Annotated in this window: 55 protein-coding genes; 28 read left to right on the forward strand and 27 right to left on the reverse strand. The window is 72.8% G+C overall.

What is annotated here, in order from left to right:
• Window positions 1-864 precede the first annotated feature (864 nt).
• From ku (CLV43_RS38645) to CLV43_RS38665, 5 genes are read left to right on the forward strand one after another with little or no spacing between them, the layout of a single operon-like run.
• Window positions 865-1,647 (forward strand): non-homologous end joining protein Ku, encoded by a 783-nt coding sequence (gene ku / locus CLV43_RS38645; protein ID WP_106194047.1) that lies wholly within the window; start codon window positions 865-867, stop codon window positions 1,645-1,647.
• A 55-nt stretch (window positions 1,648-1,702) separates the two neighbouring features.
• Window positions 1,703-2,539: a non-homologous end joining protein Ku gene (gene ku, locus CLV43_RS38650; protein ID WP_106194050.1), complete on the forward strand. Its 837-nt coding sequence runs from the start codon at window positions 1,703-1,705 to the stop codon at window positions 2,537-2,539.
• Window positions 2,539-3,636, forward strand: coding sequence for a DNA polymerase ligase N-terminal domain-containing protein (locus tag CLV43_RS38655; RefSeq protein WP_106194052.1), 1,098 nt, complete (start codon window positions 2,539-2,541; stop codon window positions 3,634-3,636). Before ku (CLV43_RS38650) ends, CLV43_RS38655 begins: the two co-directional genes overlap by 1 nt.
• Window positions 3,637-3,648: 12 nt before the next feature.
• The gene (gene ligD / locus CLV43_RS38660) at window positions 3,649-4,560 is read left to right on the forward strand and encodes a non-homologous end-joining DNA ligase (protein WP_106194055.1); all 912 of its coding nucleotides are present in this window, start codon (window positions 3,649-3,651) and stop codon (window positions 4,558-4,560) included.
• A gap of 40 nt (window positions 4,561-4,600) precedes the next feature.
• Window positions 4,601-5,170 (forward strand): GrpB family protein, encoded by a 570-nt coding sequence (locus tag CLV43_RS38665; RefSeq protein WP_106194530.1) that lies wholly within the window; start codon window positions 4,601-4,603, stop codon window positions 5,168-5,170.
• A 21-nt stretch (window positions 5,171-5,191) separates the two neighbouring features.
• Here CLV43_RS38665 and CLV43_RS50230 read toward each other — a convergent pair whose 3' ends face one another.
• A complete protein-coding gene (locus CLV43_RS50230) occupies window positions 5,192-7,330 on the reverse strand; it encodes a PKD domain-containing protein (protein WP_106194058.1) in 2,139 nt (712 codons plus the stop codon).
• 153 nt (window positions 7,331-7,483) lie between these two features.
• Entirely contained in the window at window positions 7,484-8,323 is an 840-nt protein-coding gene (locus tag CLV43_RS38675; RefSeq protein WP_106194060.1) for an alpha/beta fold hydrolase, read from the reverse strand.
• A 140-nt stretch (window positions 8,324-8,463) separates the two neighbouring features.
• Between CLV43_RS38675 and CLV43_RS38680 the strand changes: the two genes are divergently transcribed.
• A complete protein-coding gene (locus CLV43_RS38680; protein WP_106194063.1) occupies window positions 8,464-8,919 on the forward strand; it encodes a PPOX class F420-dependent oxidoreductase in 456 nt (151 codons plus the stop codon).
• A gap of 47 nt (window positions 8,920-8,966) precedes the next feature.
• On the opposite strand, the gene CLV43_RS38685 is transcribed toward CLV43_RS38680, so the two are convergent.
• The 3 genes from CLV43_RS38685 to CLV43_RS38695 form a co-directional block, all read right to left on the reverse strand.
• Window positions 8,967-9,653, reverse strand: a complete 687-nt coding sequence (locus CLV43_RS38685) for a VOC family protein (protein ID WP_106194065.1) — start codon at window positions 9,651-9,653, stop codon at window positions 8,967-8,969.
• A gap of 52 nt (window positions 9,654-9,705) precedes the next feature.
• Window positions 9,706-11,724, reverse strand: coding sequence for a putative bifunctional diguanylate cyclase/phosphodiesterase (locus CLV43_RS38690; RefSeq protein WP_245887293.1), 2,019 nt, complete (start codon window positions 11,722-11,724; stop codon window positions 9,706-9,708).
• A gap of 67 nt (window positions 11,725-11,791) precedes the next feature.
• The gene (locus CLV43_RS38695) at window positions 11,792-12,166 is read right to left on the reverse strand and encodes a hypothetical protein (RefSeq protein WP_106194068.1); all 375 of its coding nucleotides are present in this window, start codon (window positions 12,164-12,166) and stop codon (window positions 11,792-11,794) included.
• A 67-nt stretch (window positions 12,167-12,233) separates the two neighbouring features.
• Here CLV43_RS38695 and CLV43_RS38700 point away from each other — a divergent pair, with 67 nt between their 5' ends.
• Both CLV43_RS38700 and CLV43_RS38705 read left to right on the forward strand, forming a co-directional pair.
• Window positions 12,234-13,010, forward strand: a complete 777-nt coding sequence (locus CLV43_RS38700; RefSeq protein ID WP_245887295.1) for a glycerophosphodiester phosphodiesterase family protein — start codon at window positions 12,234-12,236, stop codon at window positions 13,008-13,010.
• 76 nt (window positions 13,011-13,086) lie between these two features.
• Entirely contained in the window at window positions 13,087-14,496 is a 1,410-nt protein-coding gene (locus CLV43_RS38705) for an MFS transporter (protein WP_106194073.1), read from the forward strand.
• Here the strand turns inward: CLV43_RS38705 and CLV43_RS38710 are convergent.
• The 3 genes from CLV43_RS38710 to CLV43_RS38720 form a co-directional block, all read right to left on the reverse strand.
• The gene (locus CLV43_RS38710; protein ID WP_106194076.1) at window positions 14,486-15,436 is read right to left on the reverse strand and encodes a hypothetical protein; all 951 of its coding nucleotides are present in this window, start codon (window positions 15,434-15,436) and stop codon (window positions 14,486-14,488) included. The genes CLV43_RS38705 and CLV43_RS38710 overlap by 11 nt on opposite strands.
• A complete protein-coding gene (locus tag CLV43_RS38715; protein WP_245887297.1) occupies window positions 15,433-15,762 on the reverse strand; it encodes a PadR family transcriptional regulator in 330 nt (109 codons plus the stop codon). Before CLV43_RS38715 ends, CLV43_RS38710 begins: the two co-directional genes overlap by 4 nt.
• Window positions 15,763-15,858: 96 nt before the next feature.
• Window positions 15,859-17,448 carry an outer membrane protein assembly factor BamB family protein gene (locus tag CLV43_RS38720; protein ID WP_106194081.1) on the reverse strand — a complete coding sequence of 530 codons (1,590 nt, stop codon included), beginning with the start codon at window positions 17,446-17,448 and terminating at the stop codon, window positions 15,859-15,861.
• Between the two features lie 167 nt (window positions 17,449-17,615).
• Here CLV43_RS38720 and CLV43_RS38725 point away from each other — a divergent pair, with 167 nt between their 5' ends.
• Window positions 17,616-18,059 (forward strand): protein-tyrosine phosphatase family protein, encoded by a 444-nt coding sequence (locus CLV43_RS38725; protein WP_106194084.1) that lies wholly within the window; start codon window positions 17,616-17,618, stop codon window positions 18,057-18,059.
• 43 nt (window positions 18,060-18,102) lie between these two features.
• On the opposite strand, the gene CLV43_RS38730 is transcribed toward CLV43_RS38725, so the two are convergent.
• Both CLV43_RS38730 and CLV43_RS38735 read right to left on the reverse strand, forming a co-directional pair.
• Window positions 18,103-19,050: a hypothetical protein gene (locus CLV43_RS38730; RefSeq protein ID WP_106194088.1), complete on the reverse strand. Its 948-nt coding sequence runs from the start codon at window positions 19,048-19,050 to the stop codon at window positions 18,103-18,105.
• 71 nt (window positions 19,051-19,121) lie between these two features.
• Window positions 19,122-19,997 (reverse strand): helix-turn-helix domain-containing protein, encoded by an 876-nt coding sequence (locus tag CLV43_RS38735; RefSeq protein ID WP_106194090.1) that lies wholly within the window; start codon window positions 19,995-19,997, stop codon window positions 19,122-19,124.
• Between the two features lie 134 nt (window positions 19,998-20,131).
• Here CLV43_RS38735 and CLV43_RS38740 point away from each other — a divergent pair, with 134 nt between their 5' ends.
• Window positions 20,132-20,608, forward strand: a complete 477-nt coding sequence (locus CLV43_RS38740; RefSeq protein ID WP_106194092.1) for an SRPBCC family protein — start codon at window positions 20,132-20,134, stop codon at window positions 20,606-20,608.
• Here CLV43_RS38740 and CLV43_RS38745 read toward each other — a convergent pair.
• Window positions 20,593-21,069, reverse strand: coding sequence for a MarR family winged helix-turn-helix transcriptional regulator (locus CLV43_RS38745; RefSeq protein ID WP_106194095.1), 477 nt, complete (start codon window positions 21,067-21,069; stop codon window positions 20,593-20,595). The genes CLV43_RS38740 and CLV43_RS38745 overlap by 16 nt on opposite strands.
• A gap of 44 nt (window positions 21,070-21,113) precedes the next feature.
• Here CLV43_RS38745 and CLV43_RS38750 point away from each other — a divergent pair, with 44 nt between their 5' ends.
• Window positions 21,114-22,028 (forward strand): alpha/beta hydrolase, encoded by a 915-nt coding sequence (locus CLV43_RS38750; protein ID WP_106194098.1) that lies wholly within the window; start codon window positions 21,114-21,116, stop codon window positions 22,026-22,028.
• 50 nt (window positions 22,029-22,078) lie between these two features.
• Here the strand turns inward: CLV43_RS38750 and CLV43_RS38755 are convergent, their stop codons facing one another.
• From CLV43_RS38755 to CLV43_RS38765, 3 genes are read right to left on the reverse strand one after another with little or no spacing between them, the layout of a single operon-like run.
• The gene (locus CLV43_RS38755; protein ID WP_106194100.1) at window positions 22,079-23,290 is read right to left on the reverse strand and encodes an acyl-CoA dehydrogenase family protein; all 1,212 of its coding nucleotides are present in this window, start codon (window positions 23,288-23,290) and stop codon (window positions 22,079-22,081) included.
• A complete protein-coding gene (locus tag CLV43_RS38760; protein ID WP_106194102.1) occupies window positions 23,290-24,291 on the reverse strand; it encodes a phosphotransferase family protein in 1,002 nt (333 codons plus the stop codon). The genes CLV43_RS38755 and CLV43_RS38760 overlap by 1 nt, the downstream gene beginning before the upstream one ends.
• A complete protein-coding gene (locus CLV43_RS38765) occupies window positions 24,288-24,935 on the reverse strand; it encodes an HAD family hydrolase (protein WP_245887300.1) in 648 nt (215 codons plus the stop codon). The genes CLV43_RS38760 and CLV43_RS38765 overlap by 4 nt, the downstream gene beginning before the upstream one ends.
• A gap of 113 nt (window positions 24,936-25,048) precedes the next feature.
• Here CLV43_RS38765 and CLV43_RS38770 point away from each other — a divergent pair, with 113 nt between their 5' ends.
• Window positions 25,049-26,914: a hypothetical protein gene (locus CLV43_RS38770; protein ID WP_106194536.1), complete on the forward strand. Its 1,866-nt coding sequence runs from the start codon at window positions 25,049-25,051 to the stop codon at window positions 26,912-26,914.
• 81 nt (window positions 26,915-26,995) lie between these two features.
• The gene (locus CLV43_RS38775) at window positions 26,996-27,841 is read left to right on the forward strand and encodes a PLL family lectin (protein WP_106194108.1); all 846 of its coding nucleotides are present in this window, start codon (window positions 26,996-26,998) and stop codon (window positions 27,839-27,841) included.
• A gap of 21 nt (window positions 27,842-27,862) precedes the next feature.
• Here CLV43_RS38775 and CLV43_RS38780 read toward each other — a convergent pair whose 3' ends face one another.
• From CLV43_RS38780 to CLV43_RS38800, 5 genes are all read right to left on the reverse strand, one after another.
• A complete protein-coding gene (locus tag CLV43_RS38780; protein ID WP_106194110.1) occupies window positions 27,863-29,635 on the reverse strand; it encodes an IucA/IucC family protein in 1,773 nt (590 codons plus the stop codon).
• Between the two features lie 64 nt (window positions 29,636-29,699).
• On the reverse strand, window positions 29,700-31,268 hold the full coding sequence (gene nikE, locus CLV43_RS38785) for a nickel ABC transporter ATP-binding protein NikE (protein ID WP_106194113.1): 1,569 nt from the start codon (window positions 31,266-31,268) through the stop codon (window positions 29,700-29,702).
• On the reverse strand, window positions 31,265-32,149 hold the full coding sequence (locus CLV43_RS38790) for an ABC transporter permease (RefSeq protein WP_106194116.1): 885 nt from the start codon (window positions 32,147-32,149) through the stop codon (window positions 31,265-31,267). Before CLV43_RS38790 ends, nikE begins: the two co-directional genes overlap by 4 nt.
• Complete coding sequence (locus CLV43_RS38795) at window positions 32,146-33,156, reverse strand: ABC transporter permease (RefSeq protein WP_106194118.1); 1,011 nt, start codon at window positions 33,154-33,156, stop codon at window positions 32,146-32,148. The genes CLV43_RS38790 and CLV43_RS38795 overlap by 4 nt, the downstream gene beginning before the upstream one ends.
• Entirely contained in the window at window positions 33,153-34,889 is a 1,737-nt protein-coding gene (locus tag CLV43_RS38800) for an ABC transporter substrate-binding protein (RefSeq protein WP_245887301.1), read from the reverse strand. The genes CLV43_RS38795 and CLV43_RS38800 overlap by 4 nt, the downstream gene beginning before the upstream one ends.
• 138 nt (window positions 34,890-35,027) lie before the next feature.
• Between CLV43_RS38800 and CLV43_RS38805 the strand changes: the two genes are divergently transcribed.
• Both CLV43_RS38805 and CLV43_RS38810 read left to right on the forward strand, forming a co-directional pair.
• The gene (locus CLV43_RS38805; RefSeq protein WP_106194124.1) at window positions 35,028-35,843 is read left to right on the forward strand and encodes a M55 family metallopeptidase; all 816 of its coding nucleotides are present in this window, start codon (window positions 35,028-35,030) and stop codon (window positions 35,841-35,843) included.
• On the forward strand, window positions 35,836-37,122 hold the full coding sequence (locus tag CLV43_RS38810; protein ID WP_106194127.1) for a M20/M25/M40 family metallo-hydrolase: 1,287 nt from the start codon (window positions 35,836-35,838) through the stop codon (window positions 37,120-37,122). Before CLV43_RS38805 ends, CLV43_RS38810 begins: the two co-directional genes overlap by 8 nt.
• 213 nt (window positions 37,123-37,335) lie before the next feature.
• Here the strand turns inward: CLV43_RS38810 and CLV43_RS50545 are convergent, their stop codons facing one another.
• Window positions 37,336-38,286, reverse strand: a complete 951-nt coding sequence (locus CLV43_RS50545; protein ID WP_106194130.1) for a cold-shock protein — start codon at window positions 38,284-38,286, stop codon at window positions 37,336-37,338.
• A 456-nt stretch (window positions 38,287-38,742) separates the two neighbouring features.
• Here CLV43_RS50545 and CLV43_RS38820 point away from each other — a divergent pair, with 456 nt between their 5' ends.
• A complete protein-coding gene (locus CLV43_RS38820) occupies window positions 38,743-39,273 on the forward strand; it encodes a hypothetical protein (RefSeq protein ID WP_146175087.1) in 531 nt (176 codons plus the stop codon).
• 83 nt (window positions 39,274-39,356) lie between these two features.
• Complete coding sequence (locus CLV43_RS38825; RefSeq protein ID WP_106194135.1) at window positions 39,357-40,292, forward strand: SDR family NAD(P)-dependent oxidoreductase; 936 nt, start codon at window positions 39,357-39,359, stop codon at window positions 40,290-40,292.
• A 7-nt stretch (window positions 40,293-40,299) separates the two neighbouring features.
• Here the strand turns inward: CLV43_RS38825 and CLV43_RS38830 are convergent, their stop codons facing one another.
• Entirely contained in the window at window positions 40,300-41,733 is a 1,434-nt protein-coding gene (locus tag CLV43_RS38830; protein WP_106194539.1) for an aminotransferase class V-fold PLP-dependent enzyme, read from the reverse strand.
• An 87-nt stretch (window positions 41,734-41,820) separates the two neighbouring features.
• The gene (locus CLV43_RS38835; protein ID WP_106194138.1) at window positions 41,821-42,447 is read right to left on the reverse strand and encodes a TetR/AcrR family transcriptional regulator; all 627 of its coding nucleotides are present in this window, start codon (window positions 42,445-42,447) and stop codon (window positions 41,821-41,823) included.
• Between the two features lie 84 nt (window positions 42,448-42,531).
• Between CLV43_RS38835 and CLV43_RS38840 the strand changes: the two genes are divergently transcribed.
• The 3 genes from CLV43_RS38840 to CLV43_RS38850 all read left to right on the forward strand — a co-directional run bounded on the left by CLV43_RS38840 (window position 42,532) and on the right by CLV43_RS38850 (window position 45,770).
• Window positions 42,532-43,467, forward strand: a complete 936-nt coding sequence (locus tag CLV43_RS38840; protein ID WP_106194141.1) for an aldo/keto reductase — start codon at window positions 42,532-42,534, stop codon at window positions 43,465-43,467.
• Between the two features lie 117 nt (window positions 43,468-43,584).
• Window positions 43,585-44,193, forward strand: a complete 609-nt coding sequence (locus CLV43_RS38845) for an acyl-CoA-like ligand-binding transcription factor (RefSeq protein ID WP_106194143.1) — start codon at window positions 43,585-43,587, stop codon at window positions 44,191-44,193.
• Window positions 44,194-44,261: 68 nt separating this feature from the next.
• Window positions 44,262-45,770, forward strand: coding sequence for an FAD-dependent monooxygenase (locus CLV43_RS38850; protein ID WP_106194146.1), 1,509 nt, complete (start codon window positions 44,262-44,264; stop codon window positions 45,768-45,770).
• On the opposite strand, the gene CLV43_RS38855 is transcribed toward CLV43_RS38850, so the two are convergent.
• The 4 genes from CLV43_RS38855 to CLV43_RS38870 all read right to left on the reverse strand — a co-directional run bounded on the left by CLV43_RS38855 (window position 45,760) and on the right by CLV43_RS38870 (window position 48,546).
• A complete protein-coding gene (locus CLV43_RS38855; RefSeq protein WP_106194149.1) occupies window positions 45,760-46,356 on the reverse strand; it encodes a dihydrofolate reductase family protein in 597 nt (198 codons plus the stop codon). The two genes, CLV43_RS38850 and CLV43_RS38855, sit on opposite strands and share 11 nt — an antisense overlap.
• Window positions 46,357-46,471: 115 nt before the next feature.
• Window positions 46,472-46,792 carry a nuclear transport factor 2 family protein gene (locus CLV43_RS38860; RefSeq protein WP_211304764.1) on the reverse strand — a complete coding sequence of 107 codons (321 nt, stop codon included), beginning with the start codon at window positions 46,790-46,792 and terminating at the stop codon, window positions 46,472-46,474.
• 175 nt (window positions 46,793-46,967) lie between these two features.
• Entirely contained in the window at window positions 46,968-47,843 is an 876-nt protein-coding gene (locus CLV43_RS38865) for a nitroreductase/quinone reductase family protein (RefSeq protein ID WP_106194155.1), read from the reverse strand.
• A 259-nt stretch (window positions 47,844-48,102) separates the two neighbouring features.
• Entirely contained in the window at window positions 48,103-48,546 is a 444-nt protein-coding gene (locus tag CLV43_RS38870; RefSeq protein ID WP_106194158.1) for a MarR family winged helix-turn-helix transcriptional regulator, read from the reverse strand.
• A gap of 97 nt (window positions 48,547-48,643) precedes the next feature.
• Between CLV43_RS38870 and CLV43_RS38875 the strand changes: the two genes are divergently transcribed.
• The 4 genes from CLV43_RS38875 to CLV43_RS38890 all read left to right on the forward strand — a co-directional run bounded on the left by CLV43_RS38875 (window position 48,644) and on the right by CLV43_RS38890 (window position 51,445).
• Window positions 48,644-49,057 (forward strand): nuclear transport factor 2 family protein, encoded by a 414-nt coding sequence (locus CLV43_RS38875; RefSeq protein WP_106194161.1) that lies wholly within the window; start codon window positions 48,644-48,646, stop codon window positions 49,055-49,057.
• Between the two features lie 89 nt (window positions 49,058-49,146).
• Complete coding sequence (locus CLV43_RS38880; protein WP_106194163.1) at window positions 49,147-49,869, forward strand: SRPBCC family protein; 723 nt, start codon at window positions 49,147-49,149, stop codon at window positions 49,867-49,869.
• Window positions 49,869-50,219, forward strand: coding sequence for a YciI family protein (locus CLV43_RS38885; protein WP_106194166.1), 351 nt, complete (start codon window positions 49,869-49,871; stop codon window positions 50,217-50,219). The genes CLV43_RS38880 and CLV43_RS38885 overlap by 1 nt, the downstream gene beginning before the upstream one ends.
• A gap of 50 nt (window positions 50,220-50,269) precedes the next feature.
• On the forward strand, window positions 50,270-51,445 hold the full coding sequence (locus CLV43_RS38890) for an RNA polymerase sigma factor (protein ID WP_106194168.1): 1,176 nt from the start codon (window positions 50,270-50,272) through the stop codon (window positions 51,443-51,445).
• On the opposite strand, the gene CLV43_RS38895 is transcribed toward CLV43_RS38890, so the two are convergent.
• The gene (locus CLV43_RS38895) at window positions 51,442-52,302 is read right to left on the reverse strand and encodes an EamA family transporter (protein ID WP_245887303.1); all 861 of its coding nucleotides are present in this window, start codon (window positions 52,300-52,302) and stop codon (window positions 51,442-51,444) included. The genes CLV43_RS38890 and CLV43_RS38895 overlap by 4 nt on opposite strands.
• Before the next feature lie 68 nt (window positions 52,303-52,370).
• On the opposite strand from CLV43_RS38895, the gene CLV43_RS38900 reads away from it, so the two are divergent.
• Genes CLV43_RS38900 through CLV43_RS38915 form a run of 4 tightly spaced genes read left to right on the forward strand, consistent with a single transcriptional unit; the run spans window position 52,371 to window position 55,308 of the window.
• The gene (locus CLV43_RS38900; RefSeq protein ID WP_106194170.1) at window positions 52,371-53,216 is read left to right on the forward strand and encodes a LysR family transcriptional regulator; all 846 of its coding nucleotides are present in this window, start codon (window positions 52,371-52,373) and stop codon (window positions 53,214-53,216) included.
• A gap of 43 nt (window positions 53,217-53,259) precedes the next feature.
• Window positions 53,260-54,027 carry a GNAT family N-acetyltransferase gene (locus tag CLV43_RS38905; protein ID WP_106194173.1) on the forward strand — a complete coding sequence of 256 codons (768 nt, stop codon included), beginning with the start codon at window positions 53,260-53,262 and terminating at the stop codon, window positions 54,025-54,027.
• 19 nt (window positions 54,028-54,046) lie between these two features.
• Complete coding sequence (locus CLV43_RS38910; protein WP_146175088.1) at window positions 54,047-54,685, forward strand: TetR/AcrR family transcriptional regulator; 639 nt, start codon at window positions 54,047-54,049, stop codon at window positions 54,683-54,685.
• Window positions 54,682-55,308 carry a VC0807 family protein gene (locus CLV43_RS38915; protein ID WP_106194177.1) on the forward strand — a complete coding sequence of 209 codons (627 nt, stop codon included), beginning with the start codon at window positions 54,682-54,684 and terminating at the stop codon, window positions 55,306-55,308. The genes CLV43_RS38910 and CLV43_RS38915 overlap by 4 nt, the downstream gene beginning before the upstream one ends.
• Window positions 55,309-55,381 lie beyond the last annotated feature (73 nt).

The raw sequence follows: 55,381 nt of genomic DNA on the forward strand, positions 1-55,381 counted from the left end.
CACGGGACCGGAACGAGGCCGGTGTCCGGCACCACCTGCACAAGGTGATACCCGCCCAACTCCGCCGAACTCCGCGGGGCCGACCGGATCGACCGGCCCCGCACGGTCGCGAACTCCTCTCGTACGAGGGCGCCACAGGGGGCGTGACCGGCCCGAGCCCGGTGCGGCCACGGCCGCACCGGCTCCCAGCATCATTGGACCGCCGACGGTGGAGGCATCCCGTTGGCGGTGATCCTCACCGGCGGCAACGCCCATGACCCCACCCGACCATTACCACCGGTCACCATTACCACCGATCGAAGCAGCACCGGCCGATACACGGCAGACGCGGGTACACGGCAGACGCGGCCACCCGCCACACCACCCGGACACACTGCCCGGAGACCACATCTACGACAGCAACAACACCACCACACGTTGCGGGACCGAGGCATCACAACGGTTCTGGCCCGGCAGCACACCGCGCACGGTCCAGGCCAGGCGACCCGCGCCGGGTCGCCGAACGCATCAACTCCGGGCTACCGGGCTGCACCGGTACCGGCACCTCCGCATCCGCATCCGCTGGGAACACCACACCGACACCCACCAACCGCTCCCCAAACCGGACTGCGCACTGATCCGCTACCGGGACTTGCCCCAAGGCCAGGTAGTCGAGGATTTCCGTTCTCCTGCAGAGAAAAGGGCAGGGGGCCAAGGGCCCAAGAACCATGACAGGGACGGGGACAGACAGGAAGAGACGGAGGCACACCACACATCGCCACCACACCCACAGAACTCGGGGGTGGTTGGGCAGGTGGAGTAGTAGGTGGTGCGTGCGGGTGACTTGGGTTCGCACGGGCGTTCGGGGGGTGTTTTGTGGGTGGTATGAGGGCTTTGTGGCGTGGGGCGGTTTCGTTCGGGTTGGTGTCGATACCGGTGCGGGTGTTCGGGGCTACCGAGGAGCACGGGTTTCGGTTTCATCAGGTGCATCGGGTTGACGGGGGGCAGGTTCGGCATCGGAAGGTGTGTTCGGTGTGTGGGGAGGAGGTTCCGGCTGAGGAGCTGGGGAAGGGGTATCGGTTGGGGGATGGGCGGTTGGTGGTGGTGGAGCCAGAGGATTTCGAGGGGTTGCCGTCGTCGTCGGATCACACGATCGATGTGGTCGAGTTCGTGTCCGCGGAGCAGATCGACCCGATCTTCCTGCACCGCAGCTACTTCCTCCGGCCGGATGAGGTGGGGTTGCCGTCGTACGTCCTGCTGCGGGAGGCGTTGGAGCGGTCTTGGCGGATGGCGGTCGTGAAGATCACGTTGAGGCGACGGGAGACGTTGGCGGTGGTGAGGCCGCGAGGGGATCTGCTGGTGCTGCACACGCTGCTGTGGCCGGACGAGGTGAGGGATCCGGGGTTCGAGCTGCCCGAGGTCGGGGCGCGGCCGCAGGAGTTGAAGATGGCGTTGTCGTTGGTGAACTCGATGACGACCGAGTTCGACCACGCGGCGTTCACCGACGACTACCGGGACGCGTTGGAGGCGGTGATCGAGGCGAAGAGCTCGGGGGCGGTGATACCGGCGGCGCGGGGGCCGGAGGAAACGGGTGCGGTGGATCTGGTGGTGGCGTTGCAGCGGAGCCTGGAGCGGGTGCGGGAGGGGAAGCAGCCGCCGGTGCGTTAGTCCGTGTGGGTGACGTGGGAGTGCGCTTTCCGCATTTCCGGGGTAGCAAGTTGCCATGAGGGCGATCTGGCGCGGGGCGATCTCGTTCGGGCTGGTCACGATCGGTGTGCGGTTGTTCTCGGCCACGGAGGAGCACGACTTCCGGTTCCACCAGATGCACCGCGAGGACGGCGGTCGCATCAAGTACAGGCGTGTGTGCTCCACGTGCGGTGAAGAGGTGGCGTTCGCCGACATCGCCAAGGGGTACGAGCTGGACGACGGTCGGGTGGTGATGATCGACAACGAGGACCTGGAGACGTTGCCGATCGAGACGGACCGGTCGATCCAGGTGCTGGAGTTCGTGCCCGTGGAGGAGATCGACCCGATCTACTTCCAGAAGTCCTACTACCTGGAGCCGGACAAGACCGCGGTGCGGCCGTACGTGCTGCTGCGGACGGCGCTGGAGGACGCGGAGCGGCTGGCGGTCGTGAAGATCACGATGCGGCAGCGGCAGACGTTGGCGACGCTGCGGGCGCGCGACGACGTGCTGGTGCTGCACACGATGCTGTGGCCCGACGAGATCCGGCGGCCGGAGTTCGACTTCCTGGGCGGCGACGTGGAGGTGCGGCCGCAGGAGCTGCGGATGGCGGCGTCGCTGGTGGAGAGCATGGTGGGGTCGTTCGAGGAGGAGGACTTCACCGACGACTACCGGGACGCGATGGAGAAGCTGATCACGGCGAAGGCCGAGGGAGCCGTGCTGCCCGCCACCGAGGAGTCCGAGGAGAAGGGTGAGGTCATCGACCTGATGACGGCGCTGGAGCGCAGTGTGGAGGCGGCCAAGGCGTCCCGTGCGGAACCGGCGAAACCGGGGAAGAAGAAGGCGGCGGCGGAGAAGAAGGCCAGCTCCGCCTGATGGCGGACCTCTCGGAGTACCGGCGCAAGCGGGATCCCGGTCGCACTCCCGAACCCGTGCCCGATCCCGCCGTGCTCCCCCACGGCGACGACGACACGTTCGTGATCCAGGAGCACCACGCTTCGTCGCTGCACTGGGACGTGCGGTTGGAACGCGGCGGGGTGCTGGTGTCGTGGGCGGTGCCGAAGGGGCTGCCGCCGGAGCCGGGGACGATCCGGCTGGCGGTGCGCACCGAGGACCACCCGGTGGAGTACGCGGAGTTCTCGGGGGTGATCCCGAAGGGCGAGTACGGCGGCGGGGAGATGTTCCTGTGGGACCGCGGCCGGTACGAGACGGTGAAGTGGAGCGACCGCGAGGTCGACGTGGTGCTGCACGGGGACCGCGTCGAGGGCGAGTTCGTGTTCTTCCGCCGCGAGGGTTCCGGTGGGGCGTCGAAGGACTGGATGGTGCGGCGGCGGCACGTGGCGGCGCGGTCGGACTGGGAGTCGCTGCCGGAGGACCTGCGGCCGATGCTGCCGACGGCCGGGTCGCTGCCCGCGGACGACGCGGGGTGGTCGTACGAGTTCGCGTGGGACGGCGCGCGGGTGCTGGCGCGGGTCGAGGGCGGCCGGGTGACCCTGTCGACGGGGTCGGGTGAGGACGTGACGGCGGCGTACCCGGAGCTGCAGGGGCTGGGCGCGCGGTTGGGGATGACGCAGGCGGTGCTGGACGGGGTGGTGGTGGCGTTCGACGGCGGACGGCCGAGCGCCGAGGCGTTGCGGCGGCGGGTCGGGGTGGACTCGACGGCGCGGGCGCGGAAGCTGGCGAAGGCGACGCCGGTGACCCTGCTGGTGGTCGACGTGCTGCACCTGGAGGGGCGGTCGACGCTGGGGCTGGCGCACTCCGACCGGCGGGTGCTGCTGGAGGAGCTGGAGCTGGCCGGTCGGCACTGGCTGACTCCCCCGTCGTTCCCCGGTGACGGGGCGGCGGTCGTGGAGGCCGGGCGGGAGCAGGGGTTGTCGGGGGTGGTGGCGAAGAGGTCGGATTCCCCCTACTCCCCCGGTGCGCGGTCGGCGGACTGGGTGGTGGTGGCCATCGGGCCCGGTGGCGGTCGGTGACGGAGGTGTGGCGTGGGTGAGACGGCGACGGTGCGGGTGGACGGGCGGGTGCTGCGGCTGTCGAACCTGGGGAAGGTGCTGTTCCCCGAGCACGGGTTCACCAAGGCCGAGGTGATCGACTACTACTCGCGGATCGCGCCGGTGCTGCTGCCGCACCTGGCGGGGCGCCCGGTGACGCTGCGCCGGTACCCGGACGGGGTGGACGGGCCGTCGTTCTACGAGAAGAACGTGCCGCGGCACGCGCCGGACTGGGTGAGGACGGTGCGGATCGAGACGCCGGGCAGCGCGCGGGGCCACGAGTACGCGGACTTCGTGCTGGTGGAGGACCTGCCGACGCTGGTGTGGGTGGCGAACCTGGCGGCGTTGGAGCTGCACGTGCCGCAGTGGGGTGTGGGGCCGCGCGGCGGGCGGCACACCCCCGACCTGCTGGTGTTCGACCTGGATCCGGGGACGCCCGCGACGGTGGTGGAGTGCTGCCGGGTGGCGATGCTGGTGCGGGCCGAGCTGGAGCGCGACGGGATGGCGGTGTTCGCGAAGACGAGCGGGTCGAAGGGGATGCAGCTGTACGCGGCGGTCGAGGTGTCGGCGCCGGAGCGGACCGCGGAGTACGCGAAGGACCTGGCGCAGCGGTTGGCGGCGGAGCACCCCGAGCTGGTCGTGTCGACGATGGCGAAGGCGGTGCGGCGCGGCAAGGTCCTGATCGACTGGTCGCAGAACAACCGGGGCAAGACGACGGTGGCGCCGTACTCGTTGCGGGCGCGGTCGCGGCCCGCGGTGTCGACGCCGGTGTCGTGGGCCGAGGTGGAGGCGTGCGCGAGGGCGGAGGACCTGGTGTTCCTGGCCGCCGACGTGGTGGCGCGGGTGACCCACGGCGGGGACCTGTTCGCGGAGCTGCGGGACAAGGCGGTCCGGCTGCCGAAGTGACCGCGCTACCCTGGACGGCTGCCTACCGGAGGGGATGGTCATGCCTGAGTCCGCCGAGTCCATGGAGGACCGGTTGCGGAAGGTGTTCGTCGAGGAGCCGCCCAGGCTGGACTCGACGGTGACGCTCGTCGAGTACGACCCGGCGTGGCCGGGTCTGTTCCGGCGTGAGGAGGAGCGGATCCGGGCGGTGCTGGGCCCGGTCGCGGTGGTGGTGGAGCACATCGGGTCGACGTCGGTGCCGGGGCTGGCGGCGAAGCCGATCGTGGACGTGGTGCTGGGGGTGCCGGACTCCGCGGACGAGGACGCCTACCTGCCCGCGTTGGAGGCGGCGGGGTACGTGCTGAGGATCCGGGAGCCGGAGGCCGACGAGCACCGGCTGTTCAAGGGGCCAGACACGGACGTCAACCTGCACGTGTACACGGCGGGGCACCCGGAGATCGGGCGGTGCCTGCGGTTCCGGGACCGGTTGCGGTCGGTGGACGCCGAGCGCGAGCTCTACGAGGCGACCAAGCGGGGGTTGGCCGCGCGGACGTGGTCCTACGTCCAGGAGTACGCGGACGCGAAGACCGAGGTGGTCGAGGGGATCCTGGGGCGTGCGGGGAACCGGTGAGTTCCCCGCACGCCCTGCGGGTCAGCCGAGGCGGCAGCCGGACAGGATGATCTCCTGGCCCAGCAGGGTGCGGACGCGGATGGCGTTCTGCACGAGCTGGCCGCTCGGGGTGGTGGTGGTCTCGTTGTAGAAGACCTGGGCGACGCCGGGGATGCCGAGGGATCCGGAGCCGGTGCCGATGGGTGTGCCGTTGATGGTGCCGACGCGGGAAGACCCGAACACGCCGGGCGCGCCGGACTCGCAGCGGCTCTCGATGTTGGCGATGGTGATGGCGCCGCCCAGCAGGGAGGCGCCGTCCACCTTGGCGGTGGCGACGGTGGTGCCGGTGGCGGCGTCCAGCGCGCAGTCGGCGTGCAGGGCCTGCACGGTGGCCAGGCCGAGGACGGTCACGGTGGCGACGGTCTTGTCCTCGTTGGGCGGGCAGGTGGCGTGCGGGGTCTTGGCCACGGTGACCAGGCCGGTGGCGGCCAGGGCGAAGGCCTCGCCGCGCAGGTAGATGACGACCTTGACCACGGCGGTGGCCGAGGCGCCGTCGTCGTCGGTGACGGTCACCAGGACGTTGTGCGCGCCCAGGGCGGTGAACGGGTGGGTGGTGGCGCAGGTGCCGGAGCCCGGAGCCTGGGTGACGGTGCCCGCGACGACGGGGGTGCCGTCGGCGAAGTCGACCGTGCAGGTGTGGGTGTCGTTGGTGGCGATGTCGGTGAACGGCGCGGTGAAGGTGACCGGGGTGCCGCGGGTGACCAGGGCGCCCGCGGTGGGCGCGGTGATCGTGACGGCGGGTGCGACGTTGGTCAGGGTGAGCGTCGTGGTCCTGGCTACGGCGGGGTTGATGCCGTCGTTCGCCGTCAGGGTGAGGGTGTAGACGCCGTCGTCGGTGCACTTGACCGTCGTGGACTGGGCGGCGGCGTTGCCGAAGGCGCAGGTGGCCCCCGCGTCGACCCCCGAGGCCGGGGCGATCGTCCACGCGGTGGTCAGGCTCGGACCGTCGGGATCGGTGACGGTCCCGGCGAGGGTGACGTTCGTGCCCTCCTGCCCGGCGTACGGGCCGCCGATGACGACGACCGGGGGCGCGTTGATGGTGATCGTGTGGCAGTCGGTCACGGTGCCGTCGCCGCCGCCGTCGGTGCCCGCGGCGGTGACGCACAGCTGGTGGCTGCCCGCGCCGAGGGCCGCGGTCGTGGTCGTGTAGGTGACCGAGGCGGGCCCGTCCTGCGGCAGGCCGGGGGTGGTCGCGGTGATCGGGGCCGGGGCGCCGCCGTCGACGCGCAGGGACAGCGCGGTGAGCTTGGCGGAGATGACGCCGGGCAGGATCGACGGCAGCTGGGCGACGTCGGGGACGTTGGTGCACGTGCCGCCGGTGGCGTCGGCGATCTGCTGGAGGGTGTCCGCGCCGCTGCCGCAGGAGGAGCCGGTGCCGACGGCGAAGGTGAAGTAGTCGATGTCGGCGGGCACGGCGCCCAGGGGCCCGGCGATGGCGGGGCCGTTGTTCATGCCGTCGGACAGGAACACCACGATGCGCTGCGGTGTGGTGGTGGCCGCCGCGACGGTCGTGGACTTGCTGATGCCGTCGGCGAAGTTGGTCGAGCCGCCGATGCTGCGGGCGGAGAACCGGGTGAGGCCGCCGGTGGGGCTGTTGGTGGCGGAGGTCAGGACCTCCTCGACGTCGCGGGTGCCGTTGCCGTTGTCGTCGGTGGCGGGGCCGGTGACCAGCTGGTCTCCCCCGGCGGGCTTGACGTCGGCGGTGGCGCCGACCTGGCCGAACGCCGCGACGCCGACCTGCCCCACGGTCCCCAGGCCCACGGCCTGCGCGTTGAGGGCGCGGGCCGCGGTGACCTCGCAGTCGAGGACCTGGTTGGGGGCGCCGTCGCCGTTCTGGTCTCCCCCGCACCCGGCCGCCACCCCGGAGGTGGTGCTGCCGGAGACGTCGAGGACGTAGGTGATGGAGGTGTTCGCGACCGGCTGGGCCTGGCCCACCGAGGCGGTGCCGGTGACGGTGACCGGTCCGGCCGGTAAGACGGCGCCGTCGGCGGGTGTGCTGATGGTCGTGGCGATCCCGGTGCCGCCGGGGAGGTTGCCGTCGACCGCGGAGGCGGGTGGAGCGGTGGTGATCACGAGGGCGATGGTCGCCAGGGTGGCGGTCGCCGTGGTTCTGAGCGTCATATGCCTTCCTCACTGGTGGTGACCGTGGCCGCCGGGGTGGGTGACCACGGTGGGAGGAGGGCAGCGCTGTTCGGACGAATACGGAGCGATCCTCACGTCCGGCAACGCCAGGCACGGGGTGGACGCAACGACCACCCGTTCGGCCCCACGGGTTCAGTGCGGGAAGTCGGCGAGCCGCTTCACCAGGTGGTCCGGGTCGTCGAGCCACGGGAAGTGCCCGCCGCCGGGCTGCACCGAGAGGGTCGCGCCGGGGATCAGGTCGACGAGCTCGGCGCACCGGTAAGTCGGGGCGATGGGGTCGGCGTCCCCGACGTGCACCAGCAGCGGGACGTCGAGCTCCATCAGGGCGCGCCTGGTGTGCCCCGGGGCGAAGGCGCCCTCGGCCCAGTACCCGCGCAGCGCCTCCGGCGACCGCTCCCCCGCTTCGGCCTCGGCGTGCGCGCGGGCAGCGGCGTCCCAGCGGCCGTAGAACAGGGGCGCGGCGCGGACCCGCGCGGACGGTTCGTCCGCACCGGTGTGCAGCAGCTCCAGCGCCGCGGTCGCGTCGGCGAACCAGGGTTCGCCCGAGCGGGACGCCAGGTAGCGGGCCCGGTCCTCGGTGGTCGGGGTGAGGTCGACCGCGCGCAGCGCCGGGGAGAGCAGGACGAGGGACCGCAGCCGGTCGGTGTGGTCGACGGCGTAGGCCATGGCGATCCCGGCACCGGCCGCGTGGCCGAGCACGTCGACGCGGCCCAGGCCCAGGTGCCCGCGCAGCGCCTCGACGTCGTGGGCGAGGCGGTCGCGGCGGTAGGTGGCCGGGTCGGCGGGGGCGTCGGAGTCGCCGGTCCCCCGGTTGTCCAGCACCACCAGCTGCCGGTGTTCGGACAGCCCGCCGAGGTCGCCCAGGTAGGAGCCCGCGCGGCCCGCGCCGCCGGGCAGGCACAGCAGCGGCCGCCCGGTGCCGGTCACGCGGTAGGCCAGCTCGGTGCCGTCGTAGGAGGTGAACCGCGCCATGCCGTCATCCTGCCGCAGCCGGGGTGCCCGTGCCGCCCCCAGACCCCCAGGCGAGGCGGTCGACCCGAGCCGCGCCGGCGCGTCCAGGTAACCGCCGTGGCATCCGGCCGCCGATGACCCGGCGGCCTAGGGTGGTCGGTATGCCGAAGATCGCCACCGCCGATGTCGTGGAGCGGGACAGCCTGCTCGAGTTCCTCCGGCCGCGCCACCGCGGCCTGCTGATCACCCAGCGCGCCGACGGGCGTCCGCAGGTGTCGCCGGTGTCGTGCGGGGTGGACACCGACGGGCGGATCGTCGTGTCGACCTACCCGCGGCGGGCGAAGTCGCGCAACGCCCGCCGTGACGACCGGGTCACGATGTGCGTGCTGTCCGACGACTGGGACGGTCCCTACGTGCAGGTCGACGGGCGCGCGGAGGTGCTGGACCTGCCGGAGTCGGTCGAGCCGCTGGTGGAGTACTTCCGGTGCATCGCCGGTGAGCACCCGGACTGGGACGAGTACCGGGAGGCGATGGTGCGGCAGGGCAAGAGCCTGATCCGGATCACGATCGAGCGGTGGGGCCCGATCGCCACCGGAGGGTTCCCGCCGGAGCTGTGAACCGGGACGCGGGCGGTCGCACGACCGCCCGCGGCACCGGACACGGGTCAGGGCATGGCCTCCACAGGACCGGCGGTCGTGGTGGTGGCCAACGAGCCGCCCCAGCCCGCCGGGGCTTGCAGCACGCCGACGACACCACCGGCGGGCGCGGCGATGGCCGCGGCCAGGCCCGTGTGCGCGGTGTGCGGTGCGACGACGACCGAGCCGCCCAGCTCCACCGCGATGGCCGCCGCGGCCGCTACGTCGGGCACCGAGAAGTACACCAACCACCCGGCCGCGAGGTCGCCGTCGGCCGCGCAGCGCCCGGCCACGGCACGGCGGGCCGCGTCGAGCTCGGCCTCGTAGAGCGTGGTCGTGTCCACCTCGCGCACGTGCCAGCCCAGCTCCGCCGTGTAGTGGTCGTCGGCGTCGGCCTCACCGGCCAGCTCCACCCAGCAGGGTTCCCCCGGCCGGGGTTCGGGCGCCCACGGGCCGTGCAGCACCCGACCGCGGTCGGCGGCGGCGCCGTGGTGCAGCGGGCGCGCGGGAGTGCCGCCGAACACCAGCCGCCACCCGCCCTCACCCGGTGAGATGTGGACCGCGAGCCGGTCGCCCACCCAGCCGCCGAACACGTCGTCCGGCTCGGCGAGCACCGACCAGCCGAGCAGCTGAGAGTAGAAGTCCGCGGTCGCCTCGGGCGCGTCGGTGCTCAGCTCGATCCGACGCAGCCCTCGGGCCGGGTTTACCTGGGGCACTTGGTGGTTCCTGTTCTCAGCTGGAATCCCCGAACGCGCCCATCATGTTGTCCTACCGGGTGGAGTTCAATGCCCCGTTCGGCCCCAACGTCCGTTCCGCGAGGACCTCGGCCAGCGGGCGCGGCTTGCCGAGGTGGAATCCCTGGCCCACGCGGACGCCCAACCGGATGAGCGCCTCGACCTGGGTGGGCCGCTCGACCCACTCCGCGACCGCCGAGAGCCCCAGGCCGCGGGCGATCTCCACGATCCCGGACACCAGCACCGCGTCGGTGCTGTGCTCGTCGATGCCGCGCACGAACTCGCCGTCGATCTTGATGCCGGTGATCGGCAGGTGCTTGAGGTGGATGAAGGACCCGAAGCCGGAACCGAAGTCGTCCAGGGTGATCCGGCAGCCGAACCCGCGCAGCTTCAACGCGAGCGACCGGGCGGCGTCCAGGTTCGTCACCGCCGCGGTCTCGGTGATCTCCAGCCCCAACCGACCGGGCGCCACCCCCGCACCGGCGAGGCGGTCGAGCACGAACCCGGCGAACTCCTCGTCCTCCAGCGTGCGGCCGGAGACGTTCACGTTGAACTTCAGGTCCGGGTCCGGGTGCTCGACCAGGGTGTCGATGGCCTTGCTGAGGACCCAGCGGTCGATGTCGTGCACCAGGTTCGACCGCTCGGCCTCCGGGAGGAACTCCGCGGGACCGAGGTAGGGCTCCTGGCCGTCCTCCAGGCGCAGCAGGATCTCGTGGCCGAGCACCTTGCCGGAGATCAGCTGCACCATCGGCATCGCGTGCAGCGCGAGGCCTCCGGAGTCCAACGCGGTGCGCAGGCGGTCGTTGACCGACACGCGCTTCACGGTGTCGGCGTAGTGGCCCGGCTCGTACACGGTGACCCGGTTGCGGCCGGCGGCCTTCGACGCGTACAGGGCGAGGTCGGCGTTGGCCAGCACCATCTCCCAGGCGTCACCGGCGGTGTAGGCCGCGACGCCGGTGCTGATCGTGATGCGCGCGTTCGGGGCGACCCCGACCAGCGGCAGCGCGGCCACCGCGTCGCGCAGCCCGTTCGCGACGACCTCGGCCTCGGTCTGGGAGAGTCCGGGCAGCACGACCGCGAACTCGTCGCCGCCGATCCGGCCGATGAGCTGCGGGTCGTCCAGCCGGGACCGCAGGGCGGTGGCCAGCGACCGCATCAGCCGGTCGCCCACCGCGTGCCCGCGCAGGTCGTTGACGTCCTTGAAATTGTCCAGGTCCAGCAGCAGCAACGCCCCGTCGCCGCCGGTCGCGAGCTGGCGCTCCAGCTCACGGGTGATCGCGCGCCGGTTCGACAGCCCGGTCAGCGGGTCCTGCTCGGCCATCAGCAGCAGCTCGTCGTGCACCCGCCGCGCGGTGGTGATGTCGTGCGCGGTGCCCATCGCGCGCACCGGGACGCCCTCGTCGTCGTGCACGACCTCGCCGAAGCACTCGAACACCCGCTCGACGACCTCCCCGGTCCCCTCGTCGGGGCGCACCATGCGGTGGGTGAAGCTGAACCCCGCCGCCGTGCGCATCGCCTCCTCGAGGACGGACTGGATCATGGCCCGGTCGTCGGGGTGCACCATCGCGATGTACCCGACGAAGTCGAGCTCGCTGTCCTTGGGCATGCCCCACATCTCGAGCAGCGTGTCCGACCACACCACCCGGTCCTCGGCGATGTGCCACTCCCAGGTGCCCATCCGGCCCAGCACCTGCGCGCGGCGCAGCGCGTCGGCCTCGTGCGTGGCCTCCAGCTCGCGGTCGCGCCACGCCGACACGTCGACCATCTGGTAGAGCATCTCGTCGGGCGAGATGCGGCGGCAGGACACCTCCAGCCACCGGTGGCCCTGGGCGCACGTGCTGGGGGTGAGCAGGGTGAGGCCGGAGCGCGGGCGCTCGGGTGTGCCGGGCAGCAGCGCGGGCAGCGACCTGCCGACGACCTGCTCCACCGGGACGCCCAGCAGCACCGCCAGCGCCGGGTTGGCCCAGCGCAGGATGCCGCGCGGGTCCGTGACTCCGAAACCGACGTTCGCCCGGTCGAGCACCTCGCGGTACAAGGCGCTGTTGCCGCTCACGCAATCCTCCTCGCCACCTGCGCGCCATGATGGTGGAGATCACCGTCCGTGGGCAAGCCGCCACCGTTCAGCGCAGTCGCTCCAGTCCCCGCGCGGCGTCGACCATGCCCGCGGCCAGTCCGCGCAGCTCCTCGCCGCCCGCACCGTCCTCCGCGGCCGTCATGATGTCCTCCGCCGCGCACCTGAGCTGGAACAACCTGTCCTGCAGGTCGGCGAGCTCGGTGCTGGAGAGCACCACGGCGTCCTCGGGCAGTCCGCCCCGCTGCACGGCGGCGCGCCGTTCGTAGGCGCGTTGCCTGCAGGGTTGGGCGCAGTAGCGCCTCGGACGTCCGATCCGGCCGTGGTCGGGCAGTCGCCGACCGCACCAGGCGCAATGCCGGGCGACCTCGCGGCGTTGGCCGATCACGCCGACGGCGCCCTCGGCCTCGGTCACCAGTTCCATGGCGCGCGACGGTATCCCGCCACCCGCCGTTCGCTCCAGCGCCACGCCGCCGGTGCACACTCGTGGCGTGAACGAGACGCACCCGTACCTGACCGGCCCGCACCCCAGGGCGTACGCCCACCGGGGGTGGCACCTCGACGACCTGGCGGGCATGGAGAACTCCCTGGGCGGGTTCCGCCGCGCGGCGGGCGAGGGGTACCGCTACCTGGAGACCGACGTCCACGCGACGTCGGACGGGGTGGTCGTGGTGCACCACGACACGACCCTGGACCGCACCACCGACGCGACCGGCGCGGTGGCCGCGCTGCCGTGGTCGGAGGTGCGCAACGCGAAGATCGGCGGGCGCGAGCCGATCACCCGGTTGAGTGATCTTCTGGAGGAGCTGCCGGAGGCGTTGTTCAACATCGACGTCAAGGCCGACTCCGCCGTGGAGCCGGTCCTGGCGCTGCTGCGGCGCGCCGGCGCGATGGGGCGGGTGTGCCTGGCGTCGTTCTCCGACGCCAGGTTGGCCCGGTTGCGCCGGTTGGGCGGCCCGAGGCTGCTGACGTCGATGGGGCCGCGCTCGGCCGGGGCGCTGTGGCTGGCGGGCCGGGTGCCGGTGGCCGGGCTCGCGGTGCGCGGGGCGCTGGCGCAGGTGCCCGCCGAGCGGGGGCGGCTGCGGATCGTGGACGACCGGTTCGTGCGGGCCGCGCACCGGATCGGCTCGGAGGTGCACGTGTGGACGGTCGACGACCGCGCGGAGATGGAGCGGCTGCTCGACCTCGGCGTGGACGGGCTGGTCACCGACCGGCCCGACGTGCTGCGCGAGGTGCTGCGGGAGCGCGCGGAGTGGACCGCCGGCTGACGTCCCGAAGGCATCTTGGCAACAGGTTGGGGTAACCGTCCTTCGTCCGGTCGGGTGACCAGTACAGTCCGCCGTCATGAGCGTGGTCGACAGCAGCCCCGAGAGTGCGGGCACCACCCCCGACAGACGTCGTGAGCAGCTCGGTTGGTGCTGGTACGACTGGGCGAACTCGGTGTTCCCCACCTCCGTGGCCACGGTGTTCCTCTCCGGGTACCTGACCGCGGTCGCCAAGGAGGACGCGCGCGCCGACGTCGCCCGCAACGGTGCCGACGCGTGCGCCGACGGGCCGCTGACGCGGTGCGACATCTCGTTGTTCGGCGCGCACTTCCCCGCCGGGTCGCTGTGGGGCTACCTGCTGTCGATCGCCACCGTGGTGCAGGTGCTCGTGCTGCCGGTGATGGGCGCGATCGCCGACCGGACGCAGAACAAGAAGCGGATGCTCGGCGCGTTCGCGTTCGTCGGCGCCGCGGCGACCATGGCGCTGGGACTGGTCAGCGGGGCCGACTGGGGCCTGGGGGTGGGGCTGTTCATCCTGGGCAACATCTGCTTCGGCTCGTCGGTCGTCGTGTACTACGCGTTCCTGCCCGAGATCGCGACACCCGACGAGCGGGACGCGGTGTCGGCGCGCGGGTGGGCGTTCGGCTACCTCGGCGGCGGGGTGGCGCTGGCGGTGCAGCTGGCGCTGTTCATCGGCCACGACGCGATCGGGCTGACCGAGGGTTCGGCGGTACGGGTGGCGTTCGTGCTGTCGGGGCTGTGGTGGGCGGGGTTCACGCTCATCCCGTTGGCGCGGCTCAAGCAGCACCAGGCGCCGCACGGCCGCGAGCACGGCGCCGGGGTCATCGGGGCGGGGTTCAAGGAGCTGGGCCAGACGTTCCGGTCGGCGCGGATGTTCCCGCTGACGCTGGCGTTCCTGTTCACCTACCTGATCTACACCGACGGCATCTCCACGGTGGCCAACGTGTCGGCGCAGTACGGCCGCGACGAGCTCAAGCTCGACGAGACGGTGCTGATCTCGACGATCCTGATCGTGCAGTTCGTGGCGTTCTTCGGCGGTGTGCTGCACGGGTGGGGCGCGAAGCGGTGGGGCGCCAAGCGCACCATCCAGGTCAGCCTCGTCGTGTGGATCGTGGTGATCGGCGCGGCGTTCTTCGTGCAGGCCGGGCAGCAGTTCCAGTTCTACGGGCTGGCCGCCGGGATCGGGATCGTGCTGGGCGGCACGAACGCGCTGTCGCGGTCGCTGTTCAGCCAGATGGTGCCGCCCGGCCGCGAGGCGCAGTACTTCTCCCTCTACGAGGTCGGCGAGCGGTCCACGTCGTGGCTGGGCCCGCTGGTGTTCGCGGGCGTCGGCCAGGCGACGGGCTCGTTCCGGCTGGCGATCATCTCGCTGGTGGTGTTCTTCGTGGTCGGGTTCGTGCTGCTGATCTTCGTGCCGGTGCGCCGGGCCATCGAGGCGTCGGGGAACCCGGTGCCGGTCAAGGTGTGACGGGCAGCGGCGGTCGTCGGAGGCCTCGGAGTCCGGCGACCACCAGCGCGGCCGCGACGACCACCAGCACGGCGGTGCGCACCGCCAGGAAGACGGTCAGGGCCGTGCCGCTGGGGTAGCTCAGGTACAAGGTCAGGTACCACAGCTCCACCGGCAGCAGGAGCACCGACCACACGGCGAGTGCGAAGGTCCAGGCGACTGAACCGCCGCGCACCAACCGCACCGCACCGGCCGCGATGACGACCAGCGGGACGAGCTCGCCCGCGGTCGCCGACAGGAACACGACCACCGCCGAGCTCGAGGTGAGCGCCCCGAAGTCCGCCGCGACCACGGCGGCCGGGACGCACGCCCACAGCCACGGCCTGCCCGCCGGGGCGGGCGCGTCGCGGTGGAAGCCGACGAGCAGCGCGGCGGCGGTCGCCCACATCGGCACCTGCCAGAGCAGGCCCAGGAACGCGACCGGGCCGTCGGTCAACGGGACCACCACCACGCCGTAGAGCGCTGTCAGCACGGCCAGGACCTTGGCCAGGGTGCGGTGGCCGGTGAACATCGCGAGCGGACCGCCCACCAGGACCAGGTTGACCGCCACCGGCACAGCGGGCGCGCCCGGCGACTCCACGGCGGTCGAGGTCAGCGCCTGGCCGAACCAGCGGAAGGCGTAGGACAGCTGCACCAGCAGCCCGACCATCGCCACCAGCCGGACCACGTCGCCCAGCACGACGGCGCGGTCCGGGGCAGCGGAGGCGGCGAGCCTGGTCCGCACGGCCAGCGCGAGCGTGGCACCGGTCTCGCCCCAGCCCGGCCGGCCGTGCTCCAGGTCGAGGTCGTCGGTGCGGTCGGCCAGGAACAGCCCGACCATCTCCTCCTCCCGCTCGTCGCGGTACCAGCGGGGCAGCACGCGCAGGAGGCGCCGGTAGCGGTTCTCCAGGTTGCTCCTCACAACGCCCCCCTCGCCTTGAGCACGAACGCCGCGGCCGCGACGTTCGCCGACAGCCGCACGACCTCCGCCTGCAGGGCCCGCACCCCGGCGTCGGTCAGCCGGTAGTAGCGGCGCAGCCGCCCCTGGTGGACCTCCTCGCGGTCCCGTTCGGCGAACCCGTCGGCCACCAGCCGGTCGAGCACCCCGTACAGCGTGCCCACCCGCAGCCGGGTCCGCCCCTCGGACAGCGCCTCGACCGCCTGCACGATCGCGTAGCCGTGCAGCGGCTCCTCCGCCAGCGCAGTGAGCACCAGGAAGGTCTGCTCGGTCATCACCCGACTGCTCATGGGACATGTTATATCGGAAAGCGGTATATGTCGGCTAGTGGCACATCACGAGGACGGGGGGCGCCCCACCCTCGTGGGACGCCCCCGTCAACGACCTCAGAGTCCGAACGCCAGCAGCACGTGCCCGCCGTCGGGGTTGGGGTAGGCCGGGGCGTAACCGGCCTGGACGTAGACCATCCCGTCGGACACCACCGCTCCCCCGCCCGCGCCGGAGATCGCGCCGCCGCGGCCCGGCAGACCGTTCACGCCGGTGAAGTCGCGGACCGTGTCGTAGGTCCACAGCACCCGACCGGTGGTCGCGGAGTAGGCGCGCAGCTTGCCGTCGTTGGCGCCCTCGTAGACCACGCCCGGACTGCTCGACACCGCCGGGCCGTGGCCCAGGCTGCAGATGTCCGGGTGCTGGGCCGCGCCGCCGGTGGTGCAGCCGTCGGCCGGGTTCGGGGTCTCCCACAGCACCCGGCCGGTGGCGGGGTCGACGGCGAAGACCTTGCCGGGGTCGGCGAAGTACGTGGCGATGTAGAGGCGCCTGCCGTCGAAGCTGGAGCCCCACTGGATGCCGGAGACGCCTCCGCTGGGCAGCGGCACGCCGAGCTGCCTGCGCCACACGACCTCACCGGTGCGGGCGTCGAACACGTGGTACACACCCACCTTCTGGCCGACCCCGACGAGGGTGCGGCCACCGACGGTGAACACGTTGGGCGTCGCGCCGATGTCGTAGTCCAGGGCCGAGCCGTCCTTGAGTCCGGGGCAGTAGCCCTCGGGGTCGGGGTCGTTGCACAGCGACCGCCAGGTGTCGGCCTCGGTGACCTGGTTGCGCCACTTCACCGCGCCGGTGCGCGGGTCCAGCGCCAGCAGCGTGTCGAAGTCGCCCGCGCTGCCGGTGTAGTTCTGCCCGGTGCCGACGTAGAGCGTGCGGGTCTTGGCGTCGATCACCGGGGAGCTCCACACCCCCGCCCCGGACGGCTCGTACTTCGTGGCGCCGCTGGGCCACGTGCCGACGGCCTGGGGCTGCGGCACGGTGTAGTGCCGCCACGCCAACGCTCCGGTGTCCGCGTCCAGGGCGTCGATGTGACCGCGGAAGGTGCAGCACGCGTAGTCCTTGCCCGCGGTGTTCTCGCCGCTGGACGTCCCGACGTACACCCGGCCCTCGAACACGATCGGCGAGCTGGTGACGGTGGCCGAGGGGTGCGCGTCGACCTGCTTGGCCCACACCAGCGTCCCGGTGCGCTGGTCCAGGGCGTAGACGTAGCCGCGGATGTCGCCGAAGTACACCCGGCCGCCCGCCACAGCCGGGCCGTCCCAGGCGATCGCGGGTCGCGGGCCCGGCTCGACGACGCTCATGTCGAAAGTCCACCTGGCGGCCCCGGTGCGGGCGTCGCGGGCGTAGAACCTGCCGTCTGGGCCGCCGAAGTAGGCGACGCCGTCGACGATCGCGGGCTGGCTGCGCACCGGCGCGTCGGTGTGCGGGTAGGCGAAGGCCCACTTCAGCCGCAGCCCGTCGACGTTGTGCTGGGTGATGCGCCGTTCGTCGGCGTTGAACCTGGTCCCCGACAGGTCTTTCTGCCACGTCGGCCAGTCGCCGCGGTGCGCGCCCGCGGTCGAGGTGGTGGGATCAGCCGAGGCAACGGCGGCGCCGAACAGCGCGAGAGCCAAACCGGTCGCCAGTAACGATCGAATGCCCTTCATGGGTCCCCCTTGTGGTTTCGGGCGACCACCACGATGGCAGCGGCGCGAGGCGCCGGGGATCCGCTGAAGGTCGTCGCCGGGCGAGGAGAAGGTGGACGCCGCGATCAGCCGTTCGGTTGATCCGGGGCCGTCGAAGGGCTCGGTGACCCGATCGGGAGGATGGGGACATGACCAGCACGCACCTCACGGGCGCGACGGAGCTGCCCGACGGCACGTGGATCCGCGGCCGGGGCCTGCGCCACCCCGTGCCGACCGGCCCGCTCCCCGAGCAGGGCCTCTACCTGGGCGGCTCGCGGCTGCGGGCCCGCCACGACCACGCGCTGACGTGGCCGCACCACTGGGTCGACTGGCCGGACTTCCTGCTGCCGCGCGACCGGGCCGACGCCGTGGCCCGGATCCGCGAGCTGCACGACTTCGCCCGCGCCGGGCACCGCGTCGAGGTGGCCTGCTTCGGCGGCCACGGTCGCACCGGGACCGTGCTGTCGTGCCTCGCGGTGCTCGCCGGGGTCCCGGCCTCCGACGCCGTGGCGTGGACCCGCACGCACTACCACCGCCGTGCCGTGGAGACGCCGTGGCAGCGGCGGTGGGTCGAGAGGTTCCCGACGTCCTGAGCCGTGGCGCGGGGCGGTGGTGCCGCCCCGCGCCACGTCGGCGCTACCGGTCGAGGTGGGCCAGGAGCATGTTCGGGTCGTCGGCGAGGCTGTAGGCGGCGCTCAGGACGTACACGGTTTCGCCGCGGACCGCGACCGACGTCGGGTTGCGCAGCCCGTCGGTGGCGTCGAGCACGGTGGAGCGGGTGCCGTCCGGGCGGACCAGGACGACGGTGTTCGGGCTGTCCAGCGTCGCGAGGATCTCGTCGCCGCGCCCGGTGAACTCGAAGTCGTCGATCCCGACGAGCCCGGTCGCCGTCGTCCGCACGGTCCCCGGCCGGTCCAGCGGGATGCGCAGGATCGTGCCCAGGTCCAGGTTGGTGGCCCACAGGGCGCCGTCGCGCACCTTGAGGCCGTTGACGCCGAGGAACCCGGTGGACGCCAGCTCCGGCGCGGTGGACCACGCCTTCGGGGTGCCGCCGCGCACCGGGACGCTCCAGATCGTGCCGAGCACGGAGTCCGCGACGTAGAGGGTGCCGGTGCGCGGGTCGAGCGCCAGGCCGTTGGGCAGCCCGTTCGCGGGCAGCCCGGCGATGCGCTCGGGAGCGCACCCCGGCCGGATCCGCCACAGGCCGGTCAGGTCGGCGGTGCCGGTGGCGTAGAGGACGTAGAGCGTCCCGTCGTGGGCCCGCACGATGCCGGTGGTCAACGGGAAGCCCAGCACCGGGGTGTGGACGCCGCCGTCGGCCGGAGCGGGCAGGGTGGCCACGATCCGCGTCGAGCCGTCGCGGGTCACCCGTGCGACCTGGCGGCTCGCGGCGAACGTGATGTTGGCGGTGCCGTCGGGCGACAGCGCGACGTTCTCCGGCTGACGACCGGCGGCCAGGTCGAAGTGGGCCGCGACGCGGGCGCCGCTCAGCGGTGCCGACGCGGCCTGCGCCGCGGGTGGGCCGAACACGGCGGTCGCGATCACCGCGGCCGACAGGGTGGCCTTCACACTGTGCTTGGACATGGTTCCTTCACTGTTCGCGGGCATGCGGCAGCCACGTGTGCCGCATGTGTTCGGAGGAGGACGGAAGGGCGCTACGAGCGGTTCGCGGGAACCGGTGCGGGCGCGATCGACCGGGCGAGCAGGCTCAGGGCGGACCGCGCGGGCTCCGACTCGGCGGTGGCGACCACGATGTGCGGGCCCTGGGCACCTGGGCTCTGCAGCGTCTGCTGGGTCAGCTGCATCCCGCCGACCAGCGGGTGGTGCATCCGGTAGTCGGCGACGTCGCAGACCCGCACCCGGTGGTCGGCCCACATCGCCGCGAACTCCGGGCTGCCCATCGACAGCTCGCCGATCAGCCCGGCCAGCAGCGGGTCGTCGGGGTGCAGGCCCACGGTCACCCGCAGGTTGCCCACGACCGCGCGCGCCTTGGTCGGCCACTCGGTGTACAGCTCGCGGACGTGCGCGTCGAGGAACACCAGCCGCGCCATGTTCGGCCGCCGCGCCGGGTCGTCGGGGGCCGTCGGGTCCAGGTGCCCGGCGAACACCGCGTGCCCCATCGGGTTCCACGCCAGCACGTCCGTACGCCGACCCAGCACGATCGCGGGCACCTCGCCCAGCGCGCCGAGCAGGGTCCGCACGGCCGGGGTGACCCGTTCGACGGGAGGCCGCCTCACCGGGCGGCGGCGCTTGGCCGCTCCGGCCAGCGCGTGCAGGTGGGCGCGCTCGGAGTCGTCGAGCCGCAACGCCCCGGCGATCGCGTCCAGCACCTCCGGCGAGGCGTGGTGCGACTGCCCCTGCTCCAGCCGCGTGTAGTAGGGCGCGCTCACCCCGGCCAGCAGCGCCAGCTCCTCACGCCGCAGCCCCGGCACGCGCCGCCGGTCGCCGTAGGTGGTCAGCCCGACGTCGTCGGGCCGCAGCCCCGCGCGGCGGGCCTGCAGGAAGTCGCCGAGCCGCCCCTGTCCGTCCATGGCATCGAGTATGTGCCGTCCGCGAGGCGGTAGCCCGACCCCGTCGGGGTCAGGCTCGGCAGGGTGTGGTTGGAGGGCTCCCGGTGCCCCGAGAGTGGGTGGCGCCCCACTCGAGCACGAGCCAGGAGAACCCGATGAGCACCACCGCACCCGACGTCACCGCCTACTCCTTCACCCGCCGCGCGTGGGTCGCCGCACCGCCGGAGCGGGTGTACGAGCTGGTCGGCGACGTGTCGCTGATCGGGACGTGGAGCCCGAGCGCCGACGCGGCCGTCTACGACGAGGGCGACGGCCCGCGGGTCGGGGCGTGGTTCACCGGCCGCAACCACCGCGGCGACCGCGAGTGGAGCTCGCGGTCGCGGGTCGTGGCCGCCGAGCCCGGTTCGGACTTCGCCTTCGTGGTCGACGACCTCGTGCGCTGGCACTGGACCTTCCTCCCGCACGGCACCGGCACCGAGGTGCGGCAGTCGTGGACGCTGTTGCGCCCCGACCCGGTCCTGGGCACCACGGACGACGACCTGGCCGCGTTGCGCGACCACATGGCCGACAGCGTCGAGACCACGCTGGTGGCGCTGGCCGCGTGGGTGGCGTCCGGTCAGCCCGTGGGCTGACCGGTCTGGTCGCGTTCGAGCACGGCGCGCAGCCGCGCGAAGACCACCGCGGCCGCGGACAGCGAGGAGTCGTCGAACGCGGTGTCGAGCAGCTCGGTCAGCCGTTCGGTGAAGGTGGCCTCCGCCTCGTCGACGAGGCGCGCGCCCTCGTCGGTGAGGACGAGCAGCGACGACCGGCGGTCCGCCGGGTTCGCCCGCCGCGCGACCCAGCCCCGCGCCTCCAGCCGGTCGACGCTCTTGCTGGTCGCCCCGATCCCGACGGCGAACTCGGCGGCGAGGTCGGCCACCCGCGACTCCGGCCGGTCGCGCAGGAGCTTGAGGCATTCGAACTGCGAGGTCACGAGCCCGTGCCGCTCGCGGAGGCGGTCGTTGAGGGCGTTGTAGAGGCGCGTCTCGCAGCGGACGAGGTCGGAGAAGAAGCCGGGGACGTCGACCGGGCCAGAGCCCGACTTGGATTCCATGACATATAGTGTACTGGCATGGACTTCGGCGGAGGGAACTGGCTGTGAGCGGGGAACAACGAGCGAGGGTCGACGCGCTGCTGAGGCAGAACCGGTCCGCGGGGCATCCGACGCTGGAGGAGCTGCGCGCCCGGTTCAGGGCGCTGATGGCCGGGATGATCGTGCCGGACGGCATCCGCACCCGGACGACGGAGCTCGGCGGCCGGTCCGCGCTGCTCGTCGAGCCGGAGACCGGCGCGCGGGCCGGGACGATCCTGTACTTCCACGGCGGCGGCTGGGTGTTCGGCTCGCCGGAGACCGCGCTGTCGCTGACCGGCAACCTCGTGGCCCGCACCGGGTTCCGCGCGTACTCGACGGACTACCGGCTCGCGCCCGAGAACCCGTTCCCGGCCGCGGTCCAGGACGGGCTGAACGCCTACCGCGCCCTGCTCGACGACGGGGTGGACCCGACGACCATCGCGTTCGCGGGCGACTCCGCGGGCGGCGGGCTCGCCGTCACGACCTGCCTGACCGCCCGCGACGCGGGCCTGCCGCTGCCCGCGGCGATCGTGGCGTTCTCCTCCGCGCTCGACGCCACCCTCACGGGCGAGAGCATGGAGACCAAGGCGGGCGTCGACCCCGTGTTCACCCGCGAGGCGCTCGACGGCATCAGCACCCTGTACCTCTCCGGGCAGGAACCGCTCCAGCCGCTGCTGAGCCCAGCGGTCCTCGCCGACCTGACCGGGTTCCCGCCCCTGCTGCTGCAGGTGGGCACCAACGAGGTCCTGCTGGACGACTCCACCCGCATGGCCGCCCGCGCGACGGCGCACGGGGTGGACGTGATCCTCGACGTCACCGCCGACGTCCCCCACGTGTTCCAGTCGTTCGCGGGCGTCCTCGACGAGGCCGACGAGGCGCTGGACCGGGCGGCCCTGTTCCTGGCGCAGCGCGTCCGCGCTCGGGACACCGCGGCGGCCTGAACTTCGTCGGGCCCGGACGCGGCGTGCGTCCGGGCCCGACGACGGTAGGTCTAGCGGTACTTCTTGAGCTCGCGCTTGGCCAGCGACATGCGGTGCACCTCGTCGGGACCGTCGGCCAGCCGCAGCGTGCGGGCCGACGCCCACAGGTTGGCCAGCGGGAAGTCCTGGCTCACGCCACCGGCGCCGTGGGCCTGGATCGCCTTGTCCAGCACCCACTCCGCCATCAGCGGGACGCCGATCTTGATCGCCTGGATCTCGGTGTGCGCGCCCTTGTTGCCCACGGTGTCCATCAGCCACGCGGTCTTGAGCACCAGCAGCCGCGCCTGCTCGATGCGCACCCGCGACTCGGCGATCCACTCCTGCACGACGCCCTGCGCCGCGATCGGCTTGCCGAACGCCACCCGCTCGTTGGCCCGGCGGCACATCAGCTCCAGCGCGCGCTCGGCCATGCCGATCAGCCGCATGCAGTGGTGGATGCGGCCGGGGCCAAGACGGGCCTGGGCGATCGCGAAGCCCTCGCCCTCCCCCGCGACCAGGTTGTCCACGGGCACCCGGACGTCGGTGAAGACGACCTCGGCGTGGCCGCCGTGCGGGCCGTCGGTGTAGCCGAACACGTGCATGCCGCGCTTGACCTCGACACCGGGGGTGTCGCGCGGGACCAGGATCATGGCCTGCTGCTGGTGCCGCTCGGCCTCGGGGTTGGTCTTGCCCATCACGATGAAGATCGCGCAGTTCGGGTTCATCGCGCCCGAGGACCACCACTTGGTCCCGTTGATCACGTAGGAGTCGCCGTCGCGCTCGATGCGGGTGGCGATGTTGGTCGCGTCCGAGGAGGCGACGTCGGGCTCGGTCATGCAGAACGCCGAGCGGATCTCGCCGTCGAGCAGCGGCCGCAGCCACTGCTTCTTCTGCTCCTCGGTGCCGAACATCGCCAGCACCTCCATGTTCCCGGTGTCGGGCGCCGCGCAGTTGAGCGCCTCCGGGGCCAGGTGCGGGCTGCGGCCGGTGATCTCGGCCAGCGGCGCGTACTGCAGGTTCGTCAGCCCCGCGCCGTGCTCGGCGTCGGGCAGGAACAGGTTCCACAGCCCGGCCTTGCGCGCCTCGGCTTGGAGGTCGGCCACGATGGGCGTGCGCGCCCACTCGTCGGTGGCCTCCTCCAGCTGCTTCTCCAGCACGGCCTCGGCCGGGTAGACGAACTCGTCCATGAAGGACAGCAGCCTGCCGCGCAGCTCTTCGGTCTTGGCGTCGTACGCGAAGTCCATCAGTACTCCTTGATCGCGAGGAGGCCCTGGCGCACGAGCGGCAGGGTGAGGGCGCCGAGCTGGGAGAAGCCCGCGCCGACGGTCTTGCCGGTGGTGTAGCGGTAGTGGATGCCCTCGAGGATCACCGCGAGCTTGAAGTAGCCGAACGCGATGTACCAGCCGAGCCCCGAGATGTCGGCGCCGGTGCGGGACGCGTAGCGGGCCACCAGCTCGTCGGCGCTGGGGAAGCCGGGCAGCGAGGGGACGGTGCCGGTGATCGGGTCCTTGGCGAGGCCGAGGCCGTGCCAGTAGACGTGCAGCAGGCCGACGTCGGCCAGCGGGTCGCCCAGGGTGGCCATCTCCCAGTCGAGCACCGCGCTGATCCCCAGCGGCTCCTGGGTGACGAGCACGTTGTCGAGCCGGTAGTCGCCGTGGATGACCGTGGCCCGGCTCGACTCCGGCACCCGCTCGGCCAGCCGGTCGCGCAGGTCGTCGATGCCCTCCAGGTCCCGGCTCCGGGAGGCGTCGAGCTGCTTGCCCCACCGCGCCACCTGCCGCTTGAGGAAGCCCTCCGGGCGGCCGAAGTCGCCCAGCCCCACCGAGTCCGGGTCGACGGCGTGCAGGTCGGCCAGCACGTCGACCAGCCGCTCGGCCAGCGCCGCGGCGCCCGAGGGAGTGAGCCATTCGCACTGGCCGGGGTCGCGCAGCGCAACGCCCGCGACCTCCTCCATCAGGTAGAACGGGGCGCCCAGCACCTCGGGGTCGGTGCACAGCAGCTCCACGGCGGGCACCGGCACGGGCGTGTCGGCCAGTGCCGAGATCACCCTGTGCTCGCGGGTCATGTCGTGGGCGGTGGCCAGCACGTGGCCCAGCGGCGGGCGGCGCAGCACCCACCGGTCCTGCCCGTCGGTGACCCGGTAGGTCAGGTTGGAGCGGCCGCCGGGGATGAGCTCGCCGGTCAGCGGGCCCTTGCCGAGGTGGGCGGCGAGCCGGTCGAGGTCGAGGCCGGGCAACTCGGTCATGGCTTCACTCCCAGTCCCGCGAGCGCGGCGCGCGTGCTGTCGGCGTCGGTGTGCAGGAACGCGTGCAGGCCGACGGCCTTCGCGCCCTCCACGTTGATCTGCATGTCGTCGAAGAACACGCACCGGTCCGCGGGCAGCCCGACCAGGTCCAGGGTGTGCTCGAAGATGGCCGGGTCCGGCTTGCGCAGTCCGACGCGGCCGCTGATCACGAGCGTGTCGAACAGCTCCTGGAGCAGGTCCTCGGGATAGCCCTCGCCCCAGCTGTTGGACAGCAGCACCGTGCGGACGCCGGAGGCGCGCACCTCGCGCACCAGGTCGACCATGGCCGGGTCGGGCAGCGCGGTGCCGAACATCCGGCGCAGCAGCCCGGCCGCGGCGATCTCGCCGCCGTCGGCGGTGGCCAGCTCGGCGGCCAGCAGCAGCTCGAACTCCGGCACCGACAGCGCGCCGGTCTCCAGCCGGGCGACCGGGTTGTCCGGGGCGGCGTCGCGCCCCATCCAGCCGCGGATGGTCACCCCGTACCGCTCGCGGTCGATGTTCTCGGTCCGCAGCCAGTCCTCGACGAACCGCGGCACCGAGACCGTGAGCACGCCGCCCCAGTCCAGCACCACCGCGTCGATCTGCCGTTCATCCTCGTTGCCCACGGCCGCGAGCATACCGACCAGTTGGTATGTCGGCAATGGGAACCCCTATTCCGCACGGGTCAGGTATCGGGGAAACCGAGGGGCGCTCTTGTGCTTGCGTGGGGGTGAGCGACATGTCCGACGTACCCGTGCGGCAGGAGGCCGCGTCGATGGTGGCGGCCGGGGAGCAGGCGCTGCACGTCGAGGGTGACCTCACGGTCGCGCGCGACCTGTTCGCCAAGGCCTACGGGCTGGCCGAGCAGGCCGCCGACGCCGAGCTGATGGCGACCGCCGCGATCGGCCTGGGCGGGCTCTGGGTGCACGAGCACCGCACCGCGGCCGACGCGGCCTCCGTCGAGGCCCAGCAGCGCTCGGCGCTGGCCAGGCTCGACCCCGCGTCCTCGCTCGCGCTGCGGCTGCGGGCCAGGCTCGCCGCCGAGGCCGACTACCGCGCGGTGCGGTCGGACACGGTCCTGCCGATCGTCGAGGAGGCGCGGCGCGCGGGCGACCCGAGGGCGTTGGCCGAGGCGCTGAGCGTGGCCCACCACTGCCTGCTCGGTCCGCGGGACGCCGACCTGCGGCTGCTGCTGGCCGAGGAGCTGCTGCGGGCCGGGTCGCGCACCGGCCGCCCCAGCGACGTGGTGATGGGGCTGCTGTGGCGGACGGTCGACCTGTTCCTGCTCGGCGACCCGCACGCCGAGCGGTCGCTGGCCGAGCTGTCCGGCTCCGAGGCGGCCGAGCGCAACGGGGCCGTCTCGTTCGCCCGCGTCGGGATGCAGGTCATGCTGCACATCCGCGGCGGACGTCTCGACGAGGCCGAGGCGCTGGCCCACGAGTGCGCCGCGCGCGGCCGGACGACCGGGGACGCCGACTACCTCGGCTGGTACGGCGCCCAGCTGGTCGCGGTGCGGTGGTACCAGGGTCGGGTCGGTGAGCTGGTGGGTGTGCTGGCCGACATCGTCAACTCCCCCATGCTCAGCGCCAACGACGAGGCGTTCGTGGCCGGGCTGGCCGTCGCCTCGGCCACCGCCGGCGACACCAGGATGGCCCGCGGTGCGCTGGCCAGGCTGCGCGGTCCCGGCCTGGACCGGCTGACCCGGTCCAGCACGTGGCTGTGCGCGATGAACGGGGCAGCGGAGGCCGCCTGCCTGCTCGGCGACACCGACACCGCCGCGCAGGTCTACGCCCTGGTGCTGCCCTACGCGCGGCTGCCCGTCATGGCCAGCCTCGCCGCCGCGTGCTTCGGGTCGGCCCAGCACACCCTGGGGGTGGCCTCGCTCGCGCTCGGCGAGGTCGACCGGGCGGTGGTGCACTTCCGGACGGCGGTGGAGCACAACAACGCGCTGGGGCACTGGCCCGCGGCGGCGGTGTCGCGGCACCGGCTGGCCCAGGCGCACGGCCTGCGCGGGGAGACGTGGGCGGCCACGTCGGAACGGGCCGCCGCGACGCGCGAGGCGGCGGCGTTGGGGATGGTGCTGCCCGAGACCGAGCGCCGCGCGCTGGTGTGCACCAAGACCGGCAGGCAGTGGATGGTCGAGCTGGGCGGGCGGTCGGTCGTCGTGGACGACTCGGTGGGGATGCGGTACCTGGCGACGCTGGTGGCGAACCAGGGCACGGAGATCGCGGCCATCGACCTGACCGAGGGCGGGGTGGCCGAGGAGCGGTCCGCGCAACCGGTGCTCGACGAGGAGGCGTTGCAGCAGTACCGGCAGCGGCTGCGGGACCTGCGCGAGGAGATCGAGGACGCCGAGGCCGCGCACCAGGAGGTCAGGGCGGCGCAGCTGCGGGCCGACGCGGAGTGGCTGGCCGACGAGGTGCGGGCGGCGACGGGGCTCGGTGGGCGGACGCGGCGGTTCGCGGACAACCCGGAGCGGGCCCGGATCGCGGTGGGCAAGGCGATCCGCAGGGCGGTGGACCGGATCGGGGCCGCGGACGCGGTGCTCGGCGAACACCTGCGCGGGTCGGTGCAGACCGGGATGCGGTGCTCCTACCGGGGGTAGCCGACCGCGCCGCGTGGAACGGGGTGGAACGGCCGTGTCACGCCGTACCGGGTGGAAGTGGATCATCCGGAAGGCGGGGGAATGCAGGGTGGGGACAAGACCGCGCAGGTGCTGGCGGTCACCAGGGGTGGCGGGCTCTACCACGCCGAGGGGTCGTGGGCGGGGTTCGGGAGGATCGGCACGGGGCACCACGGGCCGGTGGCCGGGACGGTCGGCGCGGTGGTCGCCGACCGCCTGCACGCCGTCGCGGTCACCAGGACCGGCGGTCTGCTGCACGCCGTGCGCGGGTCGGGCGGGGCGTGGGGGCGCTTCGCCGACGTGAAGAGCTACACGGGCAACCCCGGAGCGGTGGCGGACGTGGCCGCGACCTCGGTGGACGACGGGCTCGCGCTGGTGGTGCGGACCGCGACCGGCGGGGTCTTCGGCACGACCCGCCGCGACGACGGGTCGTGGGCGGGGCTGGCCTACCTCAAGGGGCTCGCCGGTGATCCGGGGTTCGTCACGGACCTGGCGGTCGCGGCGGCGGGTGGTGGCCTGCACGTGCTGGTCGCCACCAACCGGGGGCGGCTGTGCCACGCGATCCGCCTGCCCGACGGCTCGTGGCGGCCGTTCCGCGACGTCGGCCCGCACGACGGGAGGGTGGCCGCGGCCGGGGTGGGCGGCGAGGTGCACGTGCTCGCCCACGCCGTGGACCGGGTGGGCCACCTGGTGTGGCGGGCGGACGGCACGTGGAGCGACGGCGCCGAGGTGGATCCGGGCGCCCCGGTGGCGGACCTCGCGGCGGCGGGCGTCGGGGACGACCTGCACGTCCTGGCCACGACCGCCGCCGGGCGCCTGGTCCACGCGGTGCGCTACGCCGACGGGTCGTGGGCCGGGTTCGCGGCCACGGGCGAGCCGGACCGGGTGGCCAGGGCGAGCATCACCTGACGCGGACGGCGGGGCGGGGTGTCACCAGCCGTCCGGCGGGGTGATCGCGGTGGCCGAGGCCAGCGGGTTGGGGACCTCGCCCTTGGGGCGCACCGACCGGTGGTTGGCCTGCTCGGCGTACCCGGTGACCAGCAGCCGGTCGCCGTTGAGGGGGTAGTGCGGGAACGAGGGGCCGAGCAGGTCGGCGGCGTCGATCCGGTCGGCGTGCCGGGGGAAGCGGCGGCGGTAGGACTCGACCTCGCCGCGCACCCGGTCCCACAGCCGCGCCCGCGGCAGCAGCAGGTCCAGCGGCTGGCCGACGCCGACGAGGAAGGCGTTGACCAGGTAGGCGCGCAGCGCGGGCCAGGTGCGGCGGGGCAGGACGGGGTCGTGCTCGTCGGGTTCCGGGCCGCGTTCGGGCACCGGGGCGAGCGACAGGCTGACGTCGTCGATCAGGTCCTTCACGGCGATCCGCGCGGGCAGCCCGTCGGCGCCCTCGACGACCATGATGTTCTGGCCGTGCGGGTTGACCGTGATGCCGTAGTGGAACAGCAGGTGCAGCAACGGCCGCAGCAACGCCTTGAGCAGCGCCGACACCCACTCGCCCTGGTCGACCCCGGAACGCGCCACGAGCTCGGCGACCAGCGCGTGGCCGGAGGAGTCCACGTGCAGCACCGCGGCCAGCGGCCAGACGCGTTCACCCGCGGCCAGCCGGGGCTCGACGGGTTCGCGCCACACGCAGGCGAGCGTCTCGCGCAGCCGGTAGGGGGACCCGTCGATGGCGGACATCCTCGGGTGCTCCACCGCGACCGAGGCGATCTCGCCGAGCAGCTCGGTCCCCCACCGCGCCAGCAGCTCGTCGGAGGCCCACACCCCCTTGAGCCACTGGGTCACGACGGGGGCGGCCAGCGCGATCTCCGGCAGCACCCCGCGCCACACGGTGGTGTTGAGGATGCGCAGCGGCAGCTTCACCTGGCAGCGGTCGGCGCGGTCGGTGTTGGACAGGGTGCGGATCGACTGGGTGGGCAGGTACTCGTCGGGGGCCTCCCCCAGCGGCACGATCCGCTCCGCGGCCACCTCGGGCGCCCACATCGTGCGCACCACGTTGTCCAGCTGCCACGGGTGCGCGGGCATCCACACGTAGGCGTCGGGATCCAGGCCGCGCTCGCGCAGCACGGCGGTGAACGCGGCGACGGTCTCCGGGCCGAGCTCGGCCTCGCGCAGCCCGTGCTCGGACAGGGACGGGACGGCGCGGAACTCCCCCAGCCCGCGGTGCACCGCCAGCCACGGCAGCCGCAGCGGTCGCCGAGACTCCGGGGCGTAGGCGGCGACGTCGGCGGCGGAGAACCCGATCCGCCCCTTGTTCGCCACCAGCCGCGGGTGGCCGGTGAGGTGGCCCTCCAGCTCGCCGTGGTCGAGCTTCGCCAGCTCGGCGACCGGCCGAGCCGACGCCGCGAGGGCGACGTCGGCGGCCAGCGTCGCGGTGATCTCCACCAGGTAGTTCGCCAACGTCGTGGGCGCCACCCCCAGCACCGGGCCGACCTCGGCCAGGAACAGCTGCACGTCGTCGGCCGGGCGGTCGGCGCCGAAGCCGTGCGGGCCCACCGGGAGCCTGCGCAGCGACGCCGGGTCCACCGCCCAGCCGCCGAACGCCCCGCGCGCGGCGGCGAAGGCGTACCGGGCGGCGGGCAGGTCGAGCCGGTAGCCGTCCCCGTCGGGTTCGGGCGCCAGCAGCGACTCGAACGCCAGCTCGCCGACCAGCTTGGCCAGCAGGGCGGTGGACGCGGTGCTCCACCGCATCGGCACACGGCTCATGGACACCTCTCCGGTACGAGACCAAGATCAGTGTTCCCCGCAGGCGCCGGTTTCCGCTACGGGCTCATGGCGTGGTGCTCGGCACTGCCGCGAGCAGCCTGCGGGTGTACTCGTGCCGCGGGTCGAGCAGCACCTGGTCCACCGCCCCCTGCTCGACCAGCACGCCCTCGTGCATCACCGCGACCCGGTCCGCGATGCTCCACGCCAGCCCCAGGTCGTGGGTGATGATCAGCGCCGCCAAACCCAGCTCGCGGCGCAGTCCCAGCAGCAGCGCCAGGATCTCGCCGCGCACCGACGCGTCGAGCGAGGCCACCGGCTCGTCGGCCACCAGCAGCCTGGGCCCCAGCGCCAGCGCCCCCGCGATGACCACCCGTTGCCGCTGACCGCCGGACAGCTCGTGCGGCAGCACCGGGAAGAACGACTCGGGCGGCCGCAGCTCGGCCTTGGCCAGCGCGTCGGCGACGAGCGCGGCCTCGTCGCCGGGCACCTTGTGGATGCGCAGGCCCTCGGCGACCGACTCGTACACCGAGTGCCGGGGGTTCAACGCGCTGGTCGGGTCCTGGAGCACCAGCTGCACCTGCCGCCGGTACTCCCGCAGCCCCTTGGCCGACCTCGGCAGCTCCTCCCCCTCGAACAGCACCCGCCCGGAGGTCGGCGCGCGTAGGCCGAGCAGCGTGCGGGCGGTGGTCGTCTTGCCGGAGCCGGACTCGCCGACCAGCGCGACGATCTCGCCGGACCCGATCTCCAGGTCCACGCCCTTGACCGCGTGCACCACGCCGCCGCGGCCGCGGTAGTCCACCGACAGGGCCTCGGCGCGCAGCAGCGGTGAGGACTCGCGCACCTCGTCCGGCTCGACCTGCCGGAACGCCGGGTCGCCGACCACGGGGAACGCCGCGGCCAGTGCCCGGGTGTGCGGATGGGTCGGGGAGGCGATCACCTCCCGTGCCGGACCCTCCTCGACGATGCCGCCGTGCCGCATCACCGCGAGCCGGTCGCACGTGCTCGCGAGCACCGACAGGTCGTGGCTGATCATGACCAGCCCGATGCCCTGCTCGGCGACCAGCCTGCTGAGCACGCCGAGGACCTGGGCCTGCACGATCACGTCCAGCGCGGTGGTCGGCTCGTCGGCGATCACCAGCCGCGGGTCGCACGCCAGCGCCATCGCGATCATGATCCGCTGCTTCTGCCCGCCGGACAGCTCGTGCGGGTAGGAGCGCGCCTTCGCGGCGGGCAGCTCGACCTGGTCGAGCAGGTCGGACACCTTCGCCTTGCCGCCGTGCAGGCGGATCGGCTCGGCGATCTGGTCGCCGACGCGCCGCACGGGGTTGAGCGCGTGCATGGCGCCCTGGAACACCACCGACGCCTGCGCCCAGCGCACCGCCCGCAGGCGGCCCCACGACATGGTCGTGACGTCCTCGCCGTCGAGCAGGATCTCCCCCTCGACGCGCGCGGACTTGGGCAGCAGCCGCAGCACGGACATCGCCACGGTCGACTTTCCGCACCCCGACTCCCCCGCCAGCCCGAGGGTCTGCCCCGCCTCCAGGGTGAGGTCGACGTCGCGGACGGCGGCGACCTCACCGCGGTCGGTGCGGTAGTGCACCCCCAGACCGCGCAGTTCCAGCAGCGGGCTCACCGGTCTCCCCTCAGCCTCGGGTTCAGCACCGTCTCCAGCGCCCGCCCGACCAACGTGAACGCCAGCACGATCACCACCACGCCCAGGCCGGGCGGCAGCAGGAACCACCACGCCCGCTGCGACACCGCGCCGTGCAGGTTCGCCGCGCGCAGCATCGACCCCCACGACACCATCGACGGGTCGCCCAGCCCCAGGAACGACAGGGTCGCCTCCGCCACGATCGCGTTGGCCACCGTCAGCGTCGTGTTCACGAACACCAGCGGCAGCACCGCGGGCAGCACGTGGCGGCCGATCACGTGGACGTGCCCGCCGCCGAGCACCTTGGCGCGCTCGATGAACGGCCGCGCCTCCACGCTCAGCGTCTGCGCCCGCACCAGCCGCGCGGTCGACGCCCACGACGTGACGCCGATGGCCAGCACGATCGTCCCGATCCCCCTGGGCAGCACCGTGGACAGCGCGATGGCGAGCACCAGGGAGGGCAGGACCAGGAAGAAGTTCGTCACCCACATCAGCCCGGCCGACAGCCACCCGCCGAAGTGCGCGGCGGTGACGCCGACCAGGGTGCCGATCGCCACCGACAGCACGGTCGCGGTCAGCCCGATCAGCAGCGAGATCCGGCTGCCCCACCACGTCAGCAGCAGCACCGACCGGCCGGTGTGGTCGGTGCCGAACCAGAACTCCGCGCTGGGCGACTGCCACCGCTGCCCCGCGGCCTTCGTCACGTCCAGCCCGGACGCGTCGGTGACCAGCGGCGCGAGCAGCGCCAGCACCACCACGACACCGAGCACCACCAACCCGGCCAGCCCGCCGCGGTTGCGGGTGAACTCCCGCCACGTCGAGCCGACCGCCGCCCGGCGGCGCTGCCACACGATGCTCGTCACGACGCACGCACCCTCGGGTCGAGGACCTGGTAGAGCAGGTCGGCCAGCACGTTCATCACGATCACCGAGCCCGCCAGCACCACGAACGTGCCCTGCAGCAGCGGCAGGTCCGGCCCGGCGAGCGCCTCGTAGGTCAGCAGGCCCAGGCCCGGCCAGGAGAACACCGTCTCCACGGTGATCGCCCCGGTCACGACCAGGCCGATGTGCAGGAACACCAACGTCACCGTGGGCAGCAGCGCGTTGGGCACCGCGTGCCTGCGCCGCACCTGGTCGTCGCGCAGGCCCTTGGCGCGCGCGGTCGTCAGGTAGTCGGCGTTCATCTCCTCCAGCAGCGAGGACCGCATCACCAGCTGGTACTGCGCGTAGACCACGGCGATCAGGGTCAGGCACGGCAGCACCATGTGGTGCGCGACGTCGAGCGCCTGGGACCAGAAGTCCGGCGGGGTGCTGGAGAACCGCATCCCGCCGCTGGGGAACAGGTTCCCGGTGACCATCGACAGCAGCATCCCCAGCCAGAACGCGGGCATCGCCCACCCGACCAGCGCCACACCCGTGGACGCCCGGTCGAACGGGCTGTCGCGCCGCCACGCGCCGCGGATCCCCAGCCACAGGCCCAGGGTCACCGCGATCAGCGTCGAGGTGCCGACCAGCAGCAGCGTCGGGCCGACCCGTTCGCCGATCAGCTCGGCCACCGTGCGCCGGTAGAACAGCGAGGTGCCCATGTCGCCGTGCAGCAGCCCGCCGACGTACTTGCCGAACTGCTCGACGATGGGCCGGTCGTAGCCGTGCAGCGCCCGCAGCTCGGCGATCTGCGCCTCGTCGACCTGCCGTCCCCTGGTCATCGTGACCGTCGGGTCGCCGGGGATCAGCCGGAACAGGAAGAACCCCAGCACCACCACGGCCGCGAGGCTGACCAGGGCGCCGCCGACCTTCCCCGCGACGTGGCGCAGCAGACCGCTGCCGCCGCCCCGTCGCGGGGAGGGCCGGACCAGGGGTGGAGCCGTCACTCGCGGTCCCCTGCGGTCGCGCCGCGGCGCCTGGCCAGCAGCAAGACCCCGCCGACCACCAGCAGGACCACGACCACGATCCCGGCGATCAGCAGCCCGCTCGGACCGGACGAGGCCGCGCCCGCCGCCGCGACGGGCACCGCGCCGTAGTAGCCCCACATCCCGTTCTGGGCCATGATCACGCCACCGGGGTCGGGCTGGATCGTGAAGCTCGCGAACGTGTCGTTGCGGTAGGCCTCCAACGAGTTGTCGTGCCCGAGGATGATCGCCGGGACCTCGTCGTAGAACCGCTGCTGCATCTGCTTGACCAGCGCCGACCGCTTGGCCGGGTCCAGCTCGGCGCCCTGCTTGGCGTAGAGCTCGTCGTAGGTCTTGTCGCAGAAGAAGGTGTCGGTGGTCCCGCTCGTGGTCGGCGACTCGGGCCGCGAGTCGCAGGTGTGCAGCGACAGGATGAAGTCCGGGTCGGGGTTGGTGCCCCAGCCGGAGAAGATCAGGTCGAACTTGCCCGCGACGCCCTGCTCGTCGAGCAGCGTGTCCGCCACCAGCTGCACGTCCACCGCGATGCCGATGTCGGCCAGCGAGCTCTTGATGTACTCACCCGCCTGCTCGTCGTAGGCGCGGCTGGTGTGCCCGACCAGCCTGAGCTTCAACGGCTTGCCGTCCGCGCCGACCCGGATCCCGTCGGACCCCTTGGGGTAGCCCGCCTGGTCCAGCTCGGTGTTGGCCGCGGCCGGGTCGAACGGGCGCACCTTCTCCGGGGTGAGGTGGTAGTCGGGGAACACCGGCGGGATCGGGCCGGTGCCGCGCTCGGCGTACCCGCCGTTGACCCGCGCGATGATCGCGTCCTGGTCGATCGCCTTGGCGATCGCCTGGCGCACCTTGACGTCCTTGAGCGCCGGGTGCCCGTCGCCGATCGGCTCACCGGTCTTCGTCGCGGCGCCGGAGTTGAGCACCAGCTCGTTGAAGCGCCGCCCCTGCGCCTTGTTCAGGGTGATGCCGGACTTGCCCTTGAGCGAGTCGAACTGCGCCGGGCCCATCCGGTTCACCAGGTCCAGCTCGCCCTTGTCCAGGGCCTGCACCGCCGCGTCCACGGTCTTGTAGTAGATGAAGTGCAGCTCGTCGTACTTCGGCGCGCCGCGCCAGTACTCCTTGTTGGCCTTGAACTTGATGAACTCGTTGGCCCGGTACTCCGAGAGCACGAACGGGCCGCTGCTCACGCTCGGCGTCACGTCGTTCTTGTAGTCGGCGATCTTCCCGACGCCCTTCCACACGTGCTCGGGCACGATCGGGACGTCCAGCGCCAGCATGCTCGCCTGCGGCACCTTGGTCTTGATCACCACCGTCCGGTCGTCCGGCACGGTCACCGACTCGAAGTTCGCCACGAAGCTGCCGTTCGCGGTGGCGGCGTCCTTGTCGGTCATCATCAGGTTGTAGGTGAACCCGACGTCCTTGGCCGTGATCGGCTGGCCGTCGGACCACTTCTTGCCGTCCGGGACGGTGAACGTCCAGGTCAGGTTGTCCGCCGACTTCTCCCACGACTTCGCCACCCCCTCGACGGGGCGCTGGTCCTTCGCGTCGTAGGCGGTCAGGTAGTCGTACATCAGCCGCCCGACCTCGGTGCTCGCCTGGTAGGTGGCGAGGAACGGGTTGAGCGAGTCGACCTGCTGGATGATGGCCACCCTCAGGGTGACCGGCTGCTGGGCCTGGGCCGCCGGGGCCAGCGGCGACGCCACCAGTCCCACCGCCCCCACGACCGAACCGAGACGTCGCAAGATCCCCACTGGCACTACCTCTCCCCAGAGCTGCCGCACGAAAGTAACCGTTTACCCCAATATCTCGACAAAGACCACCCACCCAATAGCCTGGGGGGCATGCGGATCATGATCTCGGCGGACATGGAGGGCGCCACGGGCGTCACCTGCCCCGCCGACGTCCAGCCCGGTACCGAGCAGTGGCAGCGCTTCCGCCGGCTGTTCACCGGCGACGTCAACGCCACCATCGCCGGACTCGCGACCGACGTGCTGGTCAACGAAGCCCACTCCTCCCAGCGCAACCTCCTGCTGGAGGACTTGGACACGCGTGCTCGCATGCTCACCGGTCGTCACAAACCGCTGTCGATGATGCAGGGTATCGACACCGGTGTTCACGGTGTGGTGTTCCTCGGTTACCACACGGGAGCGGGCGAGGACGGCGTGCTGGCCCACACCTACCTGGAGAACTCGATCACCCAGGTCCGCCTGGACGGGGTGCCCGCGAGCGAGGGCAGGCTCAACGCCGCGATGGCCGCCGAGCACGGCGTGCCGGTGCTGCTGGTGACCGGTGACGACAAGACCTGCGAGGACGCCGCCGACTACGCGCCGCAGGCCGAGCTGGTCGCCGTGAAGGAGTGCGTCAGCCGCTACGCCGCCATCTGCGACCCGCCCGAGGTCACCGCCGAGCGGATCACCGCGGCGGCGAAGCGGGCCGTCCTGCGGGCCGGGCGCGTCGAGCCGGTGACCGGTGAGCACTGGGTCGAGGTGGACTTCGACGCCACCCACCTGGCGCACGCCGCCGCGGTCATCCCTACGGTGGAGCTCATCGGTGTCCGCACGGTCGGGTTCGACGCGGCCACCATGACCGACGCCATGAAGGCGTTCAAGATCGTCACCAACGTCGCGGCGGGTGCCGTGGAGGATGTGTATGGCTGAGGACGTCGTCGACCTGTGCGCGTCGCTGATCAGGCTCGACACCACCAACCGCGGTGGCGGCGACGCCGAGGGCGAGCGCGAGGCCGCCGAGTTCGTGGCCGGGCACCTGTCCTCGCTCGGCGTCGAGCCGACCCTGGTCGAGCCCGCGCCGCGCCGGACCAACGTGGTGGCGCGCGTGCCCGGCTCCGACCCGGCGCTGCCCGCGCTGCTGGTGCAGGCGCACCTGGACGTGGTGCCCGCCGACCCGGCCGAGTGGGCCGTCCACCCGTTCTCCGGCGAGCTGCGCGACGGCTACCTGTGGGGACGCGGCGCGGTCGACATGAAGGACATGGTCGCGATGGTGCTCTCGGTGCTGTCGACCTGGTCGCGGGAGGGCAGGGGGCCTCGCCGCGACGTCGTGCTGGCGTTCGTCGCCGACGAGGAGGACCAGGGCGAGTTCGGCGCGCAGTGGCTCGTCGACCACCACCAGACCCTGTTCGCCGACTGCGGGGCCGCCATCAGCGAGTCCGGCGGCTACTCCTACCGGGTCGGCGACAAGCGGGTCTACCCCGTCGGCACCGCGGAACGCGGCACGTCCCACCTCAGGCTCACCGCCCGCGGCCGGGCGGGCCACGGGTCGCGGCGCAACGACGACAACGCCGTGGTCACCCTCGCCAACGCCCTGTCCCGGCTGGCGGCCCACCGGCACCCGGTCCGGCTGACCCCGACCGTGCGGGCGTTCATCGAGCGGACCGGCGAGGCGCTGGGCGTCGAGGTCGACCTCGACGACGTCGACGGCACCCTGGCCAGGTTCGGGCCCGCGGGCGCGCTGGCCGAGTCGACGGTCCGCAACAGCACCACGCCGACCATGCTGTCGGCCGGGTACAAGGTCAACGTCATCCCCGGCACCGCGACCGCCCAGGTCGACGTGCGCACGCTGCCGGGCACCGTGGACGAGCTGATGAGCACGATCGACGACCTCATCGGCCCGAACGTCACCCGCGAGTTCCTGGAGCACCTGCCGCCCGTGCAGGCCCCGATCGACTCGCCGTGGTTCACCGCGATGGCCGACGCGCTGCGCGCGGAGGACCCGGAGGCGATCGTCGTGCCGTACTGCATGGGCGGCGGCACCGACGCGAAGGCGTTCAGCACCCTGGGCATCGACTGCTACGGCTTCGCCCCGCTGCTGCTGCCCGAGGGCTACGACTACCGCGCCATGGCCCACGGGGTCGACGAGCGCGTCCCGGTGGAAGGGCTGCGGTTCGGCGCGCGCGTCCTGGACCACCTCCTGTCCCGTTAGACCTGGTCTCAAAACTTAAGGGTGCGTCACTGCGTAACCTGCCGGTCCTGGTCGTCGATCGTGGGCGGTCATGGCGAAGACGACGCAGCAGCGGCGGGTCGAACGCACCACGCCGGCCGCAGGAGGCCGCAGCCGCGTTGCCGACGGCACCGTCGACGGGGATGGACGAGCACTCTCGTCGGGAAGTGATCAGCCATCGGTGGGGCCGCCTCGTCAGAGGCGTTCGACGCGGTCGGCCTGCGGGCCCCGGTCGCTCTGGCGCACCGCGTACCGGACCCGGTCACCCTTCTGCAGCGGCTCCGACCCCATGATCACGGACACGTGGGCGAAGAGATCGTCGCCGCCCGCGTCCGGGGTGATGAAGCCGAAGCCGCGGTCGCCGTCGTAGCGCGCGACGACGCCCTCGCCGCCTCGTACGGGCACGTCCCGCGCGGCCGGCCCCGCGGCCGCGGCAGGTGCCGACCGCCGCGGCGCCGTCGTCCGGGGCTCGGCACCCCGGACCAGCTGCACGTCACGGGCCTGCGGGCCCTTGTCTCCACTAGCAACCTCGTAGGCGACGCGGTCACCCTCCGCGAGCCACGTCAACCCCTCGGCCAGGGCCCGGACGTGGACGAAGACGTCCCCGGCGCCGGAGTCGGGGTTGATGAAGCCGAAGCCCTTGTCCTCGTCGTACCAGGCCACCGTGCCGTCGGCACCGTCCGAGATACCAGCCGCAGCGGGCGAGCCCGCCCCTGCTCCCAGCGGGATCACGTGCCCGGCCTGCGGGCCGCGCTCGCCTTCGACGAGCAGGAAGGCAACCCGCTGCCCCTCGGTGACCACGCCGCCGGTCACGATGGCGGAGCTGTGCACGAAGACGTCGGCGCCGCCGCCGTCCGGCGACGCGAAGCCGTAACCCTTGCCCGGCTCGTACCAGTTGACGGTGCCGAGCAGGCCCACGGCGCTGCCGGTGGCCGCATCGGCGGTGACGCGAACGCGCAGCGCCTGGGGCCCGCGGTCGTTCTCGCCGACCTCGAACACGACGGCCTGACCCTCGCGGAGCACTTTCGCGCCGCCGTCCCCGACGATCTCGGAGGCGTGCACGAACACGTCCGGCGAGCCGTCCTCGGGCGCGAGGAAGCCGAAACCCCGTTCGGCGTCGAACCAGCGGACGGTCCCTTGCGGCATCAATGGCTCCTGGTCGAGAGGGCGGGCACTGGCCCCCAGTCTCTCTGATCGACTTCCGGTCCGTCGGGCCGGGCCCACAGGCGGGCGGTGCGGAGCCAGGGGCGGGCCGTTGGTCCACCTGGCGACACGCCGAGTTTTGAGACCAGGTCTTGGGACGGGCTCCCCGACTCGGCCTTCCAGTATGCGGAAACACCACCTGCGACGCGGTGTACCCGTATGCCGTAATGACGCCTCGCCGCACCGACCGGTCCGCGGCGCGCCGTGACCTGGACGTCACCGGATCCGGGCCGCGTCCGGACGGCCACCCGGTGTCATCCGACCGAGGGAGGTAGGCCCGAAAGGGTGACCAGAGCGGTCCGAATCGTGCCCGGTTGATCTCACTATCCGCACACGCTGTCCGACCAGCGGAGGACGTAACCCCTGCAATACCGCCAATCACCCACTATAGTGATCACGATGAGTCACGTTTCGGAAGGCCTCGAGCTGCTCGGCAGAGCCGCGACCGAGGGTCTGATCGACCTCGTCGTGACCGAACGGGCACAGCAGGCGCCGGCGTGGACCGGCCCTGCCGACTACGCCGAACTGCTCGCGGTCCACGGCTCGCTGAGCTGCCACCGCGACTACGCGGGACGCACCCCGCGGTTCGCCGTGCTCGACGAGAAGGGCTTCGTCGCCCTCAACCGCGACCTGGTCCACCAGCAGCGCTTCGGCCTGTCGACCGACCACTTCGTCGGCTTCGCCGAGGCGGGCGACGACGCCGCCTGGTGCTTCGACGTGACCACCCCGGACTACCCGGTGTACTACGTGCACCGCGAGGAGCCGCGCTCGCGCCACCGGAACACCGGCGAGTGGGAGAACCCCGCCGACAGCACTCCGGACTTCCCCTCGTTCACCGCCTGGTTCACCGCCATGTGCGAGGCCTTCTCGTCCCCGCACCCTCCCCGGTGGTTCCCCTACCTCGGCGAACCGGGGCTCTCCTTCCCCTGACCCCTGCCCCGCGTTGCGAAACGGAACGTGTTCCGCTTAACTGAAACGGAACACGTTCCGCTTTCCCGTGAGACAGGACCGCCATGCCCTCCCGCGTCACCACCCCGTTCACCCGCCACTCCACCGCGTCCGACGTGGTCGAGGGCGTCGACCTGACCGGCCGCCGGATCGTCGTCACCGGCGCCGCCGCGGGCATCGGCGTCGAGACCGCCCGCGCGCTGGCCGCCGCCGGAGCCGAGGTCACCCTCGCCGTCCGCGACACCCTGGCGGGCGCCCGCGTGGCCGCGGACATCACCGCCACCACCGATGCCACCGAGGTGCACGTCGCCCCGCTCGACCTCGTCGACCTGGACTCGGTCGCCGCCTTCGCCTCCGCGTGGACCGGACCGCTGCACGTCCTCATCGCCAACGCGGGCATCATGGCGCCGCCGGAGACCCGCACGCCGCGGGGCTGGGAGCTGCAGTTCGCCACCAACCACCTCGGCCACTTCGCCCTGGCCCTCGGCCTGCACGACGCGCTCTCGGCGGCGGACGACGCGCGGGTCGTCTCCGTGAGCTCCGCGGGCCACCAGCGGTCACCGGTCGTCTTCGACGACATCCACTTCCAGCACCGCCCCTACGACGCCCTGGGCGCCTACGGCCAGTCCAAGACCGCCAACGCGCTCTTCGCCGTCGAGGCCACCCGCCGCTGGGCGGCCGACGGCATCACCGCGAACGCCCTCATGCCCGGCGCCATCGACACCGACGTCCTGCGCAACATGAGCCCGGAGATGGCCGAGGCGATGCGCGCGCACGTCGGCACCGGCGGGTTCTGGAAGACCCCGGCCCAGGGCGCGGCCACCTCGGTGCTGCTGGCCACGAGCCCGTTGCTCAAGGGCGTCGGCGGCCGCTACTTCGAGGACTGCCAGGAAGCCCTGCCCGCGACCGAGCGGCTCCGCGAGGGCGTCGCGCCGCACGCGCTGGACCCGGAAGCGGCGGCCCGGCTCTGGGAGGTCTCGCTGGACCACGTCCTGTCCTAGGACCTGCCTACCGCCGAGGCCGCAGCCCGTCCACGTCCGGCACCCGGTCGCGGTACGCGCCCTCCAGGAACGCGACGGCCCGCTCGACGTCCCCGATCGTCGACGCGACGCCGAACGACACCCGCACCGCTCCGCCCGTGGGCAGCCCGACGACGCCCAGGTACTCGTCCAGCGTCCGCACCTTCCGCAGCCGCCGCACCGACCGGACGTCCACCCCCAACGCGTCCTCCCCGGCTCCGGGGTTGCAGAAGCAGCCGGTGCGCAACGAGATCCCCGCCGCGGCGGACTCCACGGCCACCACCCGTTCGTCTACCACGCCGCCCGCGGGCGTCAGCACGTTGAACGCGACGGTGCCGCCGCGCCCGCGCACCTCCGACGGCCCGTAGATCCGCACCATCGGCTCCCCGCCGCTGTGCCGCAGCCCTTCCAGCCGCTCCAGGAACCACCCGGTCAGCGTCCGGACCCGCGCCCCGATGGTGTCAACGCCGATCCCGGACACCCACTCCAGCCCCACCTCGACGTCGGGGATGCTCAGGAAGTTGACCGTCCCGTCCTCGAACGCCTCCACGCCCTCCGCCATGGCGTGCCACCGCGCCCGCACGCCGACCGCCGTGATCGTCCCTCCCGAGAACCACGGCCTGCGCAGCCGTGCCAACGCCTCCCGCCGGGCGACCAGGCAGCCGACCCCGGTCGGATAACCGAACACCTTGTACCAGCTGGCGACCACGAAGTCCGGCTTCACCACCGCCAGGTCCAACGGGTTGGTCGGCAGGAACGCCGCGGCGTCGAGCAGCACGTCGTACCCGCGCCGCCGCGCCAGGTCCACCCACTCCAGCGGGTGCCGCACCCCCGTGAAGTTGCTCTGCGCCGGGTACGCGAACAGCCCACGGCCGCCGCGCAGCGCGTCGTCGACGGCCTCGGTGGACACCCGCAGGTCCGGGACCCGCAACGGCACGTAGGTCGTGCGCGCGTGCCGGGCGCGGGCGAACTCCCGCACCCCGTTGATCGAGTTGTGGTTGTCCGATGTCAGCACCAGCCGCCTGCGCGGCCCGAACCGGTAGCCCTCCCCGACCAGCCGCGCGGCCGCCGTGGCGTTCGCGGTGAACACCACGGCGTACTCCGCGGGGTCGGCGCCGAAGTGGCGCAGGACCCTCGCCCGCGCGCTCTCCACGAGCCCGGTCGACGCCAGCGAGGTGGGGTTGACCGAGTGCGGGTTGCCGAACACCCCGTCGCGCAGCCGTTCCTGGTGCGCGCGGAGCTGGGCGCGCGCCGCCAGGCCGGAGCCGGTGTAGTCGAGGTAGGTGTGCCCGTGCTCGTCGAGGTAGTCGTACTCGGTGGCGCGCAACCGGTCCAACGTGCGGGTGCGCTCGTAGTCCGGGTACCGCCGGAGGAAGTCCAGTGGCTCCGACGGGCCCTGCGGACCGGTGCGGTCGGCTGCCATGCCCACCTCCGCCACGACGGGAACTCGATGTCGCCATGCTCATCAGGACCCGTGCGCGCGGACAACACCGGCGGCGATCAATGGCGTCTATTGGCCTGCCCGCGGCCGGTCCGGGTGCGGGCGGAGCGCGTCCACGACCAGCTCCAGGAGCGCGCCGGTCCGCTCCTGCTCGCCGCTGGCCGTCGTGGAGAGGAACACGCCGAGGAGCATCGCGCTGACGTCCTGGGCCGTCACGTCCGCGCGGAGCGTCCCCGTCCGCGCCCCCTCGGCCAGGATCAGGGCGATGGCGCCGTTGACGCGCTCCCGCGTGACGGGTGTCGCCATGCTGCCCGACTCCCAGCCCGCGCGCAGCGTGGTGATCATCCCCCGCTTGGTCGCGACGAACGCCGCGTAGCGCTTCATCCACGCGCGCAGGGCGGCCTCGGGCGGGAGCTCGGCCAGCAGGGCGGGGGCGGTGGCGGCGACGTCGTCGATCTCGGTGGCGTAGACGGCCTCGACCAGTGCCTCCCTGGTGGGGAAGTGCCGGTAGAGGGTGCCGATGCCGACACCGGCGTCGCGGGCGACCGACTCCAGCGCGACGGTGTCGTCGGTGGCCGTGAAGGCGTCCCTGGCGGCGGCGATCAGCTTCTCGCGGTTGCGCTTGGCGTCGGCGCGGGGCGCGCGGGCGGCGGCCGTCGTCCGGGCGCCGGAGGGCGGCGGTTCGGGCGGACTCAAAGCGGAGGCACCTCCGGTAGTGCTACAGTCGGACAAGCGGAGGAACCTCCGCCTTCCCCATCATCCCACGAGGACAGGACATCCATGCCTTCCACCGGTACCTCCTCCCCCGAGACGACCGCCACCGGCGCCCCGCGTCCCGGCGGTCCCGGCCTGCTCGCGGGCCGCACCGTGTCCCGCGTCGGCTACGGGGCGATGCAGCTGCGCGAGAACACCGACCTGGCCACCGGCGTCGCGATGCTCCGGCGCGTGGTCGAGCTGGGCGTCGACCACATCGACACCGCCGAGTTCTACGGCCCCGCCAACGAGTTCATCCGCGAGGCGATCCGCCCCGAGGACGGCGTCCTGGTCGCCAGCAAGGTCGGCGCGGACCCGGACCCCGGCGCGCCCGTGCCGCTCCGCCTCGCCCAGCGGCCCGAGGAGCTGCGGGCCAGCGTCGAGGCGAACCTCAAGAGCCTGGGCATGGACAGGATCCCGCTGGTCAACCTGCGCCGCACGGACGCCGGTCCCGGTGTGCGGGCGAAGGGCGACCAGGTCGTCGACCTCGACGACCAGCTGGCGACCATGGTCGCGCTGCGCGACGAGGGCAAGATCGGCGCGATCGGGCTCAGCGGCGTGTCCCTGGACGTCCTGCGCCGCGCGCTCCCGGCGGGCATCGCGTGCGTGCAGAACGCCTACAGCCTCGTGTCGCGCGACGACGACGAGATCCTTGCCCTCTGCACCGCCGAGGGCATCGCCTGGGTGCCGTTCTTCCCGCTCGGCGGCGACATCCCCGGCCTGCCGAAGGTGACCGACGAGCAGGTCGTCCTGGACGTGGCCGCGTCGCTGGGCAGCACGCCCATGCAGGTCGGCCTCGCCTGGCTGCTGCACCGCGCGCCGAACGTCCTGCTGATCCCCGGCACGTCGAACGCCGACCACCTCCAGGCCAACGTCGACGCGGGCGCGATCCAGCTCGACGCCGAGACCCTTGCCGCATTGAACGCCGTGCCCAGCCGCTCCGGGAACATCGTCCTCGGGTGACGGGGGCACTTCGAGTCGGTCGCGTTCATGCGGGAACCGGCCACGGGTGAGACCGCTCCCAAAATCTTGCCAAATCGGAAATTTTGCAAACTTGGCAAGTTTGGCTAGGGTGGTGGCATGGCGACAGAGGACGGCGGGCTGCGTGAGCGCAAGAAGCGCGAGACCCGTCTCGCGTTGAGTCATGCCACCATCCGGCTCTCGTTGGAACGCGGGTTCGACAGGGTGTCGGTGGAGGACATCGCGGCGGCGGCGAACGTCTCCGAGCGCACGTTCCGCAACTACTTCGCCAGCAAGGCGGAGGCCGTCGTCGCCACGCACGTCGAGCGCGGGCAGCGCATCGCCGAGGTGTTGCGGGACCGGCCTGCCGACGAGCCGCTGTGGGACTCGCTCGTCGTCGCCGTCACGGCGCAGTTCGAGCAGCCGACCGGCGACGGTGGCGACGAGCGGTTCCCCCCGGCACTGCGGGAGCTGCTCGCCGAGCCCGCGATCCAGCACGAGGTGTTCCGCGCCCACGCCCTGGCGCAGGACGAGCTGACCACCGCCATCGCCGACCGCACCGGCACCGACGCCGCGGCCGACCTGTACCCGCAGGTCGTCGCCGCGGTCGTCAGCACCGCGCTCGGCACGGCGATGGCGCACTGGAGCCGCGACCCCACCCGGTCGCTCGTCGCGTTGCTGCACGAGGTCTTCGACCAGGTGCGCGCCGGGCTGCCCGACCCGCGCTAGTCCTACCCCTCGAACACCGAGCCCGCTCGACGGGCTGTTCGGCATGCCGGAAAACGGAGGACCACCCAATGGATGTCGTCATCGTCGGCGGCGGACCCAACGGCATGATGCTCGCGTGCGAGCTCGCGCTCGGCGGGGTCCGCCCGGTCGTGCTGGAACGCCTGACCGAGCCCAGCGCGGAACCGCGGTCCAACGGGCTCGTGGGACAGGTCGTCCGCATGGTCGACCGGCGCGGGCTGTTCGAACGGCTCAGCGGTCAGCCCGGCCCGCCGCGGGCCAACAACGGCTACTTCATGTTCGCCGCGCTGCCGCTCGACCTGAGCCTGCTGGACGACAGCCCCGTCCACAACCTGCCCGTGCCCGAGCTCAGGACCGTGCAGGTGCTGGAGGAACGCGCGGTGGAGCTCGGGGTCGAGATCCGCCGCGGCCACGAGCTGACCGGTCTCATCCAGGACGACGACGGCGTCACCCTCACCGTCCGCGGCCCCGGCGCGACGACCTACGAGCTGCGGACCGGCTACGTCGTCGGCGCCGACAGCGCGCACAGCCCGGTGCGCAAGGCCGCGGGCATCGGGTTCCCCGGCGTGACGTACGACCGGAGCACCAGCCGCACCGTGCACGCCACCGTGCCCGCGGACCGGCTCGACCCCGCGACGGGCGCGCTGATCGTGCCCGGCCACGGCCCGGTCCTGCCGTTCCTGCCCGTCCGCACGGCGCGCGGCGGCTTCTCCTACGCGCCGCTGCCCGGCCGTCCGCCGCTGGTCGCCACAGTCGAGTGGGACGAGCCGGGGACCGACGAGCCGATGACCCTCGACGAGATGCGGGCCAGCGTCGCCCGCGTGCTCGGCGCCGACGTCCCGCTCGGCCCGCCACCCGGCGACGGTCCGCACCTGCTGCGCCGGATCAACGGCGGCAACACCCGTGTCGCCGACCGGTACCGGGACGGCCGGGTGTTCCTCGTCGGCGACGCGGCGCACGTGTTCGCCGCGGGCGGCACCGGGCTCAACGTCGGCATGCAGGACGCCGTCAACCTGGGCTGGAAGCTCGCGGCCGCGGTCACCGGCGGCGCCGACGTGCTGGACACCTACGAGACCGAGCGGCGTCCGGTCGCCGACCGGACGGTCACCTTCTCCCGCGCCCAGGCCGCGCTGCTCTCCCCCGGCGACGACGTCACCGGCCTGCGCGAGCTGTTCGGCGGGCTGCTCACCCAGCCGGGCGTGGTGCGGGTGCTCGCGGACCTCGTCGCGGGCGCGGACGTCCGCTACCCGGTCGACGAGGGCGCCCACCCGCTCGCGGGGTGGCCCGCGCCCGACCTGGACCTCCGCACGGCCGACGGCGCGGTCCGGCTCGCCAAGCTGGTCCGCCGCGCGACACCGCTGCTGATCGACCTCACCGAGGACGGTGGCCTCCACGTGGACGGCGTGGAGGTCGTCCGCGCCAAGGCCGACACCGAGGTCACCGCGCTCCTGCTCCGCCCGGACTCCTACGTGGCGTGGGCGTCGTCCGAGGCGCGCCCCGACCGGGACGGGCTGCGCGACGCCGCCCGGAGGTGGTTCGGCGTCCCGGTCAGCTCGTGACCCCGCGCTCGCGGCGGTAGGTCAGCGAGACCGAGCCGGTCGCCATCGTGTTGGCGCCGTCCAGCTTCCACGACGACGCCGGGACGCCCTCGTCGAAGAAGCGCAGGCCCTCGCCGAGGATCTCCGGCGCCAGGTGGACGCGCAGCTCGTCGACCAGGTCGGCCTTCAGCAGGGCGCGGATGACCGAGGCGCTGCTCAGCACGATGATGTCGCGGCCCGCCGCGGCCTTGAGCTCCCGGACCTCGCTCTCCAGGTCCTGCTTGGCGATCCGCGCGTTCTGCCAGGCCGCCTCGGTCAGCGTCGTGGAGAAGACGACCTTCTCGACCTGGTCCAGCCACAGCGCCATGTCGTGGCTGCGGCCCGACCCGTTCGGGTCCGCGGCCACCGACGGCCAGAACCCGAAGAACCCCTCGTAGTTGGAGCGGCCGAGCAGCACCGTGTCGGCCCCGCTCCAGACCCCGGCGAAGTACGTCGTCATCTGGTCGTGCACCGAGTGCTCGACCAGCCAGCCCATGTCCCCGCCGGGGCCTGCCGAGAAGCCGTCGATCGAGAGGGTCACGTTCGCGATGAGCTTCCGCTCGGTCATGTCGTCTCCAGTGCTCGTCGTCCGCTGTCGCCACGGGGACGAAGGCGGGTCGACGTTCTCGACATGACCGGGCGGATCTCCCGGAACTTTTTTCCGGCGAACTCCCGATGGCGGCTCAGGCCACGAACCAGACCCGCTGGATCTTCTCCTCGCCCACCTCGTACATGGCCACGGCCGAGCGGACGCCGCCGGAGCTGAGACCCGTCACCAGCTCCTGGTCGACCACGATCCGGCCGTGCACCATCCGCGACACGAGCTTGACGTGGAGGCCGGGGTTGGCGGTGAACAGCTCCTGGCACTTCACCCGGAACGCGGGTCCCGAGCGGTCGGCCATCACCTCGTTGCCGGGGAAGGTGAGCACCGGTACGTCGTCGACGAAGTGCTCGAGGAACCGCTCCAGGTCGAGGGCGTTGTAGGCGTCCAGCTGGCCAGCCACGATCTCCTCCGGCGACACACGACCCCTTTCGGCAACCGACCGTCGTCAGCGCGCGGCGGTATCTCAACTCGGTTGGACAGAGCGAGCCTGCCAGGCCGACCGGCCCCACGATGTGTGCCAAATGGACCTAATCGGCCGCCGCGGGGCCGGTGCGCACCGGCCCCGCGACCGGTAGTCAGGCCACCGGGGGCCAGGGCACCTCGGCGAGCACGGGGAGCAGCAGCTCCTCCTCGTGGTCGAGGTGCGCCCGCAGCTCGTCGGACAGCGTCGCCAGTGCCGCGCGGAACGGCTCGGGGTCCGCGGTCGTGATGTCGGCGAGCAGGGCGAGCAGGTCTGCCTGGACACGGGCCACCACGCGGTGCTCGGCGCCGAGCCGATCGAGCGCCCGCCCCAGGTGGGGGTGGTGTTCGCGGACGCCGGGGAAGACCGCGCCGTCCTCGCCGGTGTGGTGGAACGCGAGCGCGTCGCAGAACTCCAGGCAGTGCTTGCGCAGCTGCAGACCGAGTCCCAGTGCCGCGGTGGAGCCAGGAACGTCCCGTGCGGTGAAGTAGGCGTCGGCCTCGACGCGCACCTCGGCGAGCTGCGCGCGCAGCCGGCCGTGGACCTCGACCAGCTTCCCGGCGAACGTGGTGACCTCCGCCCTCGCCGGTTCGGAACGCCGAAGGACCACGACGGGCAGCGTGCGGCTCGTCTTGCCCTGGTAGTCGGCGTAGCCGGGCGCTACCGCGGTGACCCGCCCGAACAGCAGGTCGCGGCGGTCGTCCCCGGCGGCGGTCGCGACGGCGTCGAACACCTCGGTGCCGACCTCCACCCGCACGGTCGGGTGGGCGAGCAGGTTGTGGAACCAGGCGGGATGCCGGTCGGCTCCCCCGGCGGAGGCGACGACCAGCAGGTCGTCGCCGTCGCGGACGTAGCCGAGCGGGACGGTGTGCGCGGCGCCGGACCTGGCGCCGGTGGTGGTGAGCAGCAGCAGGTCGCCGCCGGCGAAGAAGCCGCCGACCTGGCCGCAGTTGGCGCGGAACTCGTCGATGACAGCGTGGTTGAAGGACATGTGGTGCGGGTGCTCCTGGGATGCGTCGTGACGTGGCTGACCGGAGGCGCGCGCCAGCTCGCCTACTGCACGAGGCGAGGGGTGCGCGCTGCGACGGTTACGTCGGACGCTGGGAGCTGAGTGCGGAACTCATGGCTGATCCCCGGGTGAAGGTGTCCGCCCGACGGCCGGCCTGCCCACAGCTCTTGGCCGGGGTCACGCGAACACGCGCCCATTAGAACGATCACCGGACCGCGCTGTCAAACGGGTCCGACCCCGGTCAGGTCGACGCGGGTGCGACCACGAGGGCGAGGATGCGGTCGAGCTCGGCGCGGTCCGCGGGCGACAGGGAGGCGAAGAGCTCGTCCTGCACGGCCCGGAACGAGCTGTCGAGGCGGGCGAGGACGTCCCGGCCCGCCGCGGTGATCTCCAGCCTGTTGCGGCGCGAGTCGGCGGGGTCCGGTCCGCGGCTCACGAGCCCGGCGTGCTCCAGCCCGACCGCCTCCTCGGAGACGCTCCTGCGGTCCATCCCGAGTCGGCGCCCCAGGTCGGCCTGGCTCGACGGCCCGAACTCCTCGATGACCGCCAGCACGCCGTAGGCGGCCTTCGACACGCCGAGCTCCGCCACCCGGTCCACCACGAGCTGGCCTGCTCGTGCCGCCGCCAGGGTGATCGCGTAGCTGGGCAGCGCGCGAAGCCGTGCGGGGGCCTCGCGGAAGTCCATGCGGCGAGACTAGACGACCGCTTCCGCGACGGCTACGTTGAGAACTCAACGTTGATTTCTCAACGCTGCGTTGCACACTCAACGAAGGACTGACGACATGGCGCACTCCCCCGACCTGGTGATCCCGCGGATCTTCGCCGCGATCGACGACCACCGCTTCGACGACCTCCCCGCCTTCTACACCGCGGAGGTCCAGGCCGAGACCGCGGTCGGACCCATCTCCGGCCGCGACCGGCTCGTCGCCACGCTGAAGGCGATCCACGAGCCGGTCCCCGTGCTCCAGCACCTCGTGACCGGCGTGATCGTCGACCAGGACGGGGAGGAGGCCGACGTCCGCGCCAACGTCGTGGCGACCTTCTGCGACGAGGAGCACCACCCCACCCTGGAGGGCGCCAGCGTCTGGCGCGGCCGCCTGAGCCGCGCCGACGGCGACTGGCGGGTGTCGGCGTTCAGCCTCGACCTCGTCTGGACCCGCGGCGCGATGCCCGCCGACTGGGGTGTGTCGGCCTAGCCGGAAAAATCTTCGCCGCCGTTGTCGATTTCCCCGGATCCCGTGTGTCGGAGGAGTGGCGGAAGTGCGCACGACGGAGGTGGAGGATCATGGTCGAGCAGTTCGAGGTGACCTGGGACGGCGTGCTGCCGGGCAGTCCGGGGCAGGTGTGGGACGCGCTCACCGCGAACACGGCGGGCTGGCTGTGGGAGATCCGGTACGAGCCGCGGCTCGGCGGTTCCGAGAGCGGCCTGACCGGTGCGGGCGGTGTCGTGACGGCGTGGGACGTGCCGGAGCACTTCGGCACGCGGGCGCCGGACGGCGACGGGGTCAACGACCTCGACTGGGTGCTGCGACCGCACGCCGAGGGCACGGCGCTGGGCATGCGGCACCGCGGGGTGTTCACCTCGGACGAGGACCTGCACGCCTGCCGGGTGCACACCGACTTCTACTACCACTCGCTCGGCCAGTACGTGGGCCACTTCGCCGGTCGCGCCGCGCGCTACGCGTCGGCCACCAAGCCGGTGACCGCGGGCGGGCTGGCGGTGGTGCGGTCGGCGTTGGGACTGGCCGACGTGGAGGTCGGTGAACGGGTGCGCCTGGCGCCCGCGGGGATGAAGCCGATCGACGGCGTGCTGGACTACGCCACCGACGTGTTCCTGGGAGTGCGGTCCGCCGACGCCCTCTACCGCGTCTTCGACCGCGGCGCGTGGGGCGAGGGCGTCTCGGTGGTGTGCCACCTGTTCGGCGAGGATGCCGACCAGGACGTGAGCGGCCGGGCCTGGACGGCCTGGCTGGACGAGGTGTTCCCGACCGGAGAGGTGGAGGGCTGATGGCCCGGTACGCGGTGCTCATCTTCGAGCAGGAGACCCCCAACGGCGTCGCCGACATCCCGCCGGAGGTGATGCGGGCGCACCTGGACCTGCCCGACCGGATCGCCGCCGAGGGCGGTCGGGTCGTCGCGGGGCTGGCGTTCGAGCCGACCTCGACGTCGACCTCCATCCGGGGTGACCTGGTCACCGACGGGCCGTTCGTGGAGACGAAGGAGGCGCTCGGGGGCGTGTTCCTCATCGAGGCGCGCGACCTGGACCACGCGTTGGCGCTGGCCGCGCTGACGCCGATCGTCAACGGCGGTGTCGAGGTGCGCCCGCTGGTGGACTTCCAGGTCGTGGAGCCGAGCTGAACGCGGTCGGGACGGCCGTCGCCGACGCGCACCGCCGCGAGTGGGCCTTCGTGCTCGCCGCGACGGTGCGCGTCACGCGCGACCTGGACACGGCCGAGGAGTCGGTGCAGGACGCGTACGTGGAGGCGCTGCGGGCGTGGACGCGCGACGGCGTGCCCGACCGGCCGGGCGCCTGGCTCACGACCGTGGCACGGCGCAAGGCGTTGAACGCGGTCCGCGGCCGCGAGACGTTGAAGGCGAAGCTGCCGCTGCTGCTGGAGCCCGAGGAGGCGGTGGTGGAGGCCGGTGACCCGGAGGTGATCCCGGACGACCGGCTGCGGCTGGTGTTCACCTGCTGCCACCCGGCGCTGTCGCGGGAGGCCCAGGTCGCGCTCACCCTGCGGCTGGTGTGCGGGGTGGCGACGGCCGACGTGGCGCACGCGTTCCTGGTGTCCGAGTCGACGATGGCCGCGCGGCTGACCAGGGCGAAGAAGAAGATCGCCGCCGCGCGCATCCCGTACCGGGTGCCGTCGGCCGAGGAGCTGCCCGCGCGGGTGGACGTGGTGCTGACCGTGATCCACCTGCTGTTCGCCACCGGGCACACCGCGCACTCCGGGCGCGACCTGGTGCGCGACGAGCTGACCGGCCGGGCGCTTGACCTGGCCCGGATGCTGCGCCACCTGCTGCCCGGCGAGCGGGAGGTCGGGGGTCTGCTGGCGCTGCTGCTGGTGCACCAGGCGCGACGGGCGACCAGGACCGACGCGGCGGGCCGGTTGCTGCGGCTGGAGGACCAGGACCGGTCGGCGTGGGACCGCGACCTGATCGCCGAGGCGGACCGGCTGGTGGTCGCCACCCTCAGCGCCGGGCCGCCCGGCCGGTTCGCCGTGCAGGCCGCGATCGCCGCGCTGCACGCCCAGGCGCCGAGCTACCCGGAGACGGACTGGCCGCAGATCCTCACCCTCTACGACGTCCTCGCGCGGCTCTGGCCGTCCCCGGTGGTGGCGCTCAACCGGGCGGTGGCGGTGGCGTTCGTGGCCGGGCCCGAGGCCGCGTTGGCCGAGGTCGAGGCACTGGAGCGGGACGGTCGGCTGGCCGGGTACCGGTACCTGCCCTCGACCAAGGCCGACCTGCTGCACCGGCTGGGCCGCGACGCCGAGGCGGTCGAGGCCTACCGGGCGGCGCTGGCGTTGAGCGACAACGCCGCCGAGCAGGAGTTCCTGGCCGACCGGATCGAGCGGATCGGCTAACGGCCCGCGCTCCGGACCGCGCCGATCCCGGCGACGACCACCAGCACGATCGCGGCGACGTCCGGGAGCGCGAGGCCCTGGCCGAGGACGACGTACCCGGCCAGCGCGGCGACGGCCGGGGCCAGGCTCATCAGGACGGCGAACGTGGACTGGCGCAGCGTGCGCAGCGACAGCAGCTCCAGCGTGTACGGCAGTGCGGAGGACAGCAGGGCGACGGCGGCGCCGAGCGCCAGCGTGACCGGGTGGAACAGGGCACCGCTCAGGCCGAGCGGGAGGCTGATCACCGCGCTCACGGCCATCGCCAGCGCGAGCCCGTCGGCCTTGGGGAAGCGGCTGCCCGCGCGGGCCGAGCACACGATGTAGGCGGCCCACAGCGCCCCGGCTCCCAGCGCGAACGCGGTGCCTACCAGGTCGAGGCCGTCGAACCCGCCGCGGCCGAGCAGCACGACCCCCACCAGCGCCAGGCCCGCCCACAGCCAGCTGGACGCGCGCCGGGACGTGACGACCGAGAGGACCAGGGGTCCGAGCACCTCCAGGGTGACCGCGGCGCCGAGCGGGATCCGGGCGATGGCCTGGTAGAACATCATGTTCATCACGGCCAGCGCCACGCCGAACACCACGACCACGGCCCAGTCCGCGCGCCGGTAGCCGCGGACCGCCGGGCGGCACACCGCGAGCATGACCACCGCGGAGATCGTCAGCCGCAGCGCCACCACGCCCAGCGCGCCCGCGAGCGGGAAGACCATCGCGGCCACCGCGGCCCCGAACTGCTGGGACAGGATGCCGCCGAACACCAGCCCGACGGAGGCGGTGCGGGGTGCGGCGGGGGCGGTCGGGCGGAGCGCGGTCGTGGTCACAACGTCACGCTATGGACGTCGCAGTGTCGCGTGAAATGCTTGTTCTCCAGCGGTTATGCTTGCCGGACATGACCGTCGAGCTGCGTCACCTGCGCTGCTTCCTCGCGATCGCCGAGGAAGCCAACATCACGCGCGCCGCGGCCCGCCTGCACGTCGGGCAACCCGCCCTGTCGCGCACGCTGCGGCAGCTCGAGGAGCACCTCGGGGTGCGGCTGGTCGACCGGTCCACCCATCACCTGCACCTCACCGAGGCCGGGCACGCGTTCCGCACGAGGGCGATCACCGCCGTCGCCGCGGTGGACGACGCGCTCGACCCGACCCGCGTGGGCACGTGGCCGTTGCGGCTGGGGCACGCCTGGGCGGCGCTCGGTGACCACACGACCGCGTTGCTGCGGCGGTGGCGCGAGACCCACCCGGACACACCGCTGGAGCTGCTGCGCATCTCCGAGCCGACCGCGGGCCTCGCCCGCGGCAGGACCGACGCCGCCCTGGTCCGCGGTCCGGCGCGCGGTCCGCACGCGCTGCTGCTGAACGAGCCGCGGCTGGCGGCCGTGCCGACCGGGAGCGACCTCGCCGGACGCGCGGAGCTGGCGCTGGCCGACCTGACCGACCGGGTGATCATCCTGAGCCCGCCGACCGGCACCACGACGGTGGCCCTCTGGCCCGCCGCGATCCGGCCTTCGGCGACCGCGGTCGTCGACAACACCGACGACTGGCTGGCCGCCATCGCCTCCGGTCGTGGTGTCGGCGTCACGACCGCGGGCACCGCCGGGATCCACGCCTACCCCGGCGTCACCTACGTCCCGCTCACCGACGCGCCACCCGTGCCAGTGCACCTGGTGTGGACCGACCCGCCCCGACACCCCGCCATCCCCGCCCTGCTCGCGCTCGCCCGCGAGGTCGTGGCGGGCTGAAACCCGGTTGCCCCTGACTAGGGCGCTCTGGTCAGCTTCGCCGATGGATGAACAAGCGGTACTCGCCGCGTTCGACGAGCAGGTCCGCAGGCATCCCAGCACCGACGGCCGCGTCGAGCACGACACCGACGTCATCCGCTCCTTCGGGCAGGGGTGGACCGGCGTGGAGTGGTCCTCCCTCGACGCCGCACGGGCCGACGGCGTCATCGCCGCGCAGATCACGGCGTTCGGCGCGCGCCCGTGGGAGTGGAAGCACTACGACTACGACGAGCCCGCCGACCTGCCCGCCCGACTGGTCGCCGCGGGCCTCACCCCGCAACCACCGGAGACCCTGCTCGTCGCCGAGATCGCCGACATGCCGTCGGACACCACCCCGCCCGACGGCGTGACCCTCGTGCCGGTCGTCGACCGGACCGGGATCGACGACCTGGTGGCCGTGCACGACGCCGTGTTCGGCGGCGACCACTCCCCCGTCGGCCGCGCCCTGCTGGACGGCATCACCAGCTCACCCAGCACGGTCGCCGCCGTCGTCGCCATGGCCGGAGCGACCCCGGTGTCCGCCGCCCGCGTCGAGTTCCACCCCGGCACCGACTTCGCGAGCCTGTGGGGCGGCGGCACCCTCCCGTCGTGGCGCGGCCGCGGCGTCTTCCGCGCCCTCGTCGCCCACCGCGCCACCCTCGCGGCCGCCCGCGGTTACCGCTACCTCCAGGTCGACGCCACCCCCGACAGCCGTCCCATCCTGCGCCGCCTGGGCTTCGTCGAGCTCGCCACCACGACCCCGTTCACCCATCCCGGTACGGGTGCTGCCTGACCGCGCTAGGGTGAAGACCATGCGGTCAGAAAAAATACCGATCGGTAAGTCGGAGCGGACGTTCGTCGACGTCGCGCGGCGTGCCCAGCTGGTGGAGTGCGCGATCGACGCGATCGCCGAGTTGGGTCTGCCCAAGGCGTCCCTGGCGGAGGTCGCGAGGCGGGCGGGCGTCACCAAGACGACGATCTTCTACCACTTCGCCAACCGCGAGGAGCTGATCCTCGAGGTGTTCGCGTCGACCCTGGCGCAGGGCGGCGAGTTCATGGCGGCGCGAACCGGTGGTGCGGAGAGCGCCGCCGCGGAGCTGCGGGCCTACATCGAGGCGAACGTCCAGTACATCGGCACCCACCGCAAGCACGTGCGGGTGCTGACCGAGATCGCGATGAACTTCACCGACGAGGACGGCCGGACCCGGCTGACGCACGACGCGTCGGTCTACGGCACCAGCCTCGCGCCGTTGCAGGACCTGCTGGAACGCGGTCAGCGCGCGGGCGAGTTCCGCGACTTCACCACCCGCACCACCGCCATGACGATCCGCGCGGCCATCGACGCCATCGGTCCCCAGCTCACCGTCATCCCGGATCTCGACCTCGACGCCTACGCGGCGGACCTGGTGTCCCTCTTCCGCCACGCGACGGAGAGGCAGGCGCGCCCATGACCCGCGACCGCCGGTCCGGCGCGTTCGCGGCGCTCGCGCTGGACGTCGTCATCCCGTTGGCCGTCTTCTACCTGGCGCGCGCGGCCGGGGTGAACCAGTGGCTCGCGTTGCTGCTCGCCGCGGTCGCGCCCGCGGCGGGCATCGGGTGGACCTGGGCCCGGCAGCGGCGCCTGGACCCGACGGCAGTGTTCGTCATCACCTCTATGGCGCTGTCCCTGCTGGTCGCGCTGGTCACCGGTGACGCCCGCGCGCTGCTCGCGCGGGAGAGCTGGCTGACGGGTGCGGTCGGGCTGTGGATCCTCGGCTCGCTCGCCACCGGTCGACCGTTCCTCCTGGACGTGGCCGAGAAGGTCAGCCCGCCGGCGGCGGCGCGGCGGTTCGAGCGGCTGTGGGCGGACGACCCGGTGTTCCGCCGCTGGATCGTGCTGGCCAGCGCGGCGTGGAGCGCCGCGTTCCTGCTGGACGCGGTGATCAGGGTGGTCCTCGCCTACACCATCGACGTCGACAGCGTGCCGGTGGCGGGCACGGTGACGCTGGTGGTGCTGGTCGTGGTCGCCCAAGGCGTCGTGATGGTCCACGGCAGGCGCAGCGGCGCACTCGCCCTGGTGCGCGGGCAGCACTGACCAAGGCTCGAAAGCCGGAAATGGCGAAGGCGAGGAGAAACCTCTCCCTGCCACTTTCAACATATAGCGCATC

Origin of the sequence: Umezawaea tangerina (assembly GCF_003002815.1) — a bacterium.
Classification (GTDB): domain Bacteria; phylum Actinomycetota; class Actinomycetes; order Mycobacteriales; family Pseudonocardiaceae; genus Umezawaea; species Umezawaea tangerina.

Bases quoted from the DNA above. Each gene is read 5' to 3' on its own strand.
- ku (WP_106194047.1), top strand. From the start codon at position 865: ATGAGGGCTTTGTGGCGTGGGGCGGTTTCGTTCGGGTTGGTGTCGATA.
- ku (WP_106194050.1), top strand. From the start codon at position 1,703: ATGAGGGCGATCTGGCGCGGGGCGATCTCGTTCGGGCTGGTCACGATC.
- CLV43_RS38655 (WP_106194052.1), top strand. From the start codon at position 2,539: ATGGCGGACCTCTCGGAGTACCGGCGCAAGCGGGATCCCGGTCGCACT.
- CLV43_RS38665 (WP_106194530.1), top strand. From the start codon at position 4,601: ATGCCTGAGTCCGCCGAGTCCATGGAGGACCGGTTGCGGAAGGTGTTC.
- CLV43_RS50230 (WP_106194058.1), bottom strand. From the start codon at position 7,330: ATGACGCTCAGAACCACGGCGACCGCCACCCTGGCGACCATCGCCCTC.
- CLV43_RS38675 (WP_106194060.1), bottom strand. From the start codon at position 8,323: ATGGCGCGGTTCACCTCCTACGACGGCACCGAGCTGGCCTACCGCGTG.
- CLV43_RS38680 (WP_106194063.1), top strand. From the start codon at position 8,464: ATGCCGAAGATCGCCACCGCCGATGTCGTGGAGCGGGACAGCCTGCTC.
- CLV43_RS38695 (WP_106194068.1), bottom strand. From the start codon at position 12,166: ATGGAACTGGTGACCGAGGCCGAGGGCGCCGTCGGCGTGATCGGCCAA.
- CLV43_RS38705 (WP_106194073.1), top strand. From the start codon at position 13,087: ATGAGCGTGGTCGACAGCAGCCCCGAGAGTGCGGGCACCACCCCCGAC.
- CLV43_RS38715 (WP_245887297.1), bottom strand. From the start codon at position 15,762: ATGAGCAGTCGGGTGATGACCGAGCAGACCTTCCTGGTGCTCACTGCG.
- CLV43_RS38720 (WP_106194081.1), bottom strand. From the start codon at position 17,448: ATGAAGGGCATTCGATCGTTACTGGCGACCGGTTTGGCTCTCGCGCTG.
- CLV43_RS38725 (WP_106194084.1), top strand. From the start codon at position 17,616: ATGACCAGCACGCACCTCACGGGCGCGACGGAGCTGCCCGACGGCACG.
- CLV43_RS38730 (WP_106194088.1), bottom strand. From the start codon at position 19,050: ATGTCCAAGCACAGTGTGAAGGCCACCCTGTCGGCCGCGGTGATCGCG.
- CLV43_RS38735 (WP_106194090.1), bottom strand. From the start codon at position 19,997: ATGGACGGACAGGGGCGGCTCGGCGACTTCCTGCAGGCCCGCCGCGCG.
- CLV43_RS38740 (WP_106194092.1), top strand. From the start codon at position 20,132: ATGAGCACCACCGCACCCGACGTCACCGCCTACTCCTTCACCCGCCGC.
- CLV43_RS38745 (WP_106194095.1), bottom strand. From the start codon at position 21,069: ATGGAATCCAAGTCGGGCTCTGGCCCGGTCGACGTCCCCGGCTTCTTC.
- CLV43_RS38755 (WP_106194100.1), bottom strand. From the start codon at position 23,290: ATGGACTTCGCGTACGACGCCAAGACCGAAGAGCTGCGCGGCAGGCTG.
- CLV43_RS38760 (WP_106194102.1), bottom strand. From the start codon at position 24,291: ATGACCGAGTTGCCCGGCCTCGACCTCGACCGGCTCGCCGCCCACCTC.
- CLV43_RS38770 (WP_106194536.1), top strand. From the start codon at position 25,049: ATGTCCGACGTACCCGTGCGGCAGGAGGCCGCGTCGATGGTGGCGGCC.
- CLV43_RS38775 (WP_106194108.1), top strand. From the start codon at position 26,996: ATGCAGGGTGGGGACAAGACCGCGCAGGTGCTGGCGGTCACCAGGGGT.
- CLV43_RS38780 (WP_106194110.1), bottom strand. From the start codon at position 29,635: ATGAGCCGTGTGCCGATGCGGTGGAGCACCGCGTCCACCGCCCTGCTG.
- CLV43_RS38805 (WP_106194124.1), top strand. From the start codon at position 35,028: ATGCGGATCATGATCTCGGCGGACATGGAGGGCGCCACGGGCGTCACC.
- CLV43_RS38810 (WP_106194127.1), top strand. From the start codon at position 35,836: ATGGCTGAGGACGTCGTCGACCTGTGCGCGTCGCTGATCAGGCTCGAC.
- CLV43_RS50545 (WP_106194130.1), bottom strand. From the start codon at position 38,286: ATGCCGCAAGGGACCGTCCGCTGGTTCGACGCCGAACGGGGTTTCGGC.
- CLV43_RS38820 (WP_146175087.1), top strand. From the start codon at position 38,743: ATGAGTCACGTTTCGGAAGGCCTCGAGCTGCTCGGCAGAGCCGCGACC.
- CLV43_RS38825 (WP_106194135.1), top strand. From the start codon at position 39,357: ATGCCCTCCCGCGTCACCACCCCGTTCACCCGCCACTCCACCGCGTCC.
- CLV43_RS38830 (WP_106194539.1), bottom strand. From the start codon at position 41,733: ATGGCAGCCGACCGCACCGGTCCGCAGGGCCCGTCGGAGCCACTGGAC.
- CLV43_RS38840 (WP_106194141.1), top strand. From the start codon at position 42,532: ATGCCTTCCACCGGTACCTCCTCCCCCGAGACGACCGCCACCGGCGCC.
- CLV43_RS38845 (WP_106194143.1), top strand. From the start codon at position 43,585: ATGGCGACAGAGGACGGCGGGCTGCGTGAGCGCAAGAAGCGCGAGACC.
- CLV43_RS38850 (WP_106194146.1), top strand. From the start codon at position 44,262: ATGGATGTCGTCATCGTCGGCGGCGGACCCAACGGCATGATGCTCGCG.
- CLV43_RS38855 (WP_106194149.1), bottom strand. From the start codon at position 46,356: ATGACCGAGCGGAAGCTCATCGCGAACGTGACCCTCTCGATCGACGGC.
- CLV43_RS38865 (WP_106194155.1), bottom strand. From the start codon at position 47,843: ATGTCCTTCAACCACGCTGTCATCGACGAGTTCCGCGCCAACTGCGGC.
- CLV43_RS38870 (WP_106194158.1), bottom strand. From the start codon at position 48,546: ATGGACTTCCGCGAGGCCCCCGCACGGCTTCGCGCGCTGCCCAGCTAC.
- CLV43_RS38875 (WP_106194161.1), top strand. From the start codon at position 48,644: ATGGCGCACTCCCCCGACCTGGTGATCCCGCGGATCTTCGCCGCGATC.
- CLV43_RS38880 (WP_106194163.1), top strand. From the start codon at position 49,147: ATGGTCGAGCAGTTCGAGGTGACCTGGGACGGCGTGCTGCCGGGCAGT.
- CLV43_RS38885 (WP_106194166.1), top strand. From the start codon at position 49,869: ATGGCCCGGTACGCGGTGCTCATCTTCGAGCAGGAGACCCCCAACGGC.
- CLV43_RS38900 (WP_106194170.1), top strand. From the start codon at position 52,371: ATGACCGTCGAGCTGCGTCACCTGCGCTGCTTCCTCGCGATCGCCGAG.
- CLV43_RS38905 (WP_106194173.1), top strand. From the start codon at position 53,260: ATGGATGAACAAGCGGTACTCGCCGCGTTCGACGAGCAGGTCCGCAGG.
- CLV43_RS38910 (WP_146175088.1), top strand. From the start codon at position 54,047: ATGCGGTCAGAAAAAATACCGATCGGTAAGTCGGAGCGGACGTTCGTC.
- CLV43_RS38915 (WP_106194177.1), top strand. From the start codon at position 54,682: ATGACCCGCGACCGCCGGTCCGGCGCGTTCGCGGCGCTCGCGCTGGAC.